The 57,671-nt window shown below is 50.8% G+C and carries 60 protein-coding genes (1 of these 60 only partly in view); 19 read left to right on the forward strand and 41 right to left on the reverse strand.

Translation table 11 applies throughout. The features are described from left to right. The 4 genes in view from CLOEV_RS11990 to CLOEV_RS12005 are tightly spaced (at most 7 nt apart) and all read left to right on the forward strand, a layout consistent with a single transcriptional unit that may run on beyond the window. Positions 1-296, forward strand: the 3' end of a protein-coding gene (locus CLOEV_RS11990; protein ID WP_008713231.1) for a glycosyltransferase family 8 protein. The gene continues 730 nt to the left of window position 1, outside the view; the window shows 296 of its 1,026 coding nt (coding positions 731-1,026); its start codon lies beyond the left edge, outside the window; its stop codon occupies positions 294-296. Then, a complete protein-coding gene (locus CLOEV_RS11995; protein WP_034443962.1) occupies positions 293-1,309 on the forward strand; it encodes a glycosyltransferase family 4 protein in 1,017 nt (338 codons plus the stop codon). Before CLOEV_RS11990 ends, CLOEV_RS11995 begins: the two co-directional genes overlap by 4 nt. A gap of 7 nt (positions 1,310-1,316) precedes the next feature. After that, the gene (locus CLOEV_RS16570) at positions 1,317-2,402 is read left to right on the forward strand and encodes a glycosyltransferase family 4 protein (RefSeq protein WP_084482383.1); all 1,086 of its coding nucleotides are present in this window, start codon (positions 1,317-1,319) and stop codon (positions 2,400-2,402) included. Then, positions 2,399-3,460: a hypothetical protein gene (locus CLOEV_RS12005; RefSeq protein WP_034443964.1), complete on the forward strand. Its 1,062-nt coding sequence runs from the start codon at positions 2,399-2,401 to the stop codon at positions 3,458-3,460. Before CLOEV_RS16570 ends, CLOEV_RS12005 begins: the two co-directional genes overlap by 4 nt. A 16-nt stretch (positions 3,461-3,476) precedes the next feature. On the opposite strand, the gene CLOEV_RS12010 is transcribed toward CLOEV_RS12005, so the two are convergent. The 33 genes from CLOEV_RS12010 to CLOEV_RS12155 form a co-directional block, all read right to left on the reverse strand. After that, positions 3,477-4,646 carry a type II secretion system F family protein gene (locus tag CLOEV_RS12010; protein WP_034443967.1) on the reverse strand — a complete coding sequence of 390 codons (1,170 nt, stop codon included), beginning with the start codon at positions 4,644-4,646 and terminating at the stop codon, positions 3,477-3,479. Between the two features lie 3 nt (positions 4,647-4,649). After that, positions 4,650-6,146, reverse strand: a complete 1,497-nt coding sequence (locus CLOEV_RS12015) for a GspE/PulE family protein (RefSeq protein WP_008713240.1) — start codon at positions 6,144-6,146, stop codon at positions 4,650-4,652. 1 nt (position 6,147) lies between these two features. Next, complete coding sequence (gene gspD / locus CLOEV_RS12020) at positions 6,148-8,217, reverse strand: type II secretion system secretin GspD (RefSeq protein WP_008713242.1); 2,070 nt, start codon at positions 8,215-8,217, stop codon at positions 6,148-6,150. A gap of 48 nt (positions 8,218-8,265) precedes the next feature. Then, positions 8,266-8,739: a PulJ/GspJ family protein gene (locus CLOEV_RS12025; protein ID WP_034443970.1), complete on the reverse strand. Its 474-nt coding sequence runs from the start codon at positions 8,737-8,739 to the stop codon at positions 8,266-8,268. Between the two features lie 3 nt (positions 8,740-8,742). Further along, entirely contained in the window at positions 8,743-9,735 is a 993-nt protein-coding gene (gene gspC, locus CLOEV_RS12030) for a type II secretion system protein GspC (RefSeq protein ID WP_034443973.1), read from the reverse strand. Further along, entirely contained in the window at positions 9,732-10,325 is a 594-nt protein-coding gene (gene gspN, locus CLOEV_RS12035) for a type II secretion system protein GspN (RefSeq protein ID WP_034443976.1), read from the reverse strand. Before gspN ends, gspC begins: the two co-directional genes overlap by 4 nt. Continuing rightward, on the reverse strand, positions 10,322-10,792 hold the full coding sequence (gene gspM / locus CLOEV_RS12040) for a type II secretion system protein GspM (protein WP_008713250.1): 471 nt from the start codon (positions 10,790-10,792) through the stop codon (positions 10,322-10,324). The genes gspN and gspM overlap by 4 nt, the downstream gene beginning before the upstream one ends. After that, positions 10,789-11,973, reverse strand: coding sequence for a type II secretion system protein GspL (gene gspL / locus CLOEV_RS12045; RefSeq protein WP_008713252.1), 1,185 nt, complete (start codon positions 11,971-11,973; stop codon positions 10,789-10,791). Before gspL ends, gspM begins: the two co-directional genes overlap by 4 nt. Positions 11,974-12,051: 78 nt before the next feature. Then, positions 12,052-12,963 carry a type II secretion system minor pseudopilin gene (locus tag CLOEV_RS12050; RefSeq protein WP_034443978.1) on the reverse strand — a complete coding sequence of 304 codons (912 nt, stop codon included), beginning with the start codon at positions 12,961-12,963 and terminating at the stop codon, positions 12,052-12,054. Continuing rightward, positions 12,947-13,615, reverse strand: coding sequence for a type II secretion system protein (locus CLOEV_RS12055; RefSeq protein ID WP_034443982.1), 669 nt, complete (start codon positions 13,613-13,615; stop codon positions 12,947-12,949). Before CLOEV_RS12055 ends, CLOEV_RS12050 begins: the two co-directional genes overlap by 17 nt. Next, a complete protein-coding gene (locus CLOEV_RS12060) occupies positions 13,616-15,451 on the reverse strand; it encodes an O-antigen ligase family protein (RefSeq protein WP_051485061.1) in 1,836 nt (611 codons plus the stop codon). A 43-nt stretch (positions 15,452-15,494) separates the two neighbouring features. After that, positions 15,495-16,847 carry a replicative DNA helicase gene (gene dnaB / locus CLOEV_RS12065; RefSeq protein ID WP_008713260.1) on the reverse strand — a complete coding sequence of 451 codons (1,353 nt, stop codon included), beginning with the start codon at positions 16,845-16,847 and terminating at the stop codon, positions 15,495-15,497. Positions 16,848-16,850: 3 nt separating this feature from the next. Then, the gene (gene rplI, locus CLOEV_RS12070) at positions 16,851-17,297 is read right to left on the reverse strand and encodes a 50S ribosomal protein L9 (RefSeq protein ID WP_034443984.1); all 447 of its coding nucleotides are present in this window, start codon (positions 17,295-17,297) and stop codon (positions 16,851-16,853) included. A 2-nt stretch (positions 17,298-17,299) separates the two neighbouring features. After that, entirely contained in the window at positions 17,300-18,253 is a 954-nt protein-coding gene (locus CLOEV_RS12075) for a DUF2232 domain-containing protein (RefSeq protein ID WP_034443985.1), read from the reverse strand. Positions 18,254-18,725: 472 nt separating this feature from the next. After that, on the reverse strand, positions 18,726-18,965 hold the full coding sequence (gene rpsR / locus CLOEV_RS12080; RefSeq protein ID WP_008713266.1) for a 30S ribosomal protein S18: 240 nt from the start codon (positions 18,963-18,965) through the stop codon (positions 18,726-18,728). A gap of 20 nt (positions 18,966-18,985) precedes the next feature. Continuing rightward, positions 18,986-19,543 carry a single-stranded DNA-binding protein gene (locus CLOEV_RS12085; RefSeq protein WP_034443987.1) on the reverse strand — a complete coding sequence of 186 codons (558 nt, stop codon included), beginning with the start codon at positions 19,541-19,543 and terminating at the stop codon, positions 18,986-18,988. A 5-nt stretch (positions 19,544-19,548) separates the two neighbouring features. Beyond that, a complete protein-coding gene (gene rpsF / locus CLOEV_RS12090; RefSeq protein WP_008713271.1) occupies positions 19,549-19,833 on the reverse strand; it encodes a 30S ribosomal protein S6 in 285 nt (94 codons plus the stop codon). A gap of 87 nt (positions 19,834-19,920) precedes the next feature. Beyond that, positions 19,921-20,220, reverse strand: a complete 300-nt coding sequence (locus CLOEV_RS12095; RefSeq protein WP_008713273.1) for a hypothetical protein — start codon at positions 20,218-20,220, stop codon at positions 19,921-19,923. A 28-nt stretch (positions 20,221-20,248) separates the two neighbouring features. Further along, complete coding sequence (argS, locus tag CLOEV_RS12100; RefSeq protein WP_034443989.1) at positions 20,249-21,925, reverse strand: arginine--tRNA ligase; 1,677 nt, start codon at positions 21,923-21,925, stop codon at positions 20,249-20,251. 76 nt (positions 21,926-22,001) lie between these two features. Continuing rightward, positions 22,002-23,831: a hypothetical protein gene (locus CLOEV_RS12105; protein ID WP_034443991.1), complete on the reverse strand. Its 1,830-nt coding sequence runs from the start codon at positions 23,829-23,831 to the stop codon at positions 22,002-22,004. Positions 23,832-23,847: 16 nt separating this feature from the next. After that, the gene (gene secA / locus CLOEV_RS12110; RefSeq protein ID WP_034443993.1) at positions 23,848-26,559 is read right to left on the reverse strand and encodes a preprotein translocase subunit SecA; all 2,712 of its coding nucleotides are present in this window, start codon (positions 26,557-26,559) and stop codon (positions 23,848-23,850) included. A gap of 399 nt (positions 26,560-26,958) precedes the next feature. Continuing rightward, positions 26,959-27,690, reverse strand: a complete 732-nt coding sequence (locus tag CLOEV_RS12115) for an ABC transporter ATP-binding protein (RefSeq protein ID WP_008713287.1) — start codon at positions 27,688-27,690, stop codon at positions 26,959-26,961. Between the two features lie 2 nt (positions 27,691-27,692). Further along, complete coding sequence (locus CLOEV_RS12120) at positions 27,693-28,463, reverse strand: ABC transporter ATP-binding protein (protein ID WP_008713289.1); 771 nt, start codon at positions 28,461-28,463, stop codon at positions 27,693-27,695. Continuing rightward, a complete protein-coding gene (locus tag CLOEV_RS12125) occupies positions 28,463-29,347 on the reverse strand; it encodes a branched-chain amino acid ABC transporter permease (RefSeq protein WP_008713291.1) in 885 nt (294 codons plus the stop codon). The genes CLOEV_RS12120 and CLOEV_RS12125 overlap by 1 nt, the downstream gene beginning before the upstream one ends. Positions 29,348-29,356: 9 nt before the next feature. Then, a complete protein-coding gene (locus tag CLOEV_RS12130; protein WP_008713294.1) occupies positions 29,357-30,238 on the reverse strand; it encodes a branched-chain amino acid ABC transporter permease in 882 nt (293 codons plus the stop codon). A 107-nt stretch (positions 30,239-30,345) separates the two neighbouring features. Then, positions 30,346-31,494, reverse strand: coding sequence for an ABC transporter substrate-binding protein (locus CLOEV_RS12135; protein ID WP_034443996.1), 1,149 nt, complete (start codon positions 31,492-31,494; stop codon positions 30,346-30,348). Between the two features lie 391 nt (positions 31,495-31,885). Further along, a complete protein-coding gene (locus tag CLOEV_RS17325; RefSeq protein ID WP_008713298.1) occupies positions 31,886-31,987 on the reverse strand; it encodes a putative holin-like toxin in 102 nt (33 codons plus the stop codon). Positions 31,988-32,592: 605 nt separating this feature from the next. Continuing rightward, on the reverse strand, positions 32,593-32,769 hold the full coding sequence (locus tag CLOEV_RS17570) for an IS3 family transposase (RefSeq protein WP_156938458.1): 177 nt from the start codon (positions 32,767-32,769) through the stop codon (positions 32,593-32,595). Further along, complete coding sequence (locus CLOEV_RS17575) at positions 32,718-33,011, reverse strand: DDE-type integrase/transposase/recombinase (protein WP_156938414.1); 294 nt, start codon at positions 33,009-33,011, stop codon at positions 32,718-32,720. Before CLOEV_RS17575 ends, CLOEV_RS17570 begins: the two co-directional genes overlap by 52 nt. After that, entirely contained in the window at positions 33,008-33,334 is a 327-nt protein-coding gene (locus tag CLOEV_RS16925) for an IS3 family transposase (RefSeq protein ID WP_169732228.1), read from the reverse strand. Before CLOEV_RS16925 ends, CLOEV_RS17575 begins: the two co-directional genes overlap by 4 nt. Positions 33,335-33,456: 122 nt before the next feature. Beyond that, positions 33,457-33,900 carry a transposase gene (locus CLOEV_RS12145; RefSeq protein ID WP_034441551.1) on the reverse strand — a complete coding sequence of 148 codons (444 nt, stop codon included), beginning with the start codon at positions 33,898-33,900 and terminating at the stop codon, positions 33,457-33,459. A gap of 79 nt (positions 33,901-33,979) precedes the next feature. Continuing rightward, complete coding sequence (locus tag CLOEV_RS12150; RefSeq protein ID WP_034443998.1) at positions 33,980-34,243, reverse strand: hypothetical protein; 264 nt, start codon at positions 34,241-34,243, stop codon at positions 33,980-33,982. Positions 34,244-34,405: 162 nt separating this feature from the next. Beyond that, positions 34,406-34,831 carry a helix-turn-helix domain-containing protein gene (locus tag CLOEV_RS12155; protein ID WP_342667577.1) on the reverse strand — a complete coding sequence of 142 codons (426 nt, stop codon included), beginning with the start codon at positions 34,829-34,831 and terminating at the stop codon, positions 34,406-34,408. Between the two features lie 252 nt (positions 34,832-35,083). Between CLOEV_RS12155 and CLOEV_RS12160 the strand changes: the two genes are divergently transcribed. From CLOEV_RS12160 to CLOEV_RS12225, 15 genes are all read left to right on the forward strand, one after another. Beyond that, positions 35,084-37,678, forward strand: coding sequence for a Helicase associated domain protein (locus CLOEV_RS12160; protein WP_034444004.1), 2,595 nt, complete (start codon positions 35,084-35,086; stop codon positions 37,676-37,678). Positions 37,679-37,889: 211 nt separating this feature from the next. Next, positions 37,890-38,438, forward strand: coding sequence for a sugar transferase (locus CLOEV_RS12165; protein ID WP_281172968.1), 549 nt, complete (start codon positions 37,890-37,892; stop codon positions 38,436-38,438). After that, complete coding sequence (locus CLOEV_RS16930) at positions 38,431-38,733, forward strand: hypothetical protein (RefSeq protein WP_156938416.1); 303 nt, start codon at positions 38,431-38,433, stop codon at positions 38,731-38,733. Before CLOEV_RS12165 ends, CLOEV_RS16930 begins: the two co-directional genes overlap by 8 nt. Continuing rightward, positions 38,709-39,977, forward strand: a complete 1,269-nt coding sequence (locus CLOEV_RS12170) for a glycosyltransferase family 4 protein (RefSeq protein WP_034444009.1) — start codon at positions 38,709-38,711, stop codon at positions 39,975-39,977. The genes CLOEV_RS16930 and CLOEV_RS12170 overlap by 25 nt, the downstream gene beginning before the upstream one ends. After that, positions 39,970-40,986, forward strand: coding sequence for a polysaccharide biosynthesis protein (locus CLOEV_RS12175; RefSeq protein ID WP_034444012.1), 1,017 nt, complete (start codon positions 39,970-39,972; stop codon positions 40,984-40,986). The genes CLOEV_RS12170 and CLOEV_RS12175 overlap by 8 nt, the downstream gene beginning before the upstream one ends. 2 nt (positions 40,987-40,988) lie before the next feature. Further along, the gene (locus CLOEV_RS12180) at positions 40,989-41,849 is read left to right on the forward strand and encodes a dTDP-4-dehydrorhamnose reductase family protein (RefSeq protein WP_034444016.1); all 861 of its coding nucleotides are present in this window, start codon (positions 40,989-40,991) and stop codon (positions 41,847-41,849) included. A gap of 6 nt (positions 41,850-41,855) precedes the next feature. Beyond that, a complete protein-coding gene (locus CLOEV_RS12185) occupies positions 41,856-42,920 on the forward strand; it encodes a glycosyltransferase family protein (protein WP_051485063.1) in 1,065 nt (354 codons plus the stop codon). A 74-nt stretch (positions 42,921-42,994) separates the two neighbouring features. After that, positions 42,995-44,104 (forward strand): glycosyltransferase family 1 protein, encoded by a 1,110-nt coding sequence (locus tag CLOEV_RS12190; RefSeq protein ID WP_084482385.1) that lies wholly within the window; start codon positions 42,995-42,997, stop codon positions 44,102-44,104. Next, a complete protein-coding gene (locus CLOEV_RS12195; protein ID WP_156938417.1) occupies positions 44,082-45,527 on the forward strand; it encodes a hypothetical protein in 1,446 nt (481 codons plus the stop codon). Before CLOEV_RS12190 ends, CLOEV_RS12195 begins: the two co-directional genes overlap by 23 nt. A gap of 27 nt (positions 45,528-45,554) precedes the next feature. Then, positions 45,555-46,829 (forward strand): oligosaccharide flippase family protein, encoded by a 1,275-nt coding sequence (locus tag CLOEV_RS12200; protein WP_034444021.1) that lies wholly within the window; start codon positions 45,555-45,557, stop codon positions 46,827-46,829. Further along, positions 46,829-47,656 (forward strand): LicD family protein, encoded by an 828-nt coding sequence (locus CLOEV_RS12205; protein ID WP_034444024.1) that lies wholly within the window; start codon positions 46,829-46,831, stop codon positions 47,654-47,656. The genes CLOEV_RS12200 and CLOEV_RS12205 overlap by 1 nt, the downstream gene beginning before the upstream one ends. Positions 47,657-47,841: 185 nt before the next feature. After that, entirely contained in the window at positions 47,842-48,729 is an 888-nt protein-coding gene (locus CLOEV_RS12210; RefSeq protein WP_034444027.1) for a CTP--phosphocholine cytidylyltransferase, read from the forward strand. A gap of 71 nt (positions 48,730-48,800) precedes the next feature. Beyond that, on the forward strand, positions 48,801-49,796 hold the full coding sequence (locus CLOEV_RS12215; RefSeq protein ID WP_034444030.1) for an extracellular solute-binding protein: 996 nt from the start codon (positions 48,801-48,803) through the stop codon (positions 49,794-49,796). A gap of 148 nt (positions 49,797-49,944) precedes the next feature. Next, entirely contained in the window at positions 49,945-50,721 is a 777-nt protein-coding gene (locus tag CLOEV_RS12220; RefSeq protein WP_034444033.1) for an ABC transporter ATP-binding protein, read from the forward strand. A 2-nt stretch (positions 50,722-50,723) separates the two neighbouring features. Continuing rightward, complete coding sequence (locus tag CLOEV_RS12225) at positions 50,724-52,322, forward strand: ABC transporter permease subunit (protein WP_051485065.1); 1,599 nt, start codon at positions 50,724-50,726, stop codon at positions 52,320-52,322. Positions 52,323-52,832: 510 nt separating this feature from the next. Here the strand turns inward: CLOEV_RS12225 and CLOEV_RS17580 are convergent. The 8 genes from CLOEV_RS17580 to CLOEV_RS12250 all read right to left on the reverse strand — a co-directional run bounded on the left by CLOEV_RS17580 (position 52,833) and on the right by CLOEV_RS12250 (position 57,657). Beyond that, positions 52,833-53,009, reverse strand: a complete 177-nt coding sequence (locus CLOEV_RS17580) for a transposase domain-containing protein (RefSeq protein WP_425393605.1) — start codon at positions 53,007-53,009, stop codon at positions 52,833-52,835. Further along, on the reverse strand, positions 53,006-53,269 hold the full coding sequence (locus CLOEV_RS17585; RefSeq protein WP_425393606.1) for an IS66 family transposase: 264 nt from the start codon (positions 53,267-53,269) through the stop codon (positions 53,006-53,008). The genes CLOEV_RS17580 and CLOEV_RS17585 overlap by 4 nt, the downstream gene beginning before the upstream one ends. Continuing rightward, entirely contained in the window at positions 53,154-54,323 is a 1,170-nt protein-coding gene (gene tnpC, locus CLOEV_RS12230; RefSeq protein ID WP_425393607.1) for an IS66 family transposase, read from the reverse strand. Before tnpC ends, CLOEV_RS17585 begins: the two co-directional genes overlap by 116 nt. 138 nt (positions 54,324-54,461) lie before the next feature. Continuing rightward, on the reverse strand, positions 54,462-54,848 hold the full coding sequence (tnpB, locus tag CLOEV_RS12235; RefSeq protein ID WP_034442351.1) for an IS66 family insertion sequence element accessory protein TnpB: 387 nt from the start codon (positions 54,846-54,848) through the stop codon (positions 54,462-54,464). Positions 54,849-55,060: 212 nt separating this feature from the next. Continuing rightward, the gene (locus CLOEV_RS12240; protein ID WP_156938418.1) at positions 55,061-55,348 is read right to left on the reverse strand and encodes a hypothetical protein; all 288 of its coding nucleotides are present in this window, start codon (positions 55,346-55,348) and stop codon (positions 55,061-55,063) included. Beyond that, complete coding sequence (locus CLOEV_RS16935) at positions 55,314-56,486, reverse strand: hypothetical protein (protein WP_156938419.1); 1,173 nt, start codon at positions 56,484-56,486, stop codon at positions 55,314-55,316. Before CLOEV_RS16935 ends, CLOEV_RS12240 begins: the two co-directional genes overlap by 35 nt. 575 nt (positions 56,487-57,061) lie before the next feature. Continuing rightward, the gene (locus CLOEV_RS12245; protein ID WP_218915523.1) at positions 57,062-57,337 is read right to left on the reverse strand and encodes a hypothetical protein; all 276 of its coding nucleotides are present in this window, start codon (positions 57,335-57,337) and stop codon (positions 57,062-57,064) included. 23 nt (positions 57,338-57,360) lie between these two features. Beyond that, positions 57,361-57,657, reverse strand: coding sequence for a transposase family protein (locus CLOEV_RS12250; protein WP_034444040.1), 297 nt, complete (start codon positions 57,655-57,657; stop codon positions 57,361-57,363). Between the last annotated feature and the right edge of the window lie 14 nt (positions 57,658-57,671).

Raw genomic sequence — 57,671 nt, forward strand, 5'->3', positions numbered from 1 at the left:
ACATGGCGGGCGGCGCAAAACCGTGGACGCTCTGCTCTAAAGGAAAAGTCGACGAATTATATTGGCACTTTTTATCAAAAACAGCCTACTGCGGCGGGCAGGAAGAGCTGACAGCGCTGATAGTATCAAGCCTCGCTGAGTCGCCTTTCATGCACAGACACTCTTCGGACTGTATAAAGAGGCTCAAAAAGCAGCTCGCCGATAATATTTTCAGGAGCCATATCTGGACGGTGCCCTATCTGCTGGCGATGAAATTCTTTGGCGCGCGGGCAGAGAAGAGGAACATTAAAAGATGAAGATAATCGAAATACTTCCCGAGCTGGATATTGGCGGGGTAGAGCGCCACGTTATAGACCTCACCTCCGAGCTTGCGCGGCGCGGCCATCAAATACTCGTCGTCTCCGCCGGGGGCAAAATGCAGAAACAGCTCTCCCCACAGGTAAGACACCGCCGCCTCAGCGTTCATAAAAAGAATCCGTTCACAGGCTATTTTTGCGCGAGAACAATATCATCATGGGTACGCAGCGAGGGCTGGCAGCTGATCCACGCCCATTCGCGGGTACCGGCGTGGATCGCCTCGTGGGTCTCTTCCATGACCGGCATACCATTCATCGTCACGGCGCACGTGGATTTCGGCAACAAAAGTCCCTGGATATACGCTCCCTATAGAAAGGCAGTAAAGACCATCTGCGTAAGCTCCGCCGTTCAAAACGCGATGAAAGACTGTTTCTACGAAAACACCCAAGTCATTCTCAACGGTCTTGACGAACCTGCATATCATTGGAGCCCGCAGCAGCCGCAGCCTGTAAAATTTCTCTTCGTCGGACGCCTCTCACCCGTCAAAGGGCTTCAAAACGCTCTCAAAGCAATGCCCGCTGAAGGGAGGTGGACTCTCGACGTCCTCGGCGACGGCCCTATTATAGAAGACTTGCGCCAGGAGGCAAAAGAGCTTGGGCTCGCTGACAGAGTTACATTCCATGGCTATTCGGAGCGGGCGGACGAATACATGGCTTCATCTTCCTGCCTGCTCTTCCCCTCTTACACGGAGGGGATGCCCTTGACGCTCGCGCGCGCCATTCAGATCGGAATCCCGGTGATCGCTTCAAATATCGGCCCGGTATCGGAAATGCTCGGGGGTACGGATGGACTCATTGATCCGGAAGACCTTGACGGCTGGAGGGCAGCGATCAAAAAATTCATAGACACGGCCGAGCCGCCCTGCTGTTTCCCTAAGTCGTCGGTGCCGACGCTCGATGCCATGACAGATTCCGTAGAAAAAATATACCTCGCCGCGGCAGCCTTGAGATGACATTTAGATGAAGGTCCTTCACTACGTCAATGAAAATAATTTATCGTGGGGACGCTCGTGGGGCAGCCTGCTGAAAAAACTTGAGTCACTCGGTGTAGAGAATGCCGTCGTATGTAAGAGCGGCGGGACTCTGAGCCGCCTCCTTCGTGAGAGTTCTATCCGTTGCTCGGAAGCCGATGTCCTCCTTGCCGATCTCCCAGTAACCGCCCTTGGGTTCGCTCAGGCCCTGCGCGGAGCCGCGCCGGAGCTGATACATACCAGGCTCTCATCTGGCGCCCGTATAGGGGGGTGGTGGGGGAAGAAACTGGGGATACCGGTACTCTCGACGCTCGATAAGTTCGCAAAGATAAAGTATTATCGCGATTGTACGTATTTAGCGGCTTGCTCAGAAGCCGTCAGACACGACGCTGTAAGCAAAGGTTTTCCAAGCGAGCGCGCTGTCGTGATACATAATTCTATAGACAGCAGTCACTATCGGCGCAATGAAAGAGTTGGACGCGAGATGAGGGTAAAGCTTAACCTCCCCGACAGTCATCTTTTGATAACGGCGGCCGGACGTTTCGACGATGGCAAGGGCTTTGAACTGCTGCTCAGAGCTTATAGAGATTTTTCACTGCTTGCCTCTGGACCGCAGACAAAGCTGATGCTGCTCGGAGACGGCCCTTTCCGCGGCAGACTTGAGAGCCTTACGCGTGAACTGGACATAACGGAGGACGTTATAATGCCAGGTTTTGTGGAAGATGTGCGGCCATGGCTTTGGGGCTCGGATATATTCGTCTTTCCTTCCGACGGACCTGATGCATTTGGCCTCTCACTGCTTGAGGCGATGGCCGCGGGACTGCCAGTCGCAGCCTCCGATTGCGGCGGGCCAGGAGAGCTGATAAAAGACGGAGAAAGCGGCCTCCTGGTACAGCGCGGTGATCAGAACGCCCTCTGCACCGCCCTCTCGAAGCTTGCCTCCGCCCCGACGCTCCGCGCGTCGCTTGCAAAATGCGCCGAACGCAGAGCCGACGACTTCAGCGTCGATTCCATCGCCGCGTCCACTGTGGATTGCTACCGCAAGATATTACGGGACAGGAATGCTGTGATATGAAAAAAATCAGACGTGAGATAATCAGGGGGCAGGTGAAATTAGCGCTTGGTTTCCCGTGGCTGCTGCCTGAAAGCGTCCGTTCCGGCATTTTTCGCAGATGGAACAGATGCCAGCGCGATTTTACCGCCGACGCCTATGCGAAAGACGACCCGGCGCCGCGCCCTGAGCCTCCGCTCAGGCTGCTGGACCTTTCATGCACCTCCGGCTTCGGTGAGAATGTGCACCCTGACGTCCTTTATGTCCCTGAGGGTTTCGGCGCCGGTGGCTGGAGGTATTTTATGGCCTGCACTCCGCTGCCGCAGGGCGTCGAATATTTTGAAAACCCCGAATTTCTGGTCAGCATGGACGGGCTCCGCTGGCACGTTCCAAATGGCGGAGCGTCGCCGCTTGTTGGAGCGCCTGACGATTGGATAGGCTATAATTCCGATCCCGCGCTTTACCTGGAAGATGGCGAGTTGTCGCTTTTCTATAGAGATTACCGCGCCTATTCCGGATACTCCATCATAAGGATACTGGTAAAAAAAACCAGCGACGCTATTTCCTGGAGCGCCCCCAAGACCGTACTCTCGTATAAAAGACCGCTCAAGGAAGCGGCGGTCATTATGTCGCCCACCATCGTCAGATCAGGCAAACTCCATTATATGTGGTATGTCTGGCGGAATTCAGATGGGTGCCATCGCATCTACCGTATGGAGGCTGCTAATCTTTCGGACTGGAACAATCCAAAGCTGGTGACTATAGAGGGGCTTCCTGACGGCGAAGAGCCATGGCACCCAGACGTAGCCGCGGCGAACGATGGAAGCCTCGTCATGGCGCTTTGTTCGTTTCCCCGCGATCTGCAAGAAAATAAACGCATCCTCATTTGCAAGGCCCCCTGCGGCGAAGGGCTCGTTTGGAACTTCAACGGAAGCTCTATCGAGAGAGGCTCCCACAATTTTGGGAAGAAAAGCCTTTACAAACCATCGATAGTACTGAATTCGCCCATACCGCGGATCTATTATTCGGGACAGGACGAACGTGATCACTGGCAGATGGTCTGTATGGATATCACAATATAAAAAACCGCAAACGGCTCTATCTTCCCGCCAAACTCGACAAATCGAATATCGGCAGCAGCACCGCGACGACTACGAAGCCTACCAGCACTCCCATCACCAGAATGATCATCGGTTCGGCGAGGGTCGCCCATTTCTGCATTGATGACTGGGCGTATTCCCAGCAGCTGGAGCCGAGGCGCACGGCGGCGTCGGGGAGGTTGCTGCCGCTTTCGCCGACGCGGATTATCGTCACGATCTCTTCGGGGAACGAGCCCTCTTTTTCCAGCGCCTGCGAAAAACGGTAGCCCTGACGAATGTGTTCGGCGACGACGGAGAGGCGTCCCTTGACGGGGTCGAGCGGCTCCGTCAGTTTAAGCGCCTGCACGAGCGGTATGCCGGCGCGCAGCAGCGTGCCGGTCTGGCTGAAGATCAGCGCGAAGCTCAGGTTGTCATGGATATCTTTGAACATCGGCATCGATATTTTTTTGTTGTTGCGGCGCATCCAGAAGATGATAAGCGCCACAACGGCCGCAAAGGGCAGGAAGCCGACGCGCACGGCGTCGGAAATGAAGATCAGCATCTTGGTTATGAAGGGCAGTTCCGCGCCCGACTCCACGACGAGCGCCGTGAGGCGCGGCACGACGAAGCTGAGGAGGAAGACGACGACGCCAAGGCCGACGATAAGCATCAGGACCGGGTAGGTCAGCGAGGATTGTATCTTCCGGCGCAGCGATATCTCATTTTGGATGAGCTCGCCGGCTTTTTCAAGGATGTCCGCGAGGGAGGCCGATTTTTCGCCGGATTCGACCATGCCGACAAGGCTCGGGCGGAAGACGCCAAGCGCCGTCATCGAACCGGCGAGCGAGCGTCCGCCCTCCACCGACTCCCTCAGCCGCGTATAGATCGGCTTGAGGTTTTTATCGCGCGTCTGTTTTTGCAGCAGCCGCAGCACTTCGGTCATGGAGAGCCCGCTGCGCATGAAGGATGAGAGCGTCGTGCAGAACAGGTGCTGTTCTTCGAGCGTAAGGTTTTTTTTGCGTGTTTTTCCGGAGAAGGACCATGTGCGCGGTTTTTCTTCTTTCACGCTGATTATTACATATTTCGCCTCGCCGAGTTCGCGGAGCAGGTCGTTTTCGCTCGGCGCCTCCTTGCGCAGCTGTTTTTTCTCCCCGGTAAGGGTGTAGACTTCGGCCTTGAAGAGCGGCATCGGCTACACCTCGCCGACGACGCGCAGCATCTCTTCCGGCGTCGTCTCTCCCTCGCGGACGGCCTGCAGCCCAAGCTCCAGCAGTGTCGCGAAACCACCCTTGCGCGCGAGGTCCCGCAGCTCGTGCATCGGTGCGCCGCGGGCGATGGCGTCCTGTATCTCGGGAGTGACGTCGAACTGTTCGTAGAGGCCGAAACGTCCGCGGTAGCCGGTGCCGTTGCAGCGTTCGCAGCCGGCGCCGCGCCAGGCCTTTTCGATGCCGTTTCTGAGGACGACGCCGGAGGTCGGTATCTCTTTTTTACAGTGCGGGCAGACGCGGCGCACGAGGCGCTGGGCGACGACGCCGAGCAGCGAGCCGGAGATTAGGTATGGCTCGACGCCCATGTCGGAGAGTCGCGTGACGGCGCTGATCGAATCGTTGGTGTGGAGCGTGGAGAAGACTAAATGCCCCGTAAGCGAAGCCTGAATGCCGATGTGCGCGGTATCGAAGTCCCGCATTTCTCCGATCATGATGATATCGGGGTCCTGGCGCAGGATCGAGCGCAGGGTGTTGGCGAAGGTGAGCCCCGCCTTTTCGTTGACCTGCACCTGGCCTACGCCTGGCAGGTCGTATTCTATCGGGTCTTCGACGGTGATGATGTTCACCTGCGGCCGCGCGAGCGCCTGCAGGATCGCGTAAAGGCTCGTGCTTTTGCCGGAGCCGGTCGGCCCCGTGAAGAGTATCATGCCGTTGGGACGGCGGATGAGGTTTTCCAGCCTTTCGCGTTCATAGGCCTTCATTCCCAGGTCTTCAAGGGTCAGCAGACCACGCGTCTTGTCGAGCAGGCGCAGCACGAGGCGTTCGCCGTGCTGCGTCGGCAGCGAGCTGACGCGGATGTCGACGAGGCGGTCTCCGAGGCTGATGCCGATGCGCCCGTCCTGAGGCACGAAACGCTCGGCGATGTCCATGTTGGCCATGACCTTGATGCGGCTCGTCACAGGCGACTGATGGCCCTTGGAGAGGGCGTAGCGGTCGGAGAGGACGCCGTCGACGCGGTAGCGCACGGCGACGCGGTCCTCGTAAGGTTCGATGTGGATGTCCGTCGCGCGCTCGCGCAGGGACTCCATGAGGATGCCGTTGACGAGCTTGACGACCGGCGCGTCGACGCTGTCGCTCATGACCTCCTGGCGCGCGAGCTCGGAGAGGTCGTCCACCTCTTCGATGGCGTTCAGCGTATCCTGCCCAACTCCGCTCTTGATGTCATAGAGGCCGCGGATGAGGTTCTGTATCTCCGCGGGGGGGAAGAGCCTGGCGTCGGCGCTGGCTCCCATTGAGGCCGCAAGCAGCTGCGTCTCGACGATGCAGGAAAGGTCAGCCGCCGCAAAGGTGACGACCTCCCCGTCCCGAGAGATGGGCACGAAACACTTGTCGCGCAGCGCGTCCAGACTCACCCCCGAAGGGATAAGCTCAAGCACGCTCTCGGGCGTTATGTTCAAGTCTTTCAGCGACTGCTCCGTCATCTTATTGCTTATCCGTATTATTTGCGGGCGCTTTTTCCCGCGGCTTCACATCGTCGGATGTTCCCATGCCGGGGAGCTGTCCGTGCGGGTCGAGCATTTCCCGCGTGATCCCCTGCTGTTTTGTCGATTTAAGATAGTCCTCGTTGTTGCGCTGCAGCAGGATGCGCTCCGCCTCGCTGAGCCTCTGTCCGTCGGTGATGATCTCGTTCGTGATCTTCGAGGCGTGCTGCGGCGTCTCAAGTATATAGGGCGTAAGGAAGATCATCAGGTCGACCTTTTCGCGCTGTTTTTCCTGCGACTTGAAGAGGTTTCCGATCAACGGGATGTAGGAGAAGAGCGGCACGCGGTTTTTCAGCTCCTTCTCCGCCTCCTTGATGAGGCCGCCGATGACGACCGTCTCGCCGTTCGCGACGAGGACGCTGGTCTTGACTTCGCGTTTCGAGGTGATCGGCGTCGTCGAGTTGGTCGTCGTCAGCAGGTCTTCGATGCGCTGTTCGATGTCGAGCGCGACGAGGTTCCCGCTCCTGATGTGCGGCGTCACCGTGAGGATGAGGCCGACGTCCTTATATTCATAGGTGTTCGTCACAGAGTTAGTGTTCGTCTGGTTCGTAAGGCTGCCCTTGAGCTGCGGGATGACCTGCCCCACCTGGAGCGAGCTCTGAAGGTTGTCGGTGCACATCAGGCGCGGCATCGAGAGGACGTTGACCGCGTCGAACTTGTTGAGCAGCTTTATGTAGGCATATACAAGCCCCGCCCCCTGGGTATTTGATGTTGTACTATTACCAAGGTAGTTGCCATTTTTATCATATAAAGGAACTGTTTCCTCTTTTGTTATTAAACTCTGATAAAGCGTTTGTATGTCTGACGGCACGGCGGTGTTTCCAAGCTGTATATTACCAGCCCCAACTATGCTGCCGAAGATGTCGCCGCCCCAGGCCGCCCAGTCGATGCCGGCGCTGTTGAGCTTGTTGAGGCTGACCTCGGCGATCATGCCGCGCAGCAGCACCTGCTTCGGCTGCGTGTCAAGCTGTTCGAGGATGGTTTTGAGGGAATTGAACTGCTCCTGCGTGGCCGTAAATACCAGGCTGTTCGTCGGCAGGTCGGGCACGACCGTCGAGGGCATCGCGCCCTTGGGGTCGGGCGATAGCTTCGCGGCGACGGAGAGTATTTGCGAGAGCTGCTCCGCCACCGTCTTCGCGTCGGCGTTTTTCAGCCGGTAGACGTGGAAGTTCTCGGTCCGCGAGGGGACGTCGAGCGATTTGATGATGCGGTCCGCCTCGCGGATGTTCTGGCTGCTGCCGACGAGGATCACCCTCTTGGTGCGTTCGTCGGAGACCGCCACCATCCCCGCGAGCTTTGAGGAGGCGTCTTTCGCGACCGCGTTGAGCTGCGCTTCGAGCAGCTTAGCGTTAGCATATTGCAGCGTGCAGACCTTTATCGTGCGGATGCTGTCCGGAGCGTCGATGGCGCGGATGACGCCCACGGCGCGGGAGAGCAGCGCCGCCTTGCCTACGAGCAATACGGAGCTGCCGTTGCCGATCGGCGAGATCTGTATCTGCGGGATCGCCGTCTTGAGCGGCGAAACGACATAACCGGCCTTGACATAGCTCAGCGGCACGAGCTGCACCATTATCGTATCGCTCGGGTCGACGCTCTGGTCTCCCTTGACGATCATATTGCTCGCGGTGCCCCCGGTGGAGAGCGGCACGACCTTTGAATAGCCCTCCATGTCCTGTATCGAAAGGTTGTTCATCTCAAGCACGGAGAGCATCACCTGCCGCGCCTCCTTGAGCGTGACTGCCTTCGGCGAGACGACGGAGACCTTGCCGGAGACCCCGGGGTTCACAAGGATGTTTTCGCCGAGAAGCTCCGACATAAAGCGAATGAATTTCGCCATATCGAGGTCTTTGAAGTTCAGCTGTACGCGCCCCGCCGCCCTCATCTCCTGCGCGGCCTTGATCAGGTTCAGCTCCTCCTGGTCGGGCTCAGCCGCCGTCGACATGGTGCATGCGGATACGGAGATGGCCGCCGCTATGAATAATGTATAGAAAAACCTTTTCTTGCTGTGCATTACCTACCACTCCTAATTCCTGCTGCGATATTTATCTATAAAGGCAGTTCATTTTTTCCCACTCTGTCCAGTGTTTTCGCTTTTTTCACTTTTATCGGCCGACAGCCCCTCCGCAACGTTTTCCTCGGAATCCTCCTTCGACGGGATGTAGAGCGTTATCTTTTTATCTTTTTTATCGGCGACGGTGATCTCGCGCCATTTTACGCGCACGGGCTCGGCGCCGTCGCCGGAGGCAGCTTTGTCAAAATCAAGACGTCCGAACCCCTCGCCGAACATCTCTGTCTCCTTGTCCTTCGTCTCCCACTTAAAGTCACCGCTGGTACCGACATCGGAGAGCTCCTCCGTAGATATCCCGGCCTCCACCGCCTGCGCGGCGTTTATGAGGCCCTCCTTGTCCTTGACGGCGGAGAGCGTGTTCTGCGCCATTATCACAAGCCTTATCGCCGCCGTTGTGGAGAGTGCGAGCACCATGACGGCGATCATCACCTCTATGAGGGTGAAACCGCTCCGCCGCCGTGACATACTTCATTTCACCTGATACTTGAGGGCGAGCGGCTTTCCTCCGCGCTGGACCGTAACGTCGAAGCGCGTCCCCGCCATCAGCGAGTTCACGGCGTTGGCGGCGTCAGCCATATTGGATATGGCAACGCCGTTTATCGCCTGTATGACGTCTCCCTGTGAGACGCCGACACGCGCGAAGACACTGTCGGGCGCGATGCGTTCAAGCTTCATGCCGGAACCGTCTTCCGCCGGAGTCATGCGCAGCTTGCCCAGTTCGTCGTAGGGGTTCATCAGCAGCGCGTCAACGAGCTCGCGCGGCACGGCCCCCTCCTGCCCCTCTTTTGCCGGTTCGATGCCGGAGAAGTCAAGCTTCGGCCCGGATGGCTGCTGAGCGGAAGACGATGCGGACGAGGGAGCGGCGGACTTTGCCGCCGTTCCTCCCGAGAGGAATAAATAGAGCGAGTGCTCCTCTTTCCCGTCGGAGAGGACCACCTCGCCGTACTTTATCTTTTCCAGCGTGTATCCGCTCACGTTTTGCCCTTTCAGATAGAGCTGCGTCCCGTCGGGGCCGTCTATCCAGGCGCCTATATTGGGCAGCGTCCCCTGGAGCGACAGGGAATCGAGCGCCGCCGCGCGCGCGGACGCGCCGTTCTCCTCTTTCACGGGAAGATCTGCCCCGAAGGGATTCGCGGCGGTAAAGTCGCCCAGCCCGCCGCTTCCGCCGGCGTTGGCAAACGACGGCGCCCGTCCGCTCACCCCGGAGGCGGCGGCGATGTCGGCGTCAAGGCGCAGAGAAAGCAGGACGCCTTTGACCATCCAGCAGAGACATAGAGCGGCGAAGAGGCCGCAGAGCAAAAGCGCCGGCGCCAGCATACGCGCGCTGCCGGCCCCTTTGTCCCTTCCTCCGCCGGCAAAGGGCGAGCGGAGGTAAACGTAAAATTTTATTATCTGTTCGTAGGAGCCGTCATACTTGAGGCGGTCCGCCATCTTATCTTTTACGGAGGAGATAAAATTCATCTTTCGATCCTCCATTCTCCGCTCTTCACCTTCGTGAGCGGCGCCATCCCCATCTTGCCAGCCATTTCAAGGGCGCGGTCGAGCTCCGCCGGAACCTTGATAAGCATCTTCGCGCGCGTCAGCTTTCCCGTCTCGCGCGACAGTTCCGCAAAGCCGGTGGCCGAGGTCTTGCCGGCGAGGGCGATGTTCTCTATCATCAGCGACTGCGGCGTGAGCGAGATATCAGCCGTGCCGCCGTTCCATTCAAAGGCCTGTCTCGTGACGGGGACGACGCTGCCGCGCCCCATCTCAAGCCGGCAGCTCTTCGTCTCCGAAAAAAGCGAAGAGATTATCGAGGGAGTGACAGTGACCTCTACCGCGCTGAATCTGAATACGGGGAAGTCGGCGTTCACCCCGCTATAGGTGAAGCTCTTTGAAAACAACCCTGATGTCTCCGACGAGGAGATCGTGAGGAAGATGCCGTTTTCCGCCGCCACGCTCGCCGCCGCCGAGGCCAGAGTTCCCGCGAGGGTCGACCAGGGGAAGAAGAGCAGCAGCCCGCAGACGAGTCCAACGGCTGTTATCGCGGCGTTGCGCAGGAGTTTCATCATTGAGCCTCACCCTCTATCGTCAGCGTCACGTTGATCAGCCGGCCGTCTTTCTGCCCCGTCATCAGGCGGAGTTCGGCCGTCTTTACCGAAAGCCCGTTCCTCTGGATATCCTCCACAAGTTTGCCCAGCTCCTCGTGATAGAGCCGGTTGACCTGAAGCACAAGGCCTGTCGGCGACGAGGCGAGCTGGTTCACCTTGCCCTGCAGTCCAAGTTTGTCTATTATCTCCGATACGGCGGAGAGCGGCTCTTTTCCGAAAACGGTCCCCTGCTGCGGGTAGGATTTCACCGTTATCGCCGCGTTCAGCACCCGTTCCGCGTCGTTCAGCCGGTCCTCGTTTTCTCTCATGGCGGAGAGCGCGAAAGAGAATGCGGCCAGCGCGGCGAGCCATATCAGCGCCGCGGCCAGCAGCCCCCTTTGCAGGCGCTTCGCGTCCGGCATCGCGCGCAGTTCTTCGATAGAGATCATTTCTCACGTCCCCCTTCCGTAAGGTTGAGCGTGAAACGCATGCCGCCGCCCGGTATCTGCTGCACATCGCCGAGCTTGACGGCGAAACCGTTCTTCGCGAGCGCGTCGCGCAGCTGCTGGATATTGTCCGTCTTCGGCGCCTGCCCCTCTATCTCCGTGCGTTCGCGTCCGTAGCGGATGGCGTCGACCTTGATATCCGTTCCGGCGGGAAGCGTCTTCCAGGCCGCGCCGAAGTTGGCGAGCGTTCCCTCCAGCGTAAGCTGGACGCCACCTCCGGTCAGAAGGCGCATCCTCTTTGTGATCGAGGCGAGCGGGCTGCGGCTGACCTCGCCCATCGCGAGCCGGTACACCTCGGAGGGCGCGGCGGCGAATGATTCCGCCATATATTTATTTTGTATGAGTATCACAAGCGAAAGAATGAAAAACATAAGGCCCGCCGCCGAGGCGATCTTTATGCTCCGGAAGGCGGTATTGAAAAAGGCCTCATACCGTTCGGCCATCGAGGCGCCGCGGTTGGAGAGGTCCAGGTGCGCGAGGCCGGGGGCGGCGGCAAAGGTCGCGGCGGCGGCGCGCCTCAGCTCGCCCAGAGAAACATCCTCCGCGCAAAATATGCGGATATCCTCCGCCGGTATCTCCTTGCCTATCGAGGAGGCATAGCTGCGCATCCACTGCGCGAGAGCCTCCGCGCCGCCCTCGGGATCGGGAGCGTATCTGTAAAGCTGCGGCGTATAGTCCTCAAGCCACAGCGCGCATGAGGAATTCCCCTCATGCCACACGATAAGGCCGTTGCCGCCGACCTCTGAGGCAAAGGCGGCCGGAGCCGGAAGAAAGATACTCTTTTTGCCCAGGAGTTCCTCATATTCTGAAATCTCTTCTTTAGCGACGAACCAGGCCGCGCCGCGCGTAAGGTTGACGCGCTGCTCCGTGACCTGCGGCACCAGCGAAAGCTTGGACTCCTGTTCGCCGAGGACGGGCCTGAAGGTGAGTGAGACCGCGTTCCTCAGGTTGACCTTGCGCCCGAAGGGGAAAGAGAAGGGAAAGACCGTGGCTGTACGGAAGGGAATGAAATATGCCTCTGTCTCGCCGGCCAGCGGAAGCTCGCCTTTCTCGCAGGAAAGATGATAAAACTTTATCTTATTCGAAGCCGCCGCCGGCTTGGCGGCGAAGGCTATTTTCTCCATTAAATTACGACTCTTTATCAGCGCAGACCATTCCTCTCTGGTTGAAACCGCAATACTGCCGCCGCTTCGTGGGATAATTTATTCATACCAACTGAATATCCCGCATTTTTTGCCGCTGCGCTCCACTATAACCCGATAATTCCTGGCGTTGCCGGTCCTGTCTTTGACATTCACTTCAAGCAGAAAGTGAGTGCTCTCAAAACCGATGACATTCGCCAGCTTCGTCGCGAGCGCCGCGGGGAATCCGGGGACCCGTTTCAGGTCATCCATGCTCGTGAGCGGCGAAATAAGGCGCTGCGCCGCGATATTCTGCGCGTGAGACAGCGACAGGCCGTCGTCAAGCTTTTCTATCATCTCAGGCGCCGCGACGTTTATGTTTATCTTCTGACCGCCCGGTACGGTAAAATACTTCGCGAGGCCGCCCGGATGTTCTTTGCCGCCATAAAGCACGGCATCGTCGACCTCCGCTATCGCCTTTAGCTCGTCAAGATCCGATATGAGCCTGTTTATATTGCCGTCGCGCTCCGCGCCGCCGAGCTTCTGGTTCTTGTCCTTATCGATAAAGTCAAGCACCGTCGCCGCGAGTTCAGGACGCTCCAGCTCCTCCCAGATATTATTCCACGCCGTCTCATATTCCGAGCGGAGAGTGACGCCGTCGGGAAGTAAAAGGCCGTTTACAGATATTCTATCATTTAACGGCGTTATTTGAACGGAAATATCATAATCGCCTATCTCAATTTTCGTCAGCTGCCCTGGCGCGTAAAGGGGTTCGGTGAGGCTGTCGTATTTATTGTTGTCCGAGGCTATCTTTTCGCCGATGACGCCGACCGCGATCTCCGCCGCGTTGCGGCATTTGAGGATATTCTCCCGTGCCGCCGCGCGGCGCGCCTCCGTGCGCGCGAACCAGGCGAAGGCCGTAGCCGCCGTAATGAGCATGGTGGTGGATAGCAGCACCGATATGAGGATGAAACCGCTACTTCTCCGCCGCATTGGGAAACCTCTCCGTGTGCGAATAACGCCCGTCCTTGGCGGCGATCTCGGTCTTCAGGAGTTTCGGGAGCTTCCCGTCGTATTCCTGCTCCCATTTATTCTCCTTCCAGACATAAAATTTTACCCCCGCGGCGTCGGCGAGGATGAGCTTGCCCTTCTTAGGGTCGAGCTCGTCGGTGTTCACATCCATCGGCGTCTCCGGTTCGGAGGAAGAACCGCCGGAAATATCCCCCGATACGGCGGCGGCCGAGGGGACGTTGACGAGCACCCAGCGGTAGAGCCCGGGCTTCGCGTTATTGAGAGCGCCCTTGGCCACGATCTTATAGACGACCACGCCGACGTTTTTGCCCTCGTATTTCGGGGCGGCGCTCCACACCACGAGGCGGTCGTCGGCCTCGGTCGAGAGGCCGCTCTTATGGATGATCTTAAACGTCGAAAACGAAGGGTTGGGGACGACGCGGCGCACGTCCGAATATATCTTCTCCACCGCCGCGGCGGTGTTGTGGGAGGTGCCCCATCTTTGTTGGGCCTCCTCAAGCGAACGGACCGTAAAGACAAGCGGGGCCAGAGCGGCCGTCGCGATGATGCCGATCAGCCCCACTACGAGCATTATTTCAATAAGAGTGAATCCGGAGCGGCGTCCGAACCTCATCTACTTTGACAGCGGCGCGGCGCTGCCGGGGGCGCTCCCGTAGGCCGTTGGATGCAGATAGCGCGCGAGCTCGGAGAGCAGCCGCTGGTTGCCGGTGCGCTGAGCGAGGTTTATCAGCTCCATGAGCTGCTTTGCCTGCGGCCTCGTATGGAAGCTGCGGTAAAGCTGCTCGATGCCGGCGGCGAGATCCTCCGGTTTTTTCGTCGCGTTCGCCACGGCGAGCAGGTGATAGGCAAGCTGTTCGTTCGCCTCATCCTTTCCCATCAGGCTGCGGCGAGCCTCGTCTATGCGGTAGCGCTGCAGGGAGGCGCTGTTCGTCATCGTCGCCGCCCGCAGATACTTATCCGCGCGGCAGCCCGAATAAAGGAAAAACATTCCCACGACGGCCACGACGGCGAAAAAAAGGCCGAGGAGCCTGTAAATAAAGCCGTGCCTTATCTCGCTGAACCTCACCGAAGACGGCAGCAGCTGCCTGTTGGAGAGCGCGAAGGCGAGCGGGAGCCAGACGATATTCTCTATCCGGTGGAAGGGGCGGCTGAAGATGGCGTCGAACCAGATCAGATAGACGACGGCGCAGCCCCACATCGCGGCGTAAGAGAGGTCCTTTTTCTGCGTGAGCGCGCGGACAAAGCTCCATATCCACCATGCCGCCGCTCCCAGCAGGATCAGCGTCCCGAAGATGCCGAACTCCGCCATCCACTGTAAATATTCGCTGTGGGCCCAGTAGGTGAACTGCCACTTCATGTCGGGATGATCCCTGAACGCCTCCCGCTGCCCTTCGAGGTAATGCCATTTGTAGTGGCCGAGGCCTACGCCGGCGATCGGGTGCTTCTTGATGACGTTCCAGCTCGTGATCCATATTTCACGGCGCGCGCCGAAGTTCGCGGTATTCATCAACATATCCGAGGTCTTGTTTATCAGCGCGTAGGCGCGGCTCCAGCCGAAGTAGCCCATGCAGATATTGACCACGAGCATCACGGCGACCAGCAGCGCGGCGAAGCCGACGTTCTTCAGCAGCTTCCGCGGCTTGCAGTTCCAGATAATGACGGAAAGGATGATCGTTCCCGTCATCAGAGAGAGCATCCCTGCGCGCGTCGTCGAATTCCATAACCCCCACGAGTTGAAGGCCAACATGACGAGGTTGGCGTATTTTATATTCCGGTATTTACCGGCCTCCGCCTCTGAAAGCTGCGAGTATACCATGTGTAGGAAGATGCCGTTCATCGCGGCCATCGCCATCCAGAGGCCGAACATCTCCTGCTGCCCGGTGTTGCCGATATAATTCCCGGGGACGTTCATAATGAACCAGAACGGTCCGTTCAGGTCACGGATCAGCAGTTCGGCGAAGATGATATTCACCGCCGCGTTGAGGTTCGCGAGCCACAGCAGACAGCGCAGCGCCTTATCGCCCGTGAAAAGATTGTAGCAGAAGATATAGGCGGCGAGCAGCGTCGCGAAAAAGAACCACTCCTTCATATAGGTCGAGAGCGCGAAGATATCTGCCCACAGCGGCTGCAGCGAAACAAACGCCAGCAGCGAGAACCAGACGCCGCCGAAGAGGTCGAGACGGAAGCCGGTGCGCTCGGCGCCGTAAAGCGCCAGGATGGAACCGCCGATCAGCGATATGAGGGCGACCGGCACCATCGTCCAGGCCCACTTCATAATATGCAGGGTATCGAACCAGCTCACGCCGGAAAATATCAGATTCGGCAGCGCGAGCGAAACGAATATCAGCGGATAAAACACCCACCGCGGCACCAACTGTACGGGGCCGCCGGCAAGCAGCATCCCCAAGCTTTTCTGCTCCTTAGTTTTCTTTTTGCTTGATATTTTCATCAAAATCACCCATTTTCGCCGCGCCTTACAAAGGGGGGCCGGCTTAGTATCCGCTGCTGTATCCGTTCTCGAACCGCGCGAATTCGCGGAAGAAGACGAGGTCTACCTTTCCGGTGGGGCCGTTGCGGTTTTTCGCGATGATGACCTCGGCCGTCGCGTCGTTCGTGTCGTTCTCCTGCGCGTAGTAGGCCTCGCGGTAGAGGAAGATCACCATGTCGGCGTCCTGCTCGATCGCGCCGCTTTCCCTCAGGTCCGAAAGCTGCGGCTTCTTTTTTTCGCGTTTTTCAACGTCGCGCGAAAGCTGCGAGAGCGCGAGCACCGGCACCTTGAATTCGCGCGCGATGCTCTTCAGCGTGCGTGAGATCTCCGAGACCTCCTGGGTGCGGTTCTCTATCCGGCGCGCCGCCTGCATCAGCTGCAGGTAGTCTACGACGATGAGCCCGCGCCCCTCGCCGTGCTTCGCGAAAAAGCGGCGGCAGCGGCCGCGCAGCTCCATCGTATTCAGCGGCGAGCTGTCGTCGATAAAGACCGGGCTCTTTTCGATCGCCGCCGCGGCATCCTTCAGCCGTTTCCACTGTTCGTTCTGCTGGCGCTTGGTCTCAAAGAGAGCCCGGAGATTGACCTTCGCCTCCGAGGAGAGCATTCGCTGGACTATCTGCTCCGCCGACATTTCAAGGCTGAAGACGAGGACGGGGATATTCTCCTGCATCGCGGCGTACTGCGCGATGTTTATCGCAAAGGCCGTCTTTCCCATCGAGGGGCGTGCCGCCAATATGTAAAGCCCGCCAGGCTGCAGGCCGGCGGACATGCTGTCAAAATCTTTGAATCCAGAGGGCACGCCGGTGACGGCGAGCCCCCCCGCGAGACGCTTTTCTATATCGGCCATCGCCGACGTCAGCACCTCGCGCGTGGAACGTATATTTGTGGTCTTGCCGGTCCGCGCGATCTCGAAGACCCGCTGTTCCGCGGTCTCCAGCGCGTCGTCCACCTCGACCTCATCGCTGAAACCGAGCTTAGAAATATCGCTGCCGACAACGATGAGCGAGCGGTGTATCGACTTGTCGCGCACGATACCGATGTGATATTCGATATTCGCCGTCGTCGTCACCGATTCCATCAGCGAGGCGATGAAAGATATTCCCCCCAGGCGTTCCTCAAGGTTCTGCTTCTTTATTTCATCCCTGAATGTGAGAGAATCGACGGCGACATTGCGCGCCGCCATGGACTCCATAACCTCAAAGACCTTGCGGTGGCGCGGATCGTAAAAATCCTCGGCGGAGAGCCCCTCCATGACGGCGTTCAGGGCCTCGGCGTCAATGAGGCACGAACCCAGGACAGACCTCTCCGCTTCGAGGTTGAACGGCGGTATTCTGTCTATGCCGCTACCGTTTTCCAAAATCTATTCGCTCTCCACCTTGAGCGTCATCTCGGCTTCGACGCCGGGATAGAGCTTTATCCTGAAGGCGTATGAGCCGGCCTGCTTGATCGACTCGTCAAGCTTGATATCTTTCTTGTCTATGCCGGCTCCAAACTGCGCCGAAAGGGCCTCCGCCACCTGGGCCGAAGTTACGCTGCCGAAGAGCTTCCCGCCCTCGCCAGCGCTGACCTTTACGGAGACGAGCTTTCCGCCGAGCTTCTTCTTCATCTCCTCCGCCGACTTCTGTCGCTTGTCGTCGCGCGCCTTCTGCGTCTTCTGGAACTCCTGATATTCGCGCAGCCTTCCCGGCGTCGCCTCTTCGCCGAGACCGCGTCCGACGAGGAAGTTGCGTCCGTATCCGTCCGAAACCTCAACCAGATCTCCCTTTTTACCAACCTTTGCGACATCCTGTTTTAAAATGACCTTCATTTCTATTTCCTCCTTAATTTAATACGCTTGCGTAAATCGTACCATATGTCAAAGATGCCGACCATCGACAGCACGTACGAGACGGGCGCGAAAAAGGCGCAGAAGAGCGTCAGCGCCACCCGAACGGCCCTGTTTAACTTATGGGCGCTCATGAAATACCAAAGCAGCGAAAGGCCTTCGATAAGGAAAATCCCGCGCAGCACCTCCATGAGGTTCAGAGAAAGCATCCGGTAAAGCCCCTCGTCGGGAAAAGCTTTGGAGAGCATATCGAGGACGAGCGCCGCCAGCAGCGCCCAGAATATATTCTTTGGGAAACGCCAGTGTACGAAGGGCGGCAAAAGCGGCAGCTTCACGCCGCCGACCCTCTTGAAATAGAGCCGCGTAAGCACATAGCCGGCTATGGTATCCGCCGCCGCGAAGAGTATCAGCATCGCGGGCATCATCAGCGAAACAGTCTGCGCCATCGTCTCGACGTAGGCGTTCACGGCCTCGGGCGACACCGGCACGCCGCCATGCGACAGCGCCGCCGCGACGGACGAGGCAAGTCCCCGCGCCGCTTCCGGCGTCATCACGAACGGATTCACTCCGGCGGCATAGGTGAACACGCCCATCAGCAGCATCTTAACCGCCAGCGAAACGGCGATCGCGAGAACGACATAGTCAGCCCCGTTCTGCACCTTGACGATCAGAATGCCCATCAAAAGCCCGAGCAAGCCGAATTCGCAGGTATACAGGAAAGCGGAGACGGGACCCATAAACGCGTAGACGAAGACCGTCCCGAAAAGCGCGCCAAGCGCCCCCTCGCGCACTCCCTGCCGGCAGACAAGTATCATCATCGGCGCCGGAGCCGCAAGAATGATAAGAGGCGACAGAAAGGCGATGTCAATACCGGCCCCAAACATCAGGGCGCTGAGCAATACCCAGAAAAACCACTCAAAAATAACTTTACCTTTCACGTCAAACCTCCGCCTGTCTTTACTAAAAAAGAGAGCCCACGATCCACAGCTCTCACATATTATAACAGCAGTTAAAAGATTTTACGGAAGGCTCCCGACATCTCGCGAAGATCTTCGCAGAGGAAAAGATAAACCGCGATTTACTCGATTGGAAGTAAACGATAAATAGCGATTTAGCGCCCTTCCGTCGCTCCGGCCTCCGAGCCGGAGCCCAGTGGCGTTGATTTTACATGCGCTGGTGGGGCAAAAACATGGAGCCGCTTGGCCCCGGGTCAAGCCCGGGGCGACGGAGTACCAGTGCCGGCATGACAAGATAAATCACAATTTACCGTTCACTTCCAATCGCGTAAATCGGCGTTTAGAAGTGCGAGTTGCTAAATAACTTAGGGCTCTGGAACCGGAGCCGTATATTAATACGGCGAGGACGCCAGAGCCCTATGTTATGACGCAAATCGCGCTTATAAACGCCGATTTAATCGGAAGTAAAGGGCAGCAGCGCGATAAGCCTCGCGCGCTTGATCGCGCGCGTCAGCTGACGCTGATGCTTCGCGCACGTACCGGTTACACGGCGGGGGATTATTTTGCTGCGTTCCGTTATATATTTCTTAAGCTTGTCGATTTCCTTGTAGTCTATATGTTCGACTTTATCTACACAGAAATGGCATACCTTCGGCCTGCGCTTGCGGCGCTTGCGGTTGAATGCGTTTTCCATTGCCAATCCACCTCTTTCTACTAGAACGGTATCTCTACGTCTCCTGACGAATCGGGGCCTCCGAGTTCAGAAAAGTCAAGCGGGAAATCATCTTCAAAGCCGGCTTCGCCTCTAAGGCTGCCCATATCGGGAGCCGCCATGGCGTCCGACTGCGGCTGCGGCGCGCGTCCGTAACCGAACTGCTGCCCTCCGCCGTAACTCTGCTGCTGATAACCGCCCGAACCCTCATCATCTCTGCGCCCGGAGCTCAGAAGAACGATGTTTTCAGCTACTACCTCCGTGACCCAACGGTGCTGTCCTGTCTTGATGTCGTCAAAATCACGCACTGTGATCCTTCCCTCCACCAATACGGGGCGCCCCTTCTTCAAGTAGCGCTCACAGAGATCCGCGGATGCGCCCCAAGCCACGACCGGAATGAAATCCGTATGGCTCTGAAGCTCGCCGGTGGCCTTGTTCTTCCACTGGCGTCCTATGGCTACCGTGATGCGCGCCACTTTCTGTTTGTTGGGCGTAAACCTTACGTCCGGATCGCGTGCTAGGTTGCCCATCAGCACGGTCCTGTTATATCCTCTTGACATAAGATCTACCTCTCCTCAAGGTTGACGACCATCTGGCGTACAACATAAGGTTTGAGGCTAAGGAGACGTTCCATTTCCTTAACCTGCGCGGGGTCGAGCTTAAACGTGTAGAGAGTATAGAAACCCTCTAGCTGTTTGTCGATGGGATAGGCAAAACGCTTTTTGCCCCACAGGTCGATCTTCTCAACCTCTGCTCCCAATCCGCGCACGATCTCGGCCGTATCCTCGGATACTGTTTTATGATCCTCGATATCAGCCTTAAAAATTACAACCATTTCGTAAGACCGCACGTACTTCACCTCCTCCCTTTGGACTCTGGCCTCCTCCTTACGAGGAGGCAGGGAAACACAATGAATTATTATACTTTAAGAGGACGGCTATGGCAAGCTATCCTTTGAAGTTATCTCGATTTTATAGATCCTGTCGCCGGACTGCACCAGGTTGAACTGCTCGGTGGCAAGGCGCGCGATCCCCTCGGGCGTGCTGTAATAGCGGATGTCCTGCTTCAGCTTCTGCGTCTCGCGCTCCACGCCTACCAGCTCCTCCATCCGCTTGTCGAGCGTGGCGGCGAGCACGTCTATCTTCTCGATCTCCTTGAAGAAGGAGGTCAGAAGCACCGCTATCAAAAAGGTCACCGCCGCTCCGAAGAGCACCCAGCGCAGTTTCGGCGCGTTCATCTTAAAAGCTCGTCCGGGCGCCGCGTCCCTACATCTTTTCGGGAGCGGAGACTCCGAGGATGCCCAGCGCGTTCTTCAGCGTGACGCGCGCCGCCTCCATTAGAAGTATGCGGCTCTTCATCACGTTTTCCTCGACGCCGAGGACGCGCTGCGCGTTATAGAAGGCGTGAAAAGCCTCTGCGAGCTCCGTCGCGTAGTAGACGAGGCGGTGAGGCGCCGTCTCCTCGGCGGCCTTCGCGATCTCTTCCGGGAATCGCGAGATGGCCTTGGCAAGGTTGATCTCCGTCGGATCGGCGAGCAGCGAGACGTCGAAGTCTTCCATCGTCGGCATCGGGATGCCGCGTTCTTCAAGCTCGCGTTTGATGCTGCAGATACGCGCGTGCGCATACTGGATATAGAACACCGGGTTCTCCGAAGATGCCTTTTTGGCAAGTTCAAGGTCAAAGTCGACGGTGCTGTCGCAGCGGCGGATCACGAAGAAGAGGCGGGCGGCGTCGCGGCCGACCTCGTCCATGATCTCGCGCAGCGTCACGATCGTGCCGGCACGTTTCGACATCTGTACGGGCTTGCCGTCGCGAAGGAGGTTCACCATCTGGATGAGCAGCACCTCGATGCCGTCGTCGGGGAAGCCGAAGGCCTTGTTCACCGACTTGAGACGCGGCACGTAGCCGTGGTGGTCGGCACCCCAGACGTAGATGTTTTTCTCGAAGCCGCGGTCGTATTTATTCTTGAGATAGGCGACGTCGGAGGTGAAGTATGTTGGCATCCCGTTTGAGCGAATAAGGACGCGGTCCTTGTCGTCGCCGAACATCGTCGAACGGAACCAGAGGGCTCCCGCATCCTCGTACGCGTAGTCGCGCGCCTTGAGCGCCTCCATCGCCGGTTCGACAAGGTTGTCGTCGTAGAGAGATTTCTCCGAGAACCAGACGTCGAACTTGACGCCGAAGTCCTCCAGGTCTTTCCTGATTATGGCGAGGACCATCTTGGCCGTTTCCCGCGAGAAGAATTCTATCGTCTCTTCCAGCGGTTTGGCGGCCAGCGAGTCGCCGTATTTTTCAACGAAGCTCCGCGCAATGTCGCTCATATATTCGCCGTGGTAGCCGTCTTCCGGCATCGGCGCTTCGCCGGCGCGCCCAAGCGCCTCAAAGTAGCGGGCCTGCGCCGATTTGCCGAGCAGCTCCATCTGCAGGCCGGCGTCGTTTATGTAGTATTCGCGCTCGACGTCATAACCGGCAAAATCCAGCAGGGCGGCCGTTATATCGCCGACCGCCGCGCCGCGGCCATGCCCCATGTGAAGCGGCCCCGTCGGGTTGGCGCTGACAAACTCGACCTGAACGCGCCGACCGCCGCCGATGTCGCTCCTGCCGTAGGCGTCGCCCTTTTCGATCGCGTTTTTGACCGTCTCCGTCACCCAGTTCGCGGAGAGGGTAAAGTTCATAAAGCCCGGGCCTGCGACTTCGGCCTTTTCCACCACGGAGTCTTTCGGAAGTTTGGCGATTATATCTTCGGCCAGCTCCCGCGGCTTAACGCCGAATGGTTTCGAGAGCTGCATCGCGATGTTTGTCGCCCAATCGCCGTGCCCCTCCTGGCGCGGACGTTCAAGGCGCACGATGAAACCCTCCGGTATCTGGTAATCTTTCTCGGCGGCGACCGCCTTTACAGCGGTATCAAGCGCCTGTTTCAGTTCCTCTGTCATGTTCTGCAAGTCCGACACTCCTTATCTGTTAGCTTTTTAGAAACTATGTTCAACGCGTATCGCGCAATATCTTTCAGATACCAGGCTACTTCCGGAAGGGCAGGTCCAGCACCGGCCATCTCAGAGAAGCGTTAAGCTCCTCTCTGAGGAGCTGCGCCAGAACGCCGTCTATTTCACGGTTCTTCACGACCCAGGTGCTGTCCGCGAGCAGCTCAGCCTTCTTCGGCCAGTGCGTGATGGACTCTTTAAGAATCGCCTTTGTGCCGGAGCCAAGCTGTTTGAGCGGCGGCGTCTGCAGCATTTTGAAGCCTCCGGGCATCGACATACGGACCTTCTGGTCTATGATAAAGGGGAAGCGCAGCGTGTATTTTTTCTCCCTGCCGATCATCTCGCTGACAAGCAGCGGGATTCCGCCGGGCAGTCTGAGCAGCATGCTGCCGCCGTGTATTATCCCCGGGACGCACCTTACGTCAAACGAAAGTTTATAACCGGCAGAGAGCGGCTCGACCGCCGTCGGCGTGATATTCATTCCCGGTATCGCGAAATTTATTTTCGCGAGAAGAAGGGGGCCGATCTTATTCAGCGACGGGACCTCGTTTCCGGAAAAGAGGTCGCTCCAGCCGCCGGTGACAGTCACGTCAAGCGTCCCTGCCGCCCGCCCCTGATCGTCGAGCTTGAGCCGCCACAGCAGCGCGAGGCGGTTTTCCGACGAAGAGCCTGACGGAAGTTTTTTCGTCACATATTCGTCGTCTTTCAAGCCGTATATCTCCGAGCCGGCAATCGACGAAGGAAGGCGGTCGAAGGCAAAAGGCAGGCCTGCCTTGAAATATGATGGTTTGGCGCCCTCTCTCGGCCTAAGCTCTAAGATGGGATAGGCAAACAGCGTCGTCGAGGCCGGTGTCGAAGCGTTCAGCGGCATTTTTGCCTCCCACCAGAGGGATACCGTCCAGCCCTGCGAGGCAAGCCACTTGTTCAGGAGCAGGGTCTGCTCCCATGGGGTCCACGGCCCCTCGGGGGGGATACGGTCCGCCGCGCGGACCCAGTTTGCCGGATAGTCCCGGAGCGTGCGCTCCGGCGCGGTCACCCATTCGATAAGCTTTGCCCCGGCGCGCGCCGCGTCGCCCTTCATAGAAACCGGCACCGAAGGCGCGGGCATCGACCTGGCGATATCATTAAGCATGCGAAGGCTGTGCGTCACCCCTTTTTTGGAGCTGAAAGAAAGCATCGGGCGTTCATTCACGACAAAACCCTCTCCGTGCCACGGCAGCTGGTTCATCACCTGCCAGCTGTAACGCTGCACATTGTTCTGCCTGGCGACGACGGGATCTTTCATGTCTCTGCCGATCCAGAACAATTCCATCCCCTCCGGGAGTTCGACGCTGACGTTCTGCTCCCATATCGGCAGGCTGCCGGCCATATTGACCGTCTCGTCCACGCCGTAACGGTTCGCACGGTTCTCTTTGACGGTGATCACCACGGCACGGCCAACGGTGTCGTCCGGAACCGATATGACCTTCACCGCGGCCCCGCCTGCGAGCTTTTCCTCATTTACCGGCAGAGAGCCCTCCTTCATGCCCGTCATCGTGTTGTACCAGGCGGCCTCCTCTATGGAGAGTGAGCCGTCTGCCGGGACCGGATAGCGGAGCGTCTTCCAATCGGCGGGCACCCGCTCGCCCATCATTATGATGGTAGCGCGCAGGTTTTCCATCGAACCGTCGGCAAGCATCCGCGACTCGTTGTTGCGCAGCCAGATGACCGCGCTGTTTTCACCAAAGGTCTCCAGTGAGGGGACTTCCTTTTTCAGGCGCGCGATCTCGTCCGCGCTGTTCCACGCGTGCGCGGCGACGGCGCTCGAAGAGAGGAGCAGCAGCGCGGCGGCAAAGATAACGGACCTTTTAAAGAAATTATCCTTCATGTCGTGCCTCCCGTACCTATTTATTTTTTCCGCAGCACTGTTTGTATTTTTTACCGCTGCCGCATGGGCATGGGTCATTGCGCCCGATCTTTATATCATTCACTACAGGCTGCGTTTTCTGAGCAGTCGCGAGGGCCCCGGGGTTTTCCATATCGTCGCTGTAGCTTCCGCCGGTGGCCGCCGGAATATCGAAGGGATCGCGGCTCTCGCGCCATTTCTTGCTGCGTTCCTCTCTCTCCGGTTCTTTGGTGACGACCGAGACGCGCAGGGCGAATTCCGTAATGCCCTCGCGCACCTGGTCAAGCATCTCTTGGAAGAGATTGAAAGATTCAAACTGATATTCGACAAGCGGGTCCTTCTGGCCGATGGCGCGCAGCCCGATGCCGCGGCGCAGCTCGTCCATCGCGAGCAGGTGCTCCTTCCAGTTTTTATCGAGGACTTCAAGGAAGATATATCTGTATATCTGCTCCGACAAAACCTCTCCCAGTTCCTGCGTCTTCTGGTTGAAACGGGCGCGTATCTCTTCGATAATCTTGGGGCGGGCCTCCTCCAGCTCGACCTCCGCCTGAACCCCGTCAAGGTGGCGGGCGATGCCGGGCCAGAAGAGCGCGTTGAGGCGGACGCTCACGGACTTCACATCGGGTTCTTCGGCGCTCTTGTCGGCAAAGATTTTGTCCATCTGCGCCTGCGCCGTATCCTCAAGCACTCCGAGGGTGCGCCCGATAATGTCCTCGTCATCGAGTATCTCCGCGCGTTCCCTGTAGATGGCTTCGCGCTGGCGGTTCATAACGTTGTCGTAGGAGAGGAGCTGTTTGCGGATGTCGAAGTGCATCTCCTCCACCTTTTTCTGGGCGTTTTCTATCGCTTTGGAGAGCAGCGGGTGTTCGATCGATTCGCCAGTCTCCATGCCGAGCTTGTCCATAATGCCGGAGATGCGGTCGCCGCCAAAAAGGCGGATGAGGTCGTCCTCAAGGGCGATATAGAAGCGGCTCTCGCCGGGGTCTCCCTGACGCCCGGAACGGCCGCGCAGCTGGTTGTCTATACGGCGCGACTCGTGGCGCTCCGTGCCGATGATGCGCAGCCCCCCGGTCTCGATGACCTTGTCGTGCTCTTCGGCGCAGATCTTTTTATACTTTTCAAGGGTCTCGGCGTAGAGCATGGGCTCCGCCGCCGGGTCTATCCCCTGCTTCTCGATCTCCTCGCGCGCGAGGAACTCAGGATTTCCGCCCAGCACGATGTCGGTCCCGCGTCCGGCCATGTTGGTGGCTACCGTCACCGCGCCTAACCGTCCGGCCTGGGCGACGATCGAAGCCTCCTTGTCATGCACCTTGGCGTTGAGGACGTTGTGCGGGATCTTACGCACGCGCAGCAGCTTGCTGACACGTTCGGAGTGCTCTATGGAGGCCGTTCCGATCAGGATCGGCTGCCCCTTGGCGTGGAACTCGGCGGCCTCGTCGGCCGCCGCGATATATTTCTCCTCCGCCGTCTTATAGACGGCGTCCGGCTGGTCGTTGCGCACCATCGGCCTGTGTGTAGGCACGACGATGACCTCCAGTCCGTATATCTCTTTGAATTCCTCCGCCTCTGTGAGCGCGGTGCCGGTCATGCCCGCGAGCTTATTATACATACGGAAGTAATTCTGCAGCGTGATCGTCGCCAGCGTCTGGTTCTCGCGGCCGACCTTCACACGCTCCTTGGCCTCTATCGCCTGATGGAGACCGTCGGAATAGCGGCGCCCGAACATCAGGCGGCCGGTAAATTCGTCGACGATGACGATCTCTCCGTCCTTGACGACATAGTGGACGTCGCGCTGGAAAAGGTGATGGGCCTTCAGCGCCTGCACTATCTTGTGCGAGAGGGAGGAGTTCGCGAAATCCGTGAAGAGGTTCGGCAGCTTCATGATACGTTCGGCCTTGGCGATGCCGGCCTCGGTGAGCGCGAGGTTGCGCTCCTTCTCGTCCACCTCAAAATCAGCGCCCTTCGCAAGCTCGCGAGCGACGCCGTCCGCGACGCGGTAAGGCTCGGTGTCGTCCTCCGAGGGACCGGAGATGATGAGCGGCGTTCTCGCCTCGTCTATAAGTATGGAGTCGACTTCGTCGACGATGCAGAAGAAATGGCCGCGCTGTACCTGCTGCTCCTTCTGGATCGCCATATTGTCGCGCAGGTAGTCGAAGCCGAATTCGCTGTTGGTCCCGTAGGTTATGTCGCAGCGATAGGCCGCGAAGCGCTCCTCCTCCGGCATAAAGGGAGATATCACTCCCACCGTGAGCCCCATTCCGCGGTAGACGGGCCCCATCCAGGCGGCGTCGCGCGCCGCGAGGTAGTCGTTTACCGTGACGACGTGAACGCCCTTCCCAGCGATCGCGTTAAGGGCGACGGCGAGCGTCGCGACGAGCGTCTTTCCCTCGCCCGTCTTCATCTCGGCGATATTTCCGTCGTGAAGCACCATGCCGCCTATCAGCTGCTCCTTAAAGTGGCGCAGCCCCAGCGTGCGCTTTGATACCTCGCGCACCCGCGCGAACACCTCTGGCATGATATCGTCGAGAGATTCGCCCTTATCGAGCCGCTCCTTGAAGATCACCGCGGACTGCGCGAGCTCTTCGTTGGAAAGCTTTTCAACCTCCGCCTCGTAGGAATCTATTATCTCCGTCTTTTTGTCATACTTTGCCACAGCCCTGTCGTTCGGGTCAAAGCCAAGCGCCTTTATTACACCGTTGAAAAATCCCATCTATACTTTTTTCCACCTTTCAGGCGGCACAACACAACATGCCGCACATTGCATGCGTTCCATATCAGGTGATTATATACTTATGTGTTAATGTAAGTCAAAATTTTTAAGCGAATATCCACGAGCAAACACATCAACAAGGGCCAGGAAAACGGTAAATTGGGGTTTAGCTAAGACCTTTGGCTCCCTCTCCGAGGCGGCCTTTAAAGGCATAAATTAAAATCGCTGAATATCGACAAATTGCTTTTTGTGGATGCCCGCATAAATCGCCGTTTAGACGCGCCGGGTCATTCATCATACGCGGACCGCTCCGCTAGTATGAAAAGTACAAAAAGCGCGCCGAGGGAAACCCCGGCGGCGCGCCATTATCTTGTTTCAAACTGCAATAAACTATCCGAACTACTTCTTTTTCCCGCCCAGATAGGCCTCTTCTATCTCAGGATTGTGGAGCAGATCGTCAGATTTGCCCTCCATCACGATCTTGCCCGTCTGTATGACATAGGCGCGGTGCGAAAGCTGCAGCGCTTTCCGCGCGTTCTGCTCGACGATGAGGATCGTCATGCCCAGCTGCTTGTTGACCTCGGTCAGCTCCTTGAAAATTTCACTGATGATGATCGGAGCGAGTCCCAGCGACGGCTCGTCGAGGAGGAGCACACGCGGTTTCGCCATCAGCGCGCGCCCGATCGCCAGCATCTGCTGTTCTCCGCCGGAGAGCGTGCCGGCGTACTGGTTTTTACGCTCCAGCAGGCGCGGGAAAAGGTTGAAGACCTCCTCCTTCTGCTTCTCTATCTGGCTTCTGTCCGAGAGCGGAAACGCCCCCATATCAAGATTCTCAAGGACTGTGAGCGGAGCGAACACCTTGCGCCCCTCGGGAGAGAGGCTGACGCCGGCTGAGACGACCTGATAACTCTTTGCGGGAAGTTCCTTGCCGTCAAGCAATATCTGCCCCGAGGCGCGCGGCACGCTCCCCATGACGGCGTTCATCATCGTGGATTTCCCCGCGCCGTTCGCGCCGATGACGGCGACGATCTCCCCGGCGTAAACATCGAGGGAGGCCCCTTTAAGCGCCTGGATCGCACCGTAGTTCACCACAAGGTCCCTCACGGAAAGGATCGGAGTTCTCTCTTCCATAACTATTCCTCCTCTCCCAAATAGGCCTTAAGGACTTCGGGATGGTTCTGTATCTCATCCGGCGTTCCCTCGGCGATCTTAGCGCCGAAATTCATGCAGACGATATGCGGGCAGATCGCCATGACCATATCCATGTGATGTTCTATGAGCAGGATCGTGAGGTTGAAATCTTTGTGGATGTCGGTAATGAGATGGTTGAGCTGCTCGACCTCTTCGGCGTTCATTCCGGCGGCCGGTTCGTCAAGCAAAAGCAGCTCCGGCTTGAGCGAGATCGCGCGCGCGATCTCAAGGCGGCGCTGAAGTCCGTAAGGCAGCGTGCCCGCCGCCTGGTCGGCGCGGTCGTCGAGGCCGACGCGCTTCAGAAGTTCCATACTCTCGCCGCGTATCTGGCTCTCCATCTTGCTCCAGCGCCCCGCGTGAGTGAGCGCCTCCGCAAAGGAATAGGGATAATGCTGCTGCGCCGCGGTCATGACATTCTCAAGGACCGTCGAGGCCGCGAAGAGACGGAGGTTCTGGAAGGTACGGGCGATGCCGAGGCGGATCACCTGGTATGTTTTGAGCTTATTGAGGCTCTGTCCCTTGAAGCTGATCGCGCCGCTGGTCACGTCATAAACGCCCGTGACGAGGTTGAAGATCGTCGTCTTGCCCGCGCCGTTCGGTCCGATAAGCCCGGCCAGTTCGCCGCTTCCTATCGCAAAGCTCATATCGCGGACGGCCTGAACTCCGCCGAATGCCTTGTTCACATCTTTAAGTTCAAGTACGGGGGTCGTCATCAGCGGGCTCCCTCCTCTGCGGCGTCCGTCTTTCTCTTTTTGGAGAAAAGCTTCTTGATGTATGAGCGCGTCAGTTCGTTGGTGCCCATGATGCCCTCAGGACGAAGCACCATTACGAGCACAAGCACGAGTCCGTAGATAAGCATGCGGTACTGCGAGATCGGGCGGAAGAGCTCCGTGACCAGCGTCAATATCGTCGTGCCGAGCAGACAGCCGCTCATCGAGCCCAGGCCGCCGAAGACGACGATGGAGACAAGCTCCGTCGACTTCGCCATGTCGAACATGACGGGCTGGATGAAAGACATGAAGCCCGCCAGCAGCGCGCCGGAGACTCCGCAATAGAAGCCCGAGATGGCAAGGCTCAGCACGCGGAAGCGCGCGGTGTTGAAGCCCAGCAGCGAAGCGGCCACATAGTCGTCGCGGCAGGCCTTGAAAGCGCGCCCATAGCTGCTGTAGACAAGGAAAAACATCCCGACAGTCATCACGGCCAGGAACCCGACCGCCACGGGCATGGAGGTGAAGTCCTCTATCCCGGGATAGCCGCGCGCGCCGCGCGTGACGGAGTTCCAGTTCTCAATGACAAGACGTATCGCTTCGCCGAGTCCGAGCGAGGCGATCGCGTAGTAGTCGCCGACGAGTTTAAGCGTCGGGATGCCGATCAGATAGGCGAATATCATGGCTAGCATTCCGCCGGCCAGAACCGCGATCACGTAATGCACTCCGTACTCAACTGTCAGTATTGCCGCCGTGTAGGCTCCGATAGCCATATATCCGGCATGTCCGAGCGTGAATATGCCCGTGAAGCCTGTGAAGAGCGACACTCCCAGGGCAGCTATGCAGTTAATTGAAAGGAGCGTAATTATACCAACGGCATAACCTTCCATTTGATCACCCTACACTTTCTCGCCGACGGACTTTCCGAAGAGTCCGGCAGGGCGCACGATCAACGTTACTATAAGGATTCCAAAGACGACGAGATCGCGGAACTGGCTCGAAATGAACCCCGCCGTCAGCATTTCCGCAAGGCCAAGGATGAGGCTGCCGACGACCGCTCCCGGCAGCGAGCCAAGACCGCCGATGACCGCCGCGACAAAAGCCTTTGTGGTGATCATTCCGAGCTGCGGGTAGAGCGTGTAGCGGACGGAGAGGAATATCCCGCCGACGCCGGCCAGGAGGCCAGCGACAAAAAAGACGATGGCGATAAGACGGTTGACGTTTACCCCCATAAGTCCGGCCGTCTTGAGGTTATAGGAGGCCGCGCGAATGGCCAGTCCCCATTTCGTCTTGACGAGGAATAGCTGAAGGCCCACGAGGAAGACGACGGCCGTCACAAGCGACAGGATATCAAAGGCGCTGGTAGTGGCGAGGCCGAAGAAATTTACCGGATCAGTCGGGATGACCGGCGGCAGGGCGCGGAAACGGCCGCCGACGGTGACCACGAAAATATTCTCGATTACGATGCTCATTCCCATTGAGGCGATAAGCATATAAAGGGTTATCGGCGTACGTTCCCTTATGGGACGGTATGCAAGCCGTTCGACCACGATAGCCGAGAGCCCGGCGCCGATCAGAGCGGCAAAGGAGGCTAGCCAAATATTCATGCCTCCGGAACGAAGGGCGAAGTAGCAGATGTAACCGCCAATTACAAGAAATCCGCCATGAGCGAAGTTTGAAAACAGCAAAACAGAGTATACCAACGAATAGCCGACTGCGATAAGCGCATAAACGGAGCCGAGAGACAGACCGTTGATAAGCTGCTGGATAAAGGTCTCCAATTACAACACCTCAACCTTTCCTGGTGCCCAATTCATGGGCTTGTCTGTGAAAAGAGATGCCCAAGGTCAGGGCAAACATGAACCTTGGGCATAATTTGGTTAAATTTTTATTTCGGTTCTACCTTCTTGTAGAATCTTGTCTTGAGGTCGTCTCCGACTTTGAGGATTATACCGGGCTTGTTCAGCGGGTTGTGCGTCTTGGGGTCGACGGTAAGAGTCGCATGGTTCAGCTTAAGTCCATTTGTCTCTTCCAGCGCCTTCGCGATCGCGGGGCCCTCGGCCTTGCCGGCGCGCTTGATGGCATCGATGAGCCAGTACATCGCGTCATAAGCCATCGTGCCGTTTACGAACTCTTTGCAGTCGTCCTTGTAAACATCCTTGTAGCGCTTGAATATCGGGGCCATGCCGGGATCTTCCAGATAAGTGTGGTTGACCCAGTACGTTCCCTTCATCGCCGGGCCGGCGATCTCGTTCATGAATTCGGCATAACCGTCGCCGCCGATGACCGTAGCCTTAAGTCCAAGTTCCTGCGCCTGTTTGATGGCGAGAGCCATGTCTTTGCCCATTCCCGGCAGGAAGAGCAGATCGGCGCCCGAGTTCTTGATCTTCGTCAGCTGAGCGCGGAAGTCGACGTCCGTCTCGCGGAATCCTTCGTCGGCAACTATCTTTCCGCCGAGCTTTTCATAGCTCTTGACGAAAAACTCGCGAAGTCCCTGCGCGTAGTCAGAACCTACGTTATAGAGGATGGCGGCCTTCTTCAGTCCAAGATCCTTAAAAGCGAGGTCGGCGGCAAGCGTTCCCTGATAGGGGTCTGTGAAGCAGATACGGAATGAATAGGGGCGCACTTTACCCTTATTGTCGACAGTTACGAGCGGGTTCGTTCCGACCGTAGAGATCTGCGGGGTCTTGCCCTTGGCGACGATAGGAGCTGTCGCGATGTTGATTCCGCTGGAGTTCGCCCCAACGATAGCGCATACTTTGTCGCTTTCGATCATACGACGTACCGCATTGACCGCGTCTTCATTTCTTGTTTTCGTGTCATAAGGGATAAGCTCGATCTGACGTCCGAGTATGCCGCCCTTGGCGTTGATGTCGCCCACGACCAGCTTGGCCATGTTGACTTCCGTGATCCCATACTGAGCGTAGTCCCCAGTAAGTGCGGCAAGATAACCGATCTTGATCGGTTCAGCCGCAAAAGCGGCTCCTGCTGCGAAAACAACGATAACGAGAGCGAGTAAAGCCAGTACCTTTTTCAATATAGTGCACCTCCATATTGTATTGTGTATCAGCTTGTTGCTTCACTTATTTTATAATTATGTCAGCCATATGTAAAGGAAAATTGGCATGGTTAATTTAGTTAATTAAAAATTTTGAATTGAACGCACGATTGAGTTCATTTTCATACAAGCTGCGACAATCGTGCGTCCGGACGTCAAAGAATGATTATTTGTTACTTAATTTTTCCCAGGGCGACGCCGCCATCATCGCCTTTTTTCGGCGCTTGAAAAAAAAACGTGATGTGATAAGATTGATTCAGGTAAGGCAGAGCCGCCCACAAGGTGGTTTGCCGAAGTTCCTTTAGGTTAAAAAATTACCCCGCGTAACTCGTCAAAGTAGGAGGGGTAATTTTTTATGCCTTTTTTCGGGTTATCTGCCGACAAATGTGAAAATAAATGTCAGCAGCGCCAGAATGAAGGTACCGAATCCAAACATGATCATAATAATCGTATGGAAATCGTTATTCTTCATGAGACATCACCTCCATCCCAAACTTGTACATGACAAGGTCGGAACTTCGGCGAAACCACCCCGTAACACGGCTCTGTCCGTAAGTATATCATGAGATTCATTGTAAATATCAAACCTGATATATATACTTTTAATAAATACATCAGCAATTGCCATAAACATGGTAAATCGGCGTTTATACGCGCCGTCTGCGTCATAACTTGCCCTCTGAGTGTCCTCGCCGTATGACCAATACGGCTCCGGTACTCAGAGGGCAAGTTATTTAGCATCCGGCACGTCTAAACGCCGATTTACGCGATTGCGAGGAAAGATAAATAGCGATTTATCTTTTAAAGCCTCCCTCTCCGAGGGAGGTGGGCCGGCGCGCGATTTTGCGCCGGGTCGGAAGGAGTGTTGCACTGTGCGGCGCATGTTTTCAGCGCCACGCAGTGCCCGCGGCGGAAGCCGCGGAAGATGCGGAAGATGGTAAGGCCAAGAGCAAAACAAAACCCAAGGTCAACCCTCCTCCAGTCTCGGCGGAAAAACACCGCCGAGCCAGCCCCCTCGGCTGAACAGAGTCCCGCAAACCGGACAACGCTATAAAAGCTCCCAAGGGTATCAAAAATTTATTCAATAAAGAGACTTCGATATTGCATCGGAGCCTTTTTCAATTTTATCTGTATCCTGTCGTTATTATAATACCCTATATATTCGTCTATAGCATCTTTGGCCTCCTCGTAGTTCTCCCATTTTACTCGGTTGACGAGTTCTGATTTAATGTGACTAAAGAAGTTTCTGCACAGGCATTATCCAAACAATTTCCTTTCCTTGACATCGAGACCTTGAGTCCGTATCTTTGTGTCAGGTTGAAATATGCATGGCTTGTATATTGAAACCCCTGGTCGCTGTGGAGGATTGGTCCATCAGCGACCACCTTATTATTATTTTCAAATGCTTTCTTCAATGTATCGGTTACTAACTTAATATTATTATTACGACTGATTTGATATCCCTGTATGGAATTATCAAAGAGATCTTTTATCATGGAGAGGAATATATTACCCTTTTTGTTCGTATATATGTGATATCAGTAACCAGTTTCTGGTTTGGTCTGTCGGAACGAAATTCTCTGTTCAGGATATTCTCATAGCTGTGGATATTTTCTGACATCACTTTAAACTTTTTCTTTTTTCTTATTTCCGCTTGAAGTCCCGCTTTTTTCATAACACGCCTTACCCTCTTATTGTTTACATGAATGCCAATGAAGTTGTTGAGCCACAGAGTCATTCGCCTGTACCCATAAGTGTTTTTGTTGATATTCTGTCCCGTTCTTATTGCTTCTATGAGAGGACCGTCTTTATCTTCCATTCCACGCCGCTTTAGCCAACTGTAGTATGTCGAACGAGATACGGACAAAAATCTACACATTACACAGACAGAATGTTTTGTTGAAAATTCAAAAATGATTCTGTATTTAATATTTCTTTCTATCACCACCTTTGCAGCTCTAAGGCTTTTTTTAATACATCGACCTGCATTTCCAGCTCTTTAATCTTTTCTATGCTATTTGTAACTTCCAATTTCTTATCTGGACAGTCTTGTTTTGAACTAGAAATATCCCCTTGTTCGATAAATTCCTTACACCATCGTCTTAAAAGAGAGGGACTTGAAATGTTAAAAGATGAGGTAACATCTACCATAGTACGTCCCTCTTCTAAATGAGCCGAAACAGCTTCAAGTTTTACAGCCTTGCTGTAGGTTCTTTTTTTCCTTGTATCATCCAGTAAGTCCTTCTGTCCGCTCTTATATAAAGATATCCATGTTTTAACAGAATCATGACTAACACCAAGTTCTTCAGCAATCCGCCTTCGTGGAATTCCCTGTTTGTGCATCTCAATTGCTTTTATTCTTTCTTCTGTTTTACGTTTACGCATAGAAGAGCCCCCTTTATATGTATTTAGTTTTATTATAATCCAGGGGCTTTATTTGGCTGTCCGATTTTCGGGATGCTGTTCACCCGAGGGGGCCTTTAAGAGCAAACACTAAAAATAGCTGAATATCGACAAATTGCTTTTTGTGGATGCCCGCTAAATCCCCATTTATCTTCCCTCCCAATCGCAATTTATCTTTTACCCGCCCGAAGGAAATCAACAATAGCAGTTTTGCATAATAACAAAAAAATCGGCGCGAAGAAGTGCCGTAGGCTAAATAAGCCGGTCTCTGAGTACCGGAGCCGTATTCTCCATACGGCGATTGCAAGGCAATGTTCCCCGCCATTGGCGGGGAACTCTTTTCAAATTATCCACATTGCCGCGGCATGCGGGTGCGTTTGCCGCAGGACACTCAGGGGCCGGCTTATGACGCATACGGTGCTTATTCGCGCCGATTTTTATAAACGCCGATTTACCCCCTGTAGATGCGGCCTGCCAGGGGTACTATCTATAGAGACTTCGCCTGCTTCAGGCAGTACAGCTTATATTGTATGAAATTTATGACCTCGGCCTGCCCGGCCTTATCAAGATAGCGAAAAAGATTCAACAACATCTCTTCTTCAACACCAACACCGCCCGGCACAACTCCAGAAGCGCCCACCTCCCGCAAACACGCGGAGGCGGCGCCGGCGTCGGCACATTGACGATAATCAAGCACTGGATTATCTGTTTCGCCTAACAAATAGCCGACTCCTGTCCCAAGGGCCATGGCTATCTTTGTTAAATTATCCGTATCCGGCGTCACTTTATCATTTTCCCATTGAGAAAGACTCACTCGGTTTGTTCCCAATCTATAGGCCAGCTCCTCCTGGCTCAAGCGCTGCATCTTTCTCATCTCACGTATCCTGTTTCCCAGTGACAACGGCAGCACCACCTTTACAGGCCTACATTATAAATAGGGGCAGAAATGGTTTATAACCGTTAAAATTACATTTTTTGTAAATTAGAATTGACATAAAAGAACTATGACGATAAGATAACTTCAATAATATCTGGGGTATAACGGGCCGCAAGTATTGAGACATAGAAAATCATGAATAGACGTTCTAAAAAACCACAGCCAGGCAAAAATCAAGCCGTCTATGCTGTTGTTTTGTTGTCTGAACATGGGGAAAGGAGGCGCGATATGATATCGCTGTTTGCCCACAACCAAATAGCCTATAGCTCCGCCCTCTCCATGCTCAACGACACCGGCAAGGCCGCCGTCGTCCACCCCACCGGCACCGGCAAGTCTTTCATCGGCTTCAAGCTCGCGGAGGATCATCCGGATGCCTCTATCTGCTGGCTTTCTCCCTCGGAGTATATTTTCAGGACACAGATGGAGAATCTAAGGGCGACTGGCGCGGAGGTCCCTGATAATATTCTCTTCTTCACCTACGCGAAGCTGATGCTTATGCCGGAGGAGGAGCTTTCCGCTATTCGTCCCTCCTATATCATCCTCGACGAGTTCCACCGCTGCGGCGCGCAGATGTGGGGCGGCGGCGTGGAACGGCTGCTTGCCATGTATCCGCAAGCCCCCGTCCTCGGTCTCTCGGCTACCAACATCCGCTACCTCGACAACCAGCGTGACATGGCCGACGAACTATTCGACGGCAATATAGCCTCCGAAATGACCTTGGGCGAAGCGATCGTGCGCGGCATTTTGGCCCCGCCGACCTATGTCGTCTCGATCTACTCCTGCGAAAAAGATCTGGTAAAATACCAGTCCCGCATCAAAGGCGCGAAAACCAAAGCGGTGCGCGACGAAGCCCAAAAACGTCTCGACGCCTTGAGACGCGCGCTGGAAAAAGCGGAAGGGCTGGACATCGTCTTCGAAAAGCACATGACCGATAGGCATGGCAAATACCTGCTCTTCTGTTCAAGCGTCGAGCATCTGAACGAAATAGCGGCCCATGTGCCGCAGTGGTTCGCCAAAGCCGCCGCCGGCGCAAGCGGTGACGCCGGCCTTACTGACGGCGCGAACATACATCTATATAAAGCCTACGCCGACGACCCCGAGACCAGCAAAGCCTTCGCCGCCTTCAAGACGGACGACAGCGACGCTTTAAAGCTTCTCTTGTGCATAGACATGCTCAACGAGGGCGTCCACATCGACGACATAGCCGGTGTTATCCTCTTCCGCCCCACAGTCTCCCCCATCGTCTACAAACAGCAGATCGGCAGAGCCTTATCCGCCGGGAACAACAAAAAGACCGTCATCATCGACGTCGTCAACAATATAGAGAACCTCTACAGCGTCTCCGCCATCCAGGAGGAGATGCGTTCGATCATCGACTGCTACAGAGCCGCGGGAGACGAAGATAAGATCGTAAACGACTCCTTCACCATCATCGACGAGGTGAAGGACAGCCGCCGCCTCTTCAACGAACTTGAAGAGAGCCTCTCCGCCTCATGGGAGACGATGTTCGGATATGCAAGGGCCTATTACCTGAAACAGGGAAACCTCTACATACCCAAACGCTATAAGACAAAAGAGGGATACTCCCTCGGCTCCTGGCTCAACACACAGAGACTCGTCTATGCCGGAAAGATACCGGGCGTACTCGGCAAAGAGCGGACAGCCAAACTTGAGAGCATCGGCATGAGCTGGAAAAACCGCTACGACCTCTCGTGGGAGAGATACTACAAAGCGCTCTGCGCATACAAATACCAGAACGGCAACATCGACGTCCAGGCAAACTACGTGACGCCGGAGGGCCTTGACCTCGGCAAATGGATATGCAATCTGCGCCAGGCGAAAAGCGGCGGCCGCAGAGGTTACTACCTCACCGATGAACGTATCGCGGCGCTGGGCAAGCTCGGCATGATCTGGGACAAACTCGACTACCTATGGGAGCAAAACTACCTCGCCTGCGCCGAATACTACATGAGGCATCACGACCTCAACATACCGGCGAACCACGCCTCCGAAAACGGCCTGCGCATCGGGGCCTGGCTGAGAAGAATGCGCAAAATAAGAAGCGGCAGGCTCAACGGCTCCGCGCCTCTGACTAAGGAACAGATAGCTCGGCTGGACGCGATACATATGAACTGGGTCGACACCCGCACGCGGCAATGGGAATACGGCTATCAACAGGCCGCCGCCCACCATAAAGAATTCGGCACTCTTGACGTGGCCGCCGGATACGTCAACAAAAACGGCTTCCCGCTCGGCGAGTGGCTGCGAAACCACACTGACCTCAATACAAAAACGGGACGCACATCGATAAAAGTCACGCCGGAACGCCGCGCGAAACTCGACAAACTCGGTTTCAAATGGACCGTCGAAGACTCCTGGCAGAAGCGCATCGCTGCCTGCGAAGAATACCTCAAAGGACACGGCGACCTCGACGTCCCCGCCAACTACGTTACCGATGGCATCTGGCTCGGCAAATGGCTCTACGAATGCCGGCGCGCCTACCGCGGCGAAACAGATGGCAAGAGGCTGACCAAAGAACAGATGCGACAGTTGGAAAAACTGGGCATGGACTGGCGCACCGCCTCGGAACGCGCCTGGGCCGAAAGATATGAAACCGCCGCTCGCCTGTTCAAAACCGGGAGCGACACAAATACCGGACAAGGCGGCAAGACAGAAGAGAGAGCCAAGATCAGCCAATGGATCGCGCGTCAGAGGACTCTTCACATACAGGGCAAGCTGACACGTGAACAGATAGAGATGTTGAACACGCTGAATGCGGCAAAGACGATGAGGCAAAGAAATTCAGAGAGAGGAACGGTCTAAAGATGGATACAAGGCCGCTTGATCTCCGTGACGGACTGTCTCGCGTAATAGTGCTAACGGCTGTCCTGTCAATGAAAATTAATTATAGCGACATTAAATATTCCTTTGCGGCTGATCCGTCATAGAGGTTAAGATAATGTATAAAAACTGCTTTAAAAGATTGATAGATATATCTATATCCTTCATCGGTCTGGCTTTGCTTGCCATACCGATGTTGGCAGTTGCCGCAATCGTAAAGGCAGACTCCAAAGGTGCTGTACTCTTTTGGCAGAAACGTGTCGGCATACATAAAACAACATTCATGATGCCAAAGTTCAGAACAATGTACGTTGATACTCCCGCTAATATGCCGACCCATATGCTAAATGATCCCGATAAATGGATAACTGGATGCGGAAAATTCTTGCGCAAAACGAGCCTTGATGAATTACCGCAGATTTGGTGCATTTTTACTGGGCAAATGTCCGTCATTGGCCCGCGCCCCGCGCTCTGGAACCAATACGACCTCATCGCCGAACGCGACAAATACGGAGCCAACGACATCCGTCCCGGCCTCACCGGCTGGGCGCAGATAAACGGCCGCGACGAACTGCCGATAGAGGTAAAGGCCAGATACGACGGCGAATACGTAAAGAAAATGAGCTTCCTCTTCGACTGCAAATGCTTCTTCGGCACCATCGCCTGCGTGCTGAAAAAAGAGGGCGTTGTCGAGGGCGGCACGGGAACAATTGCGCAAAAGGAATTACATCGGCATGGATAAATTTTTAGCTATAACGGGTGCTTCTGGAAAATCAAGAAAAAATGAGCAGCTTGGTAAAAAGCCAGTATTTTTTAACGTGCCGTTTCCCATTGCGTATTTATTTGTGTGGATACTCTTCTTTGTGTCTTTTACCCAACAAGATTACCGAGAAAAGGTACAGCGTCTTTGTGAACCACGCATTTTTTCTCATGAAGCGGCTACTAAAGATCTTAACTATTCCCCTTGCTCTTTCGGAGAAGGTATTACGGACGAAATCAAAAAATACAAAATTTGGCTTTTAAAGAAAAAGAGCTGATTGGTAAAGTCATGAAGATAATGTATTTAACGGCAGAAGGTTTTGATACTCCCAATCCTAATAATCAACTAGTAATGACAATGCTGGACGATTTCCTTTCATATGGCATTGGCGTGTATCTTGTGCAAAGCCATAAAACCGGCACATACGATGACATTCCCAATTGTTTAAAAGATAAAGCAGGCCTGACCTATGACATCATTCAGCGCCCTGTAATCAACAAGACAAATTTCATAAAACGGTATCTGGACGAATTAAAGTATTTATGGCGTGCAAAAAAAAGATGGGAAATAGGCGGAAGAGATGTGGATTTAATTCTACTACAATCCAACCCAACTAGTGTTTTTTATATTTTTCTGTTAAAGCATATATTGAAAAAACCGATTGTATATAGCGTATTTGATATCTTTCCTGGCAGTGCCTACGAAATAGGTGTAGTTAAGCAGAGATGGGTTTATCAAATATTTTATGAAATCCAAAAATTAGCTTACCGTTGGAGCAGCATCATTGTTGTCCCAGGGGATGATATGAAGGACACTTTAACTTCAATAGGTGTGCCAGAATACAAAATTTGTGTGATTCCTAATTGGTATGACGATCGTTCTGTGTCTGAGATAAAAGATGCCGATAATCGATTTTTTCAGGAGAATAACATCGAGAAAACAGGCCAATTTATTGTTCAATTTGCCGGTACGCTAGGCTATGTGCTTGATTTTCAAACTATCATTGATGTTGCCGAGTTACTAAAAAACGATTCCGATATTGTTTTTCATATTATTGGGGATGGAAATATGCGGAAGCGTTACTTTGAAAAAATTAAACAAAGTACGTTGACTAACATTAAGACATTTCCATGGCAAAGAATAGAAATTATTCAAGACGTATACAGTGGTTGTGATGTTTGCCTAATTCCTCTGAAAAGAGGTGTCATTGAAACCGGCTTTCCGAGCAAATCCACATTACTTATGGCTTGCCGGCGTGTTGTTATAAGTTCTGTACCAGAAAATACAAAATATTATCAAATGATTAACAATAATAATATTGGGATTGCTGTTCCAATCGGACAACCACAAAAATTAGCTGAAGTCATCAGGTATTTACGAAATCATCCTGAACAGATTACAAAAATTGAAAATAAGGCACAAGAATACAGCAAAAAATATTTTTCAAGAACATGTAATGTTCCCAAGTTTATCCACCTTTTTGAAGAGCTATGTGCAAGTGAGGTTGAGAAGAATGTTTGAAGGAAAGGTACTGCTAATAACAGGGGGTACAGGCTCTTTTGGTCATGCCGTTTTGGATCGCTTTTTGTCCTCCAATATTGCAGAAATAAGGATTTTTTCACGCGACGAAAAAAAGCAAGACGATATGCGCCGCTGCTATCAAAACGATAAAATTAAGTATTACATTGGTGATGTTCGCGATCCCTATAGCCTAGACAGTGCGGTGCTGGGTGTTGACTATATTTTTCATGCGGCTGCGTTAAAACAGGTTCCATCGTGCGAGTTTTTTCCAATTGAAGCTGTAAAAACAAATGTGCTTGGAACAGAAAATGTGCTCAACAACGCTATTGCACATGGCGTAAAAAAAGTTGTGTGTTTGTCTACAGATAAGGCAGCATATCCTGTCAACGCGATGGGGATATCAAAGGCAATGATGGAAAAAACGTTTGTGGCAAAATCACGCACCATTAATCCCGAAGCTACATCCATTTGCGGCACCAGATACGGCAACGTAATGTGCTCTCGTGGCAGTGTTATTCCACTTTTCATCAATCAAATCAAATGTGGCCAAGCGTTGACTGTAACGGACCCACACATGACACGCTACATAATGTCACTGAAAGAGGCCGTTGACTTGGTGGTTTATGCTTTTTTACATGCACGATCAGGCGATATCATGATTCAAAAAGCACCTTCATGTTATATAGGTGATTTAGCTCTCGCTATCAGGTTGTTATTTAATGCTGACAATGAGATAGTGACTATTGGCACTCGACATGGCGAAAAAAGATATGAGGTGCTAATGACAAAAGAGGAAGCCGCAAAAGCTGAAGATTTAGGTTCTTTCTTTCGTATTCCCTCTGATAATCGCAATCTAAATTATGAACATATGGAATCCGGCTCACATGCAATCACAGAGGCGGATGAATATAACTCACAGAATACAGTTATTTTAACTATTGAGCAGATTGCGGAAAAGCTTAAGGAGATTCCCGAAGTCCAAAAAGAGCTCATAACGTGGAGTAAATAATAATGAAGGTTTTGGTATTAGGATGTAATGGAATGGCAGGGCATGTAGTATCGCTACATCTGCAGGATAACGGGTTTAATGTAACAGGTTTGGCGCGCTCCCAAAAAATTGGTGTTCCTACAATTATTTGTGATGTGACTGATTTTGCCAAACTTCAAACCATCATTGGTGACGGAAATTATGATGTAGTTATCAATTGTGTAGGTATTCTTAATCATTATGCACAGGAACATAAGGGAAATGCCGTGCTGATTAACGCGTATCTACCACATTATCTGGCAGAACTGACAGCAGATACGAAAACACAGGTCATACAGATAAGCACAGACTGTGTTTTTTCTGGACAGCGAGGAAAATATAAAGAAACAGATATTTGTGACGGACAGACATTTTACGACAGGAGCAAAGCTTTAGGAGAAATCATTGACAATAAAAATTTGACCATTCGCACTTCGATTATAGGACCTGACTTGAATCCTGATGGAATTGGATTGCTCAACTGGTTCATGCAGCAGGATGGGCCGGTTTATGGCTATACAAAAGCAATTTGGACGGGGCAAACTACATTACAATTGGCAAAAACGATAGAACAGGCAATAATTCAAAAACTAGCGGGGCTACACCATTTAGTCCCGGAAATGCAAATTTCAAAATATAATTTGCTACTCCTTTGCAACAAATATATTCGTAAAAACTCTATAAAAATTTTGCCAGATGAAAATATCCTCATAGATAAGTCACTTGTACGAGGAGAAGACTCTTTCAAGTACTCTATCCCCGGTTATGAGACAATGATTCCTGAGCTTGTTAGTTGGATTAGTAAACATAGAAGTCTATATCCACATTATGAGATCAAAGAGTAACTTATTATGAAAAATATATGCTTTATCACATTAGGAAATCTCTATTTATGCCCCTATTTGGAATTTTACCTCCGTCAAATCAACGGACCTTATACTGTCATATTTTGGGATCGCGAACAAAGGAATGAAACAGCAAATGGACAAGCTATCTATAAGAGATTTTCTTTTTCATGTACGACAAATAATAATTTTAGAAAAATTATGGGATATATCAAATTTCGGAAATACATAAAGCGGACACTCCATAAAAATGTGTTTGATGTAATTGTCTTACTTCAAACACAAGCGGCATTGTTGGTTTATGATCTATTACTTAAGTATTATAAGGGGAAATATATTATTGACATTCGGGATTATAGTTATGAAAAATATAATTTTATATATAATATGGAAGCAACGCTAATAAAAAACTCTCTGCATACCATAATATCATCCAATGGTTACCGAGCTTTTTTACCGCCGCATGACTATTTAGTTATACATAACCTAAGGTATTTACCCAAGGTACAGACAAAACATATTAGTTTGAGGGAGAAGAGGCAAAACGTTCTCACCATTGCTTTTATTGGCTTTGTTAATTATCAGAAACAACATCAGAAATTGATCTTATCACTGAAAGATGATTCCAGGTTTGAGTTACGTTTTATCGGTACGCGGGCAAAAGAATTGGAGGCATTTTGCCAGGACCATGCAGTAAAGAACGTAACATTGATAGATACCTTTGACTCAAGTAAGATTGTCGATTTATATCATGGCGTTGATTTTGTGAACAATTTATACGGCAATCACACGCCAGTTCTCGATTACGCGCTTTCAAATAAATTATATTTTGCCGCAGAATTACGGATACCAATACTTGTTTGTCCAGACACGTACATGTCTGATGTCGTTGAAGATTATGGGATTGGTCTAACTGTCGATATTAATTCATACAATCTCGGTAACACTTTGTACGACTATTATTGGAAAATTAACTGGGAAGTTTTTGACCGTAATTGCTCTATGTTTCTCGATAAAGCATATGTTGAGAATAATAATTTAGAAAAACTAATAAAGGAAACTTTTTTGTAAAACAGCCTTTTATTATGTTGATATGGGTATACCTGGAATCTATGCTAAATATATGTTAAGTAAGGAGAAACTATATGTTACAAATTTTACATACTATACCTGCACTTGACGGCGGTGGCGCTGACCGTATCTTATACGATTATTGTATCAGAATGTCAGACGTCATTCATTTTGATTTTATTGTTCATACCGAAAACCAAGGCATCCTTGAACAAGAACTGCAAAATATAGGATGCCGGATATTTCATATTCAGCCTCTTCACACAAATGCTCGCGCATATTGCTCTAATATTAAAAATATTATAAAAAATGGAAAATATGACATTATACATGTTTCACAAGGATATAGAGGATTGATAATGATATTTTATGCAAAAAAATATGGAATCAAGGTTCGCATCGCTCATTCCCATATGGCGTATATTCCAGAGTCAATAAAAGAACATGTGGTTAGAAAAATATCCACGTTTTTCGTAAAACGATACGCAACACATCTATTCGCCTGTGGCAAAGACGCAGCAATTTGGATGTGGGGGAGGGAAGCCTATACTTCTGGCAAGGTACATATTATGACAAATGCTATAGATACCGAACGCTTTAAATATTCAGAAGAAAAAAGAGACAAAATTCGTGCCGAGCTAAGACTGGAAGATAAATTTGTTATCGGCAATGTGGCACGTTTTTCATATCAAAAAAATCATGAGTTCCTGATAAGGGTTTTCGCCGAAGTTAAAAAAATCAGGAAAGATGCTGTTTTGATGCTTATTGGTAGAGGAGAACTGGAAGCGGACATAAAAAACCAAGTTTCGGTATTAGGGTTAAACGATTCCGTCATTTTTATGGGTGTGCGAAACGATGTATCGGAGCTACTGAATACCATGGATGTTTTTGTGTTGCCATCAAGATACGAGGGACTTCCTGTCACACTGATTGAAGTACAGGCAAACGGACTACCAGTACTTGTCGCGGATACTGTCACAAAAGAAATATATATCAATAATAATGTCGCTTATTTGCCGCTCAGTATAAACTGTTGGGTTGATGCTATTATATGTAGCTCTACAAAGACAAGATTTAATAATGGTTCTGAATTAGTAAAAAATGCAGGCTATGACATAACCCTAGAAAGCCTTGGGCTATTACAGCATTATAAGGAATTGCATGATGGAACAAATTCACAATAAAAAATACTTAGTTACCTGCAAAGCTATTATACTAATATTTTGTTTATTATTAGCTATGGTATCGTTTACAGAAACTCTATTTGATGTATCTCAGGTATATCAGGGGATTGTACTTCTTCCCGCCACTTTTGTGTTTGTTACAATCTGTTTAGCACGTTATTTTTCAGAGTTTCGGCATAATTTTGCCATGGTGGTTATTTATTTTGGATACATGGCCCGCATGGTGATAACACCGTTTTTTTTCTGCCTTGGTGGCTGTCACTCATTTCTCTTATTTAATTTTTTTGATGACGTCTTGTTTTCCTCATGTATTTTAATATCAGGAGAATTTATCGCATTTGCGATAGTCTGCATGTTGTGGCGTTCATCAAAAGAAAGAAAAAGGATCTCTTGTGATTCTAAATCCACAATAGTAGATGTTCATATTTTCCGCAGCAGTTCCGTTGTGAAAATTTTGATTCCTCTTGTACTCTTCATGGTTACCGCATACTGGTATATTCCAGAACTACAAACAATTTATTGGCCGATATTTGGGGGTAAAATTTCAGGTTTAACATCGATTTTTTATGATAACGAGACGCTTGTTCAGCGTGGGGGAATTCAACGTTATATCTATAGTATGTTTAGATTTTTATGGCCTATTGTGAGATTGATGCTTCCATCGTTTCTGATCGCGCAGGTCTACAAACGAAATGGACACTTTTTATGGGTCGTATTGTCACTGGTTATTCCATGTATTCTTTTAGGTGACGATAATATAGCACCACTTTTTTGTAGCCTTATTACGCTTTTCGTCATCGCCAGATTATATCCCAAGCAGTTTCGCCGTCTCTTATTTATAGTATTTATTTTAGGGATAATGTTTCTTGCCGTAGTACTTCCAGAAAAATTTGAAAGCCTGCAAAGATGGCGTGGCGGCTCAGGGGTTGTTGTGGTTGCCCAAATGCTGCAGGCATACTTGCCAGGTTTTGACAATACAGCGGTAGTAAAGTCTATTCCTCGAGCGGAATTATTGGAGACATTATTTGCTGACCTTTACTATGCAATTCCGTTTAAAAAAACACTATTGGGGCTGAATGTTGTTGATTTACAGGAACGTTTTACTTCACAGAGTAAAACAGGAGGACAGATACTTCCATTTGGTGCACAGTTAAATTACTATTTACCGATGCCACTTACCTGGTTATTGATTGGAATACTTATGATGTTCGCACTAAAGTATTATGATAAGGCAAAAAATACAAATAATTTTTGGCGATTATTTCAATATATTTACTTCTCCATGGATACCGCCATATCTTTTTCTATGTATTCATTCTCAATTTATATAAGAAGTTTAGTCAATATTTATGTTCCAATACTTCTTATTGTCTGGGTGATGCGCGCGGCAAAAAGACGAAAACCATTGAAACACAATCAATAAGATTTATGTATATGTAAGGGGGAAAACATGAAGTTTTTTTTAAGATTACAACCATACAATTCTATCGTAATAAAAAACACATCCATGCTCTATCTGTTCAGCATAGCAAGCTTAGTGTTTCCGTTATTGACGCTGCCCTATCTGACACGAGTATTAAGCATCGAATATTACGGCATCAGCGCCTATGTTAAATCCTGCATGGCGTATTTTACTGTGTTCCTTGAGTTCGGCTTCCTGCTGTCGGCAACAAGAGACATCGTAAACGCAAACAACGATTGTCAGATGATGTCGCAAATCGTCGGAGCCGTTACAATGGCAAAAGTTCTTCTCTCCGCAGCCGCCCTCTTTGCGATGCTTGCTATATTTCCATTTCTTCCAATATTGGGCAACAATAAACTATTTACTTTACTGTCCTTCTGCGCAATCGCCATTAACGCTCTAATTCCTGATTATCTCTTCCGTGGGCTAAACGCCATGGAAGTCATCACCTATCGTTTTATCGTATGTAAGGCAATATCCGTTCTGCTTACATTCGTCCTTGTAAAAGACGATTCTGATTTCCTTCTGATTCCGCTGCTTGATTTCGGCAGTTCGATACTGGCATTAGCTTTAAGTATAGGATGCATGCACAAAAGAAATATTTCCCTGCCTCTAGTTTCTATAAAACTTGCCTTATCAACAATGATTAAAAGTTTTACTTATTTTATCTCCGATTTTGCAACGACCGCGTTTAGCGCATTATGTACCATCCTTATTGGCCTCTATCTTAATATCACAGATGTAGCGTATTGGAGCCTCAGTATAACGCTGGTCGGTGCGGCGCAATCGCTTTTTAGCCCTATTATGAACGGCATCTATCCATATATGGTTTCAACGCGAGATTTGTCATTGATAAAAAAGATACTGGCTATTTTCCTGCCAATGATTACTCTTGCATGCCTCATTGCGTGTTTGTACGCTCCACAGTTGCTGTATTTCGTTAGCGGAGAGAAATACATAGCTGCGGCCCCCATTTTCAGGATGCTTTTACCGTTGGTATTAATTTCGTTTCCTGGGATGTTGTGTGGTTGGCCTTCACTTGGAGCGATAAACAGAGCAAAAGAAGTATCAATAACTTCTTCCTGTGCGGTTATTTTTCAAATTATATCTCTGATTATATTAATAACAAATAATCATTTTAACATTATCAACATAGTAATTGTTCGAACAATGACAGAAACCATACTTTTTATTACACGTTGGTTTTTCTGTTATCGATATAGAAAAGAATTCACAAACTACGCTAGAAAGGACAATATATAATGACACACAAACCGTTAACTTTAGAAGACTTGCATGATGTACAGCTTGATATGATGATCAAATTAGATACGTTTTGCAATACTCATAAGATTCAATATAGTTTAGCCGATGGCACCTTGCTTGGAGCAATACGGCATAAAGGTTTTATTCCATGGGATGATGACGTAGATATTTATATGCCTCGAGATGACTATGAAAGATTCATTCAATATGAGGAAATTTCTTCTGAATACAAAATAGTTTCTCATAACAGTCACAAAGAATACTATCACCCGTTTACATATTGTAATGTTACTGATTCTAAAACTGTAATGATCGAGAATTTAATGAGCACCGCCACAGGAAAAGGCGTGTTTTTAGATATTTTTCCCTTAGATGGGCTTCCTGACGAAAAAATAAATTTATACAGACATCTACGAAAATTACAGTTTATGAATTTTTTACTATGTTACTCAAATATTAGATACCCTAAGATAACCAATTTAAAACAAGTTATAAAAGCTTGCGCTATGGTTTATTGTCATAAGTTTATTATAAAGGAAAAACAAATTATGTTGATAGAAAACTTAGCTAAAAAATATTCTTATTTAAACAGCACATATGTATCTCCATGTTCTTTTCTTCCAATCTTTCCCTCTTTTGAACATTTTATATTTAGGAAAGAAAACTTTAATATTTTTATCAATCATTCATTTGAAAATGTATATTTAAAGATTCCAATTGGATATCATTCCATTTTATCAACGGAATATGGTGATTATATGACACCACCTCCGCCGGAAAAACAAACAGGACATCATGAAATTATATATAAGTGGAGAAAATAATATAAATTACATAAAAATATGCAGTTAACAAATAAAATTGCTAGTATGACTTTAAAAACACAAATGTATCTTAATAGGTTATATAAAATAATAATATTTATAAAAAACCCTTACTACAAAAAGCTTAGTCATGTAATGACTTTAATAATTGCAGACGACGATAATTATTGAAAGGACACATATAAATGTTAACTCAAGATGAATTTTCTATATTACGATTTGTGTATGAAACCCCGTTATGCTCTCCCAAAGAGATAGCCGAGACAACACACCTGCCGTTTGACAGTATCGAAAAAACGCTTAACCTCATGTGCGAACGGGGTTATATTGCGGATGGAAGGATAACAGATACCGGTATGGCCGCATTGGAACCGTATCGTGTGAAAAGGGCTATCTTTCTTGCCGCCGGCTTTGGCTCCCGGCTTGTCCCTATTACGTTCAACACACCCAAGCCCCTGGTACGCGTTAATGGTATGCGGATGATCGATACTCTGCTTGATGCGGTTGTTGCCGCGGATATTCCTGAAATTATCGTAGTCCGTGGTTATCTGAGCGAGCAGTTTGACCAGCTCAGGTATAAATATCCGCGCATTCAGTTTATTGAAAATCCGGGATACAATGAAAGCAATAATATTTCATCCGCAATGTGTGTCCGTTACCTCTTTCAAAACGCATATGTACTGGAATCTGATCTGATTCTCAGGAATCCTAAGCTCATTCGGAAATATGAATATTGCTCTAATTTTTTAGGAATTCCGGTAAAGGTCACAGACGACTGGTGCATAAGTACGGACAAAAACGGGGTTATAAAATCTGAGGCCATCGGCGGCAAAGACTGTTATCAAATGGTAGGCATATCGTATTGGGACGCGGACGACGGCAGCAAGCTGGCTAACGACCTGAATGATGTCTTCACATCCCCCGGCGGGAAGGAGCGCTATTGGGAACAGACCGCGCTTGTCTATAAAAAAGAGAATTACCAGGTTCGTATCCGTGAGTGTTCATTCGACGATGTCGTCGAGATCGACACATATAACGAACTGAAAAAAATTGACAAATTATATGCGCTGTAACGATACAAAACGCCTTTGAGCCTCAGCATTTAGAAAATATAAAAACAAAATAACAGGAGGATACAAAAGTTATGAATTCTAAGTCTAAAAAAAGTTTTATTATCGTTGTCGTTCTGATAATCGTCGCGCTGGCTGTATTTTTATCCAGCCGCTCCAAAGCTAAAGATAAAGTACTTATTTACACCAGCGCCGAAGATTACAGAGTTGAATACTTAACAAAGAGGCTTCAGGAAGAGTTTCCTGACTATGATATTACAATCGAGTATATGTCGACTGGGAACCATGCCGCTAAACTGTTGGCGGAAGGAACAAAAACTGAATTCGATATCACCCATGACCTGGATTATGGATATATGTCACAGCTTGATGCTCTTGGCGAGTTTGCGGATCTGTCCAATTATGACATGAGTATATACACCGAAGATGTGGCGTTGAGCAAGAACTACATTATTGAGCTGAGAAACGGCGGAGCTATTATCATCAATCCGGATGTATTAAAAGCTAGAGGCCTTGAAGAACCTACAAGTTATAAAGACCTGTTAAAACCGGAATATAAAGGATTAATCTCAATGCCCAGCCCAAAAGCGTCTGGTACCGGCTATATGTTTTTGAAGAGCCTCGTAAACGCATGGGGAGAAGAAAAAGCCTTTGATTATTTCGACCAATTAACACCCAACATCCTGCAATACACATCATCTGGTTCAGGGCCGGTAAATGCGCTTGTTCAAGGGGAAGTCGGAATCGGCTTGGGAATGACTGCACAAGCAGTAACGCAAATCAACGAAGGAAAGAACCTCAAGATTATATTCTTTAAAGAGGGTTCTCCCTATTCCCTCTATGGCCAGGCAATCATCAAGGGTAAGGAAACAAAACCTGCAGTCAAGGCAGTGTTTGATTTCCTTATCAACACTTACAATTATGAAAACAACGAGAAATTTTTCCCTGAAAAGATCTTTAAAGACAAAGATTATGTCGTCAAGAATTACCCACAGAATATTGTCTACAGCGATATGAGCAATAACACAATTGATGAAAAGACGCGCCTCCTGGATAAGTGGAAGTATTAGGATAATATCTCTGCTAATCAGGCAAACTTAACATGCTGCTACTTTGGCGGGAACGATAAATCATTTCCTCCGTTTCCGCCAAAGTGCTTGGCCGTATAAATTATCTGTAAAACAGTACGTGGTATATATGCTGTGAAGGGAATCAATTATGGAAAAGATAAAGCTTAAAGTACGAGACCTCGAGATGGAGTATGATGGAAAACGCGCGCTTGATAAAGTCAGTTTCAATGTCCAGGATGGTGAGTTTCTTTCGATTCTTGGTCCGTCCGGCTGCGGCAAGACAACGATTTTACGTATCCTCATCGGTTTGCTCAAGCCTACAGGAGGAACGGTTACTAAGGACGGAATAGATATCACTGACATATCCCCGGCAGGCCGCGGAATGGGGATCGTGTTTCAGAACTATGCCCTTTTTGAGAATATGACCGTGCTGGAAAATGTGGAATACGCTTTGAAAATACGCAAAGAAAACAAAGCCAACGAAGCCAGGCAAGCTGTGCGTGAAAAAGCCCTTGCTCTGATTCAGCAGATGGATTTAACAGAGCATATAGATAAGAAACCCGCCATGTTATCCGGCGGCCAGCAGCAGCGTGTGGCTATCGCCAGGACGCTTATAATGAATCCGGACATCATTATGTTTGATGAACCAATGTCAGCTCTGGACGTAGCGACGAGGCTTTCACTTAGAAAAGAGATAAAAAGAATTCAAGCTGAATTCAAAACAACGATGATATATATCACACATGATCAGGAGGAAGCCTTTGCCATGTCTGATAGGATCATGGTCATGAAAGAAGCCCGCCTCGTTCAAATCGACACTCCTGAAAATATAATCTCAAATCCGGCCGATGATTATGTGAAAGATTTCGTTCTAAGCAACCTTCAGGCTAAGATAGATTCCCTATTGAAGTATGTGAGGGCGTGATTATGGACAAAAAGCTCTCATCCAACCGAATATTTGGCAGGAAAGCGGATGCAACACGAATTCTGCTCTCTGTAGTATTCATTGCCTTAGTTTTTATACCGCTGGTCAGAATGTTTGCCAACATTGATGCCGGCAGTTTGAGCAAGGTGATCGCCTCTCCAACTTTTGGTATCGCTGTCGCTAACTCAATTACCGCGACGTTAATAGCGACTATTTTGACGCTCTTTATTGCCTATTTCTTGGCTGCTTGCATAGAGAGGACAAATATTAGGTTTAAAAGCCTGTTTGGCATCATCTTTGTTTTGCCAATGCTGATCCCGTCCATTTCAAATGGCATGGGACTCATTATCCTCTTCGGAAATAACGGGATTATAACTAAACTGTTTGGCCTGAACACAAGCATCTATGGCCTACATGGTATTATCCTTGGATCTATCCTGTACGCATTTCCGGTAGCATATCTTATGCTGAGTGATGTAATGAGGTATGAGGACAGTTCTCCTTATGAAGCGGCACAAGTTCTCGGAATTCCAAAACTTCGCCAGTTTACCTCTATTACGCTGCCATACCTGAGAAAACCTCTGATATCGGTCGTGTTCGCAACATTTACGCTGATTGTCACAGACTACGGCGTTCCGCTTATGGTTGGCGGTAAGTACATCACAGTTCCCGTCGTAATGTATCAGGAAGTCATCGGTCAGCTAAACTTTGGCAAGGGGGCCGTTTATGGATGCTTGCTGCTGATTCCGGCCGTGGTAGCATTTATAATTGATTTGGTTAATAAAGATAAAGGCAATTCTCAATTTATTTCGAAACGGTTTGAACCAGCTGGCGAGACGTTCAGGAATGTTATTTCGTATGTCTATTGTGGAACCGTGTCTATTTTCACAATACTGACGCTGATCTCTTTCATAATATTGGCGTTCACCTCTGATTATCCAAATAATCTGAACTTTAGCTTTAATAATGTTATTAAGACGCTGAACCTTAGAGCCAGTGAATATCTGATGAATTCTATTACCATTGCCTTTTTTGTGTCGGCGATTGGCGTTGCTGTTGCTTTCATGACGGCATACATGTCAGCACGTATGAGGTCAAAGGTCTCGAAATTCCTTCATCTATCGGCTATCACTTCGGCGGCTATTCCCGGTATTGTCCTTGGCTTGTCCTATGTACTCGTTTTCAACGGAAGCGCCGTCTACGGAACGATAACAATATTGGTAATGGTAAATTTAGTCCACTTTATCGCCTCGCCGTATCTGATGATGTATAACTCACTGTCAAAGATCAATGAAAACCTCGAAGGCGTAGGACACACGTTGGGAATCAGCCGCGGCCATATGATTATAGATGTATTCATACCACAATGTAAGGAAACAATGATTGAGATGTTTTCCTACTTCTTCGTAAACTGTATGATGACCATTTCTGCGGTATCTTTTCTCGCAAGCACAGCCAACAAACCCGTATCGCTGATGATTAATCAATTTGAAGCTCAAATGCAGTTAGAGTGCGCAGCGGTTGTATCGCTTGCGATATTAGCTGTGAATATGATTATCAAAGGTGCCGCATCTGTGATGAAGACGATGTGGAAAAATTGAAATGAGGTCTCTGCTCGTAATATAGCAAAATAGGATCGCCATTTATATTCTGAAAAAATAGTAACCAAACAACAAATTACAGACAAATATAGGGCGTGTGAAAAAAACTCTGTAAATATGGACCTTCTGTGAGAAATCCAATACAACTAGGGCTAATAACGATCCCTGTATAACAAAATTATCAACCTATTAAGTGGCCAGTGTCAATACAAACACTGACCGCTTTTTATTAATCTTAGCCTATTCAGGCATCCGTCCTTCATACATTACGGCTAGTTCACCAAGGATACTGCGCCAGTTCCTAACTGGCATACTCCATTTTTGGGTCGCCTCAAAAGTAGCGTAAGCGTCAAACAGTCAGTACCTCCCCTCAAAGCAGGAAGCCTGTTATCATCATTTTGTTGTAGTGGAGGTATGGAGGTGTGTGAAAGCTGCGATATGTAACCTGCGACAGGGTATGTGTCAGATAGGGGTGAGCTCATGTAAATTCTGCAGCCTTTGTTTGTTGTTTTACGATCTGTCAGTACTCTTTTTCAGGCGGCAGGTTTCCGGCAGTGTGTCGCTCCATGGCAGCAGCGTATGGTATTGTTCCGGCTTTATGTTGGGCATGGTCTCAAGTATATGGTTCAGGTATTCAAAGAGTTTTAAGTTGTTTTCTTTGGCGGTCTCTATTATCGAGTAGATCACCGAGCTGCTTTTTGCCCCTTTCGTGGAGCAGCAGAAGAGCCAGTTTTTCTTCCTATGACGAATGGTTTTATGCTGCGTTCAGCACGGTTGTTGGAGATTTCTATTCTGCCGTCCATGTAGAAGGTCTCAAGGAATATTCTCTGTTCAAGTGCGTAGTGCAGCGCTTTTCCCAGGGTGGATTGCGGCAGTGCGCGGGCGGATGCGGCCCACGCGAAGAAGGCGTCCGTTATCGGTTTTGCTTTTTTGAAGGCGTTTCGCATGTCGTTCTTCGGGGGTGAGTTTTTCGTATTCTCTTTCAAGTGCAAAGAGTTTGTCGCAGTATTCAAGTCCGGTCTGCGAGAGAGAGTTTTTTCTTTCTACGGCAGGTATGGAGATAGTTCCCTCGTGGAACTTTCTTCTGGCGTGCGCCCAGCAGCCGCATCGGCGTATGGCGCTGTCGAGTTTGCCATAGCCGGAATAGCCGTCCGTGTGGAGGCAGCCTTTAAAGCCGCTGAGGAATTTTTTAGGATGGACGCTTGACCTGGTCTCCTGATATTCAAAGAGTACGATCGGGACGCTCGCCTCTTTACCGGTACGGTAGAGCCACATGTAGGAGTTTGTCCTTGAGGCTCTGCCGGGTTCTTTCAGGACTTGCACTGTCGTTTCGTCCGCGTGGAGGATGTCCTCTTTCAGCATCTTTGTTCGCATTTCTTCGTATAACGGAAGCAGCCAGTCGGAGGCGCTTTTTATGAGCCAGTTTGACATGGTCTGACGGCTCAGAGAGAGCCCTTCGTTGAGCCATGAGGATTCCTGTCGGTAGAGGGGGACTCCCATCGCGTATTTCTGTATCATAATGTTTGCAATGGCTGAGGCGGAGGCCGCGCTTCCTTTTATCACGGGCTCCGGGATCGGGGCCTTGGCGATCCCGACTTTGGTGTTTTCCCTCTCGCAGCGACGGCAGGAATAGATGTCGCGGGCGTACTCGCGGATAAATACTTTGGCGGGGACTACTACAAGCTCCCTCCTTGTATTGCAGTTCATCACATGCATCGGACCGCCGCATTCGGGGCAGATACGTTCCTCTTCCGGAAGAGTACATTCAACACGCTCCACCGGAAGCTCGTCAAAATTATCACGGGATACTGACGAACTCTCCCTTTTGCGTCTCCTGTACGTTATCTCTTCAACTTCCGGCTCCGCACGCTTGGGCTCAGACGTATTCTCCGCCTCGTCAAACAAAAGAAGCTGGAGCCCTTGACCCTCTGACTTCTCGCTGGACTGACCATACTGCCGGTGCTGGCTCAGACGAAAACGCTCCTCATACCACTTGACCAATGACGCAAGCTCCTCGTTCTTCTTCTGAGATCGCGGTGTTCTTCCTCCAAATCGTGATACTTATTGCGTAACGCTTCAAGGGACCGAACAAGATTTTCCATACCTGCAATTATAAATGATGACACAGCATAAATCCAGTCATATCAAGGACTTGCAATTCCGACTATTATCCTGGACCGACGCTGCGGGAAACACTTCACTCATGCTGAGCTTACGCCTCAGCTTCGTTCCGGCAAACAGACAGGAAAACTCCTCGCCGGTGACACTTATCCTCTTTCCATGCCCATCCGGGGGCCACGGGAACGTACCACGCTCAAGACGCTTTTGATAAAGCCAAAAACCGTCCCCATCCCATTCGATTATCTTCACGCGATTGCGGTTCTTATTGCAGAAAATAAACATGGCGGATCCAAAAGAAACACAGGCAAATCTCAGATTTGCGATAGCAGCGAGGCCGTCCAACCCCTTACGCATATCAGTGGCGCCGCAGACCAGATATATCTCCTTGCCGGAACACTCCAACATGACAAAACTCCTCCCTGGTTAATGGATTACAGGGAAGAGTTTAATGCTCTGGGTGGGGGCGGTATAGGTACTGGACATTTGACGCTTACGATACAACAGAAACAATATCCGATATGAAACACTCCTTTTTGAAAATCACTTCCTACCACTCCTTTAAATCTTAAACTCACTAGCGACAATTCTTCCTGCATAATCTTCAAACAATTGTACAATTAAAAGTTTTTTAATAAATTATGGTAAAAGCACTCGTTGTTTAATCTGCCCCAAATTCTGCACAAGCCGCTTTGTCCGTGATGAATAACCCGTTGTCTTATTACGGTGGTAACGAAACCCACGCGATCAAACACCTCTAATGCTTCTTTTATTTGTTTTTCCGTATATACATGAACCACAATCCCTGCGCGGGGGCCAACCTTTTGTCCGTTCCCCGGCTCGCCAAATAAACCCGCTGCTATTTCTTTTACCTTATAAATATTCACGTTTTGTATGTTCTTCTCCATAGTCTGTGACAAATTCAATAATGCTGATTCCTCGAGGCTCGTCATTATCTTCCCTCGACATGTCGCTGACTGAAGGAGGTCCGTCTACCCTCTCAGTATATGTGGTTATTATTTTATTTTTAGTGAGTATAGAATAATCCAAAAAACTATTTAAATTTATATTCCCAAAGCTAGGCAGGAAACACAGCACACCTTGTCCTCGCGAAGCGCTATTTACGTTATCACCTTTCGGTTGTGCATTTTTTATGAAAGATGATGATTTTCCCTCAACTGTACAGATTAAATCATTGACGAGAATATCCCATCCAGTTATGTTACCGGGTTTGTTAATATCTTCAAAAGTTTTTCCTGTTTTGCCTAGAATGAATTGCAATAGCATGCAGTTAAAACTGACAAAATTGTTGAATTTTGTCTTTGTGTCTAATTCCGCTGTATAGCAGGGGGGATGTAAAAACATTGGAGGTAAAGGACAACAGCAATGGGATGGGTACGTTGAGCGAGATATGATGCAATCATCACAAGGACACGTCGCTTCACAATTATTTTCAGATATGATTAGATATTGTGTAGCCTTTCTGGGGTCAGTGTCTGAAAGATCTATGAAATCTCTTGAACATGATTGATAATCTTTACAGCCGCTTCTTTTACATTTTATCTGTTGCTTTGAGTGCATCTCTATGCCTTTTATATATTCAATGGGAGGCCATTTAGAATATATATGATATTGGTTTGGGTTCTCAAGATGCTTAAATATATCACACGCATGGCTCACTTTTTTTGCCTGCAGCAACAAAGCCTTTCGTGTTGTGTTCCTATTTTTGTGAATAGTTGAAATAAGCAAAAGGTCGCCGATTTCTACTGACGCTGGTTTTTTTCGAGGAAAAGCGCACTCTTCACCCACACATGGAGCGACTAGTTGGCTTCCGTGCACAAAGACCGAGCCGCATGTTGTATGCGGGAGAGGGGGATGTGGAGAATTTCGTCTATGATCACTATTTATCATATATGGCAAATTTTTTGCTAAGTTTGCGATAAGCTGTGGCTCCTGTTTGTGTCTGTCGCAAAACGACACATCAATCGCTTCCGATAAAGTTAGTAAAAGGTCTAAATAGAAGTACTCTGATATTCTGCATAACATGATTTGATCACTCCATTCTCATTGTATTTATATTATGGCACCGCCGCTTGAAACACTTTGCATCTGTATGTACCAATCACAAAGGCGATTACCTTTTCTAGCCTGTACTATGTTGTTGACGTTATTGTGAAATTACTCCATTACAAGTAAGATGTCAAGCAAAACTTTCAGGTTAAGAGCTGCCTTGAACATCATCTTTTTCTTGCTCAAACGACCATATTTCGCTTGATTTAACAGGGTAAGAGCATTTTTGTGCAATACGTTCATGTTGAGCGGAGATTTGTCTTTCCTCGCTCTTGTCACGTCTTCCCGGGATATCACATCAAGACACCAGTGCAGTTGGTTTTCTATCGACCAGTGTTTTCTGACCGCATTGGCAATTTCTCCAGTATCTGTCAGTGAGGTAATGGAATATCACGTGGCTTCCCGTTCTTCCGCTTTTTCATACACGATTGATTTTACCGCTCCGACTGACATGAGGTTTTTCCATTCCTCCTGCTACTCAAGCCATGAAATATCCGTAAGCAGCCTGTATTCGCGCTGTTCTATACGCCCATGCCCATTGTCAATCGCCTTTATTCGCTCTGTCTTTTCGCCAAATGTTTCAAAATATAGTGCAACATCGCTATACATGGCTGGTTTTCTTTCAAAGCTATCACATAATCCGCTCTTTTTTCGCCTATCTTATCGATTATCTTTTTATGACAGCTCATGGTGTCCGCCGTTATTTCATTTGTCTTTTCAGTTACGGCTATTTCACCAAGTGTGATTTGATTTTCAGCGACAAAAGCGCTCACCACATGATATGCTTTGTGTTCAGCGCTGCCGCGCATTGTTTTTCCGTCAACCACTATTACCACGCGTTTTTCACGCCCTATAGTAAGTCACAGTTTGAAAGGCATTTCGACAGCTCAGCCGGATTTAAGCGTTCAAAAATGCGACGAAACGTATCGCTGTCGGGGATTCCGTTTGGAAGCTCAAGAAAATTACGCAGCCATTCTTCGCGTTCCATACCCAACTCCTCCATATCGGCATAGTCTTCGCCTCCGCATATTGTCGCGCATAACCCGATGATTATGATATCTTCAAGCTTGTGGCGTATGTTGCCATGGCTTGTTCGTCTTGGTTCCGTGATATTCTGGATTTCTTCTTTTAATGTTTTTATTTCCATCTCTATAGTTTCTC

Source organism: Cloacibacillus evryensis DSM 19522 (assembly GCF_000585335.1).
In the GTDB taxonomy this organism is placed as follows: Bacteria; Synergistota; Synergistia; order Synergistales; family Synergistaceae; genus Cloacibacillus; species Cloacibacillus evryensis.

Coding starts and splice junctions, on each gene's coding strand:
- CLOEV_RS16925 (WP_169732228.1), bottom strand. CDS start 33,334: ATGGAAGATAAAGACGGTCCTCTCATAGAAGCAATAAGAACGGGACAG.
- CLOEV_RS12050 (WP_034443978.1), bottom strand. CDS start 12,963: ATGCGGCGGAGAAGTAGCGGTTTCATCCTCATATCGGTGCTGCTATCC.
- CLOEV_RS12115 (WP_008713287.1), bottom strand. CDS start 27,690: ATGGAAGAGAGAACTCCGATCCTTTCCGTGAGGGACCTTGTGGTGAAC.
- CLOEV_RS12160 (WP_034444004.1), top strand. CDS start 35,084: ATGATATCGCTGTTTGCCCACAACCAAATAGCCTATAGCTCCGCCCTC.
- tnpB (WP_034442351.1), bottom strand. CDS start 54,848: ATGTTGGAGTGTTCCGGCAAGGAGATATATCTGGTCTGCGGCGCCACT.
- CLOEV_RS16930 (WP_156938416.1), top strand. CDS start 38,431: ATGGATAAATTTTTAGCTATAACGGGTGCTTCTGGAAAATCAAGAAAA.
- rplI (WP_034443984.1), bottom strand. CDS start 17,297: ATGAAGGTCATTTTAAAACAGGATGTCGCAAAGGTTGGTAAAAAGGGA.
- gspC (WP_034443973.1), bottom strand. CDS start 9,735: ATGAATTTTATCTCCTCCGTAAAAGATAAGATGGCGGACCGCCTCAAG.
- gspN (WP_034443976.1), bottom strand. CDS start 10,325: ATGATGAAACTCCTGCGCAACGCCGCGATAACAGCCGTTGGACTCGTC.
- CLOEV_RS12060 (WP_051485061.1), bottom strand. CDS start 15,451: ATGAAAATATCAAGCAAAAAGAAAACTAAGGAGCAGAAAAGCTTGGGG.
- gspD (WP_008713242.1), bottom strand. CDS start 8,217: ATGCACAGCAAGAAAAGGTTTTTCTATACATTATTCATAGCGGCGGCC.
- CLOEV_RS12175 (WP_034444012.1), top strand. CDS start 39,970: ATGTTTGAAGGAAAGGTACTGCTAATAACAGGGGGTACAGGCTCTTTT.
- CLOEV_RS12165 (WP_281172968.1), top strand. CDS start 37,890: ATGTTGGCAGTTGCCGCAATCGTAAAGGCAGACTCCAAAGGTGCTGTA.
- CLOEV_RS12120 (WP_008713289.1), bottom strand. CDS start 28,463: ATGACGACCCCCGTACTTGAACTTAAAGATGTGAACAAGGCATTCGGC.
- CLOEV_RS17575 (WP_156938414.1), bottom strand. CDS start 33,011: ATGATAAAAGATCTCTTTGATAATTCCATACAGGGATATCAAATCAGT.
- CLOEV_RS12095 (WP_008713273.1), bottom strand. CDS start 20,220: ATGAACGCGCCGAAACTGCGCTGGGTGCTCTTCGGAGCGGCGGTGACC.
- CLOEV_RS12185 (WP_051485063.1), top strand. CDS start 41,856: ATGAAAAATATATGCTTTATCACATTAGGAAATCTCTATTTATGCCCC.
- CLOEV_RS12215 (WP_034444030.1), top strand. CDS start 48,801: ATGAATTCTAAGTCTAAAAAAAGTTTTATTATCGTTGTCGTTCTGATA.
- gspM (WP_008713250.1), bottom strand. CDS start 10,792: ATGATCTCTATCGAAGAACTGCGCGCGATGCCGGACGCGAAGCGCCTG.
- CLOEV_RS12125 (WP_008713291.1), bottom strand. CDS start 29,347: ATGGAAGGTTATGCCGTTGGTATAATTACGCTCCTTTCAATTAACTGC.
- CLOEV_RS12145 (WP_034441551.1), bottom strand. CDS start 33,900: ATGCGTAAACGTAAAACAGAAGAAAGAATAAAAGCAATTGAGATGCAC.
- CLOEV_RS12250 (WP_034444040.1), bottom strand. CDS start 57,657: ATGGAAATAAAAACATTAAAAGAAGAAATCCAGAATATCACGGAACCA.
- CLOEV_RS17325 (WP_008713298.1), bottom strand. CDS start 31,987: ATGAAGAATAACGATTTCCATACGATTATTATGATCATGTTTGGATTC.
- CLOEV_RS12055 (WP_034443982.1), bottom strand. CDS start 13,615: ATGAGGTTCGGACGCCGCTCCGGATTCACTCTTATTGAAATAATGCTC.
- CLOEV_RS12225 (WP_051485065.1), top strand. CDS start 50,724: ATGGACAAAAAGCTCTCATCCAACCGAATATTTGGCAGGAAAGCGGAT.
- CLOEV_RS11995 (WP_034443962.1), top strand. CDS start 293: ATGAAGATAATCGAAATACTTCCCGAGCTGGATATTGGCGGGGTAGAG.
- CLOEV_RS12015 (WP_008713240.1), bottom strand. CDS start 6,146: ATGACGGAGCAGTCGCTGAAAGACTTGAACATAACGCCCGAGAGCGTG.
- CLOEV_RS12005 (WP_034443964.1), top strand. CDS start 2,399: ATGAAAAAAATCAGACGTGAGATAATCAGGGGGCAGGTGAAATTAGCG.
- rpsR (WP_008713266.1), bottom strand. CDS start 18,965: ATGGAAAACGCATTCAACCGCAAGCGCCGCAAGCGCAGGCCGAAGGTA.
- CLOEV_RS16570 (WP_084482383.1), top strand. CDS start 1,317: ATGAAGGTCCTTCACTACGTCAATGAAAATAATTTATCGTGGGGACGC.
- CLOEV_RS12010 (WP_034443967.1), bottom strand. CDS start 4,646: ATGCCGCTCTTCAAGGCCGAAGTCTACACCCTTACCGGGGAGAAAAAA.
- secA (WP_034443993.1), bottom strand. CDS start 26,559: ATGGGATTTTTCAACGGTGTAATAAAGGCGCTTGGCTTTGACCCGAAC.
- CLOEV_RS16935 (WP_156938419.1), bottom strand. CDS start 56,486: ATGTTATGCAGAATATCAGAGTACTTCTATTTAGACCTTTTACTAACT.
- CLOEV_RS12150 (WP_034443998.1), bottom strand. CDS start 34,243: ATGGCGGGGAACATTGCCTTGCAATCGCCGTATGGAGAATACGGCTCC.
- gspL (WP_008713252.1), bottom strand. CDS start 11,973: ATGGAGAAAATAGCCTTCGCCGCCAAGCCGGCGGCGGCTTCGAATAAG.
- CLOEV_RS12180 (WP_034444016.1), top strand. CDS start 40,989: ATGAAGGTTTTGGTATTAGGATGTAATGGAATGGCAGGGCATGTAGTA.
- CLOEV_RS12240 (WP_156938418.1), bottom strand. CDS start 55,348: ATGGAGAAGAACATACAAAACGTGAATATTTATAAGGTAAAAGAAATA.
- CLOEV_RS12220 (WP_034444033.1), top strand. CDS start 49,945: ATGGAAAAGATAAAGCTTAAAGTACGAGACCTCGAGATGGAGTATGAT.
- CLOEV_RS12200 (WP_034444021.1), top strand. CDS start 45,555: ATGAAGTTTTTTTTAAGATTACAACCATACAATTCTATCGTAATAAAA.
- CLOEV_RS12025 (WP_034443970.1), bottom strand. CDS start 8,739: ATGTCACGGCGGCGGAGCGGTTTCACCCTCATAGAGGTGATGATCGCC.
- CLOEV_RS12190 (WP_084482385.1), top strand. CDS start 42,995: ATGTTACAAATTTTACATACTATACCTGCACTTGACGGCGGTGGCGCT.
- CLOEV_RS12205 (WP_034444024.1), top strand. CDS start 46,829: ATGACACACAAACCGTTAACTTTAGAAGACTTGCATGATGTACAGCTT.
- CLOEV_RS17585 (WP_425393606.1), bottom strand. CDS start 53,269: ATGCGAAACGCCTTCAAAAAAGCAAAACCGATAACGGACGCCTTCTTC.
- CLOEV_RS12105 (WP_034443991.1), bottom strand. CDS start 23,831: ATGAAGGATAATTTCTTTAAAAGGTCCGTTATCTTTGCCGCCGCGCTG.
- CLOEV_RS12085 (WP_034443987.1), bottom strand. CDS start 19,543: ATGTCAAGAGGATATAACAGGACCGTGCTGATGGGCAACCTAGCACGC.
- CLOEV_RS12195 (WP_156938417.1), top strand. CDS start 44,082: ATGATGGAACAAATTCACAATAAAAAATACTTAGTTACCTGCAAAGCT.
- CLOEV_RS12210 (WP_034444027.1), top strand. CDS start 47,842: ATGTTAACTCAAGATGAATTTTCTATATTACGATTTGTGTATGAAACC.